At 70.5% G+C, this 56700-nt stretch carries 49 protein-coding genes, 1 tRNA gene and 1 pseudogene (2 of these 51 only partly in view); 23 read left to right on the forward strand and 28 right to left on the reverse strand.

Annotated features, from left to right (window positions below):
- The 3 genes in view from qatB to qatD are tightly spaced (each overlapping or abutting the next) and all read left to right on the forward strand, a layout consistent with a single transcriptional unit that may run on beyond the window.
- Positions 1 to 24: the final stretch of a Qat anti-phage system associated protein QatB gene (qatB, locus tag ACAM26_RS11815; protein WP_369613731.1), read on the forward strand. The gene continues 585 nt to the left of window position 1, outside the view; 24 of the gene's 609 nt are visible here — the last part of the coding sequence; its start codon lies beyond the left edge, outside the window; it ends in the stop codon at positions 22 to 24.
- Positions 21 to 1391 (forward strand): Qat anti-phage system QueC-like protein QatC, encoded by a 1371-nt coding sequence (gene qatC / locus ACAM26_RS11820; RefSeq protein ID WP_369613732.1) that lies wholly within the window; start codon positions 21 to 23, stop codon positions 1389 to 1391. Before qatB ends, qatC begins: the two co-directional genes overlap by 4 nt.
- Positions 1388 to 2149, forward strand: a complete 762-nt coding sequence (qatD, locus tag ACAM26_RS11825; RefSeq protein ID WP_369613733.1) for a Qat anti-phage system TatD family nuclease QatD — start codon at positions 1388 to 1390, stop codon at positions 2147 to 2149. The genes qatC and qatD overlap by 4 nt, the downstream gene beginning before the upstream one ends.
- Before the next feature lie 121 nt (positions 2150 to 2270).
- On the opposite strand, the pseudogene ACAM26_RS11830 reads toward qatD, so the two are convergent.
- From ACAM26_RS11830 to ACAM26_RS11860, 7 genes and pseudogenes are all read right to left on the reverse strand, one after another.
- A pseudogene (locus ACAM26_RS11830) lies at positions 2271 to 3249 on the reverse strand (IS3 family transposase).
- Between the two features lie 198 nt (positions 3250 to 3447).
- A complete protein-coding gene (locus ACAM26_RS11835; RefSeq protein ID WP_369613734.1) occupies positions 3448 to 4863 on the reverse strand; it encodes a sigma-54-dependent transcriptional regulator in 1416 nt (471 codons plus the stop codon).
- A 195-nt stretch (positions 4864 to 5058) separates the two neighbouring features.
- Positions 5059 to 8466 (reverse strand): PAS domain S-box protein, encoded by a 3408-nt coding sequence (locus ACAM26_RS11840; RefSeq protein WP_369613735.1) that lies wholly within the window; start codon positions 8464 to 8466, stop codon positions 5059 to 5061.
- The gene (locus ACAM26_RS11845) at positions 8463 to 9263 is read right to left on the reverse strand and encodes a phosphate/phosphite/phosphonate ABC transporter substrate-binding protein (RefSeq protein WP_132229361.1); all 801 of its coding nucleotides are present in this window, start codon (positions 9261 to 9263) and stop codon (positions 8463 to 8465) included. Before ACAM26_RS11845 ends, ACAM26_RS11840 begins: the two co-directional genes overlap by 4 nt.
- A gap of 34 nt (positions 9264 to 9297) precedes the next feature.
- Positions 9298 to 10344, reverse strand: coding sequence for a sulfotransferase family 2 domain-containing protein (locus ACAM26_RS11850; RefSeq protein ID WP_369613736.1), 1047 nt, complete (start codon positions 10342 to 10344; stop codon positions 9298 to 9300).
- A 325-nt stretch (positions 10345 to 10669) separates the two neighbouring features.
- Positions 10670 to 11758: a glycosyltransferase gene (locus ACAM26_RS11855; protein ID WP_369613737.1), complete on the reverse strand. Its 1089-nt coding sequence runs from the start codon at positions 11756 to 11758 to the stop codon at positions 10670 to 10672.
- A gap of 377 nt (positions 11759 to 12135) precedes the next feature.
- Entirely contained in the window at positions 12136 to 13326 is a 1191-nt protein-coding gene (locus ACAM26_RS11860; RefSeq protein WP_369613738.1) for a glycosyltransferase family 4 protein, read from the reverse strand.
- A 45-nt stretch (positions 13327 to 13371) separates the two neighbouring features.
- On the opposite strand from ACAM26_RS11860, the gene ACAM26_RS11865 reads away from it, so the two are divergent.
- The gene (locus ACAM26_RS11865; RefSeq protein WP_369613739.1) at positions 13372 to 14289 is read left to right on the forward strand and encodes a glycosyltransferase family 2 protein; all 918 of its coding nucleotides are present in this window, start codon (positions 13372 to 13374) and stop codon (positions 14287 to 14289) included.
- 355 nt (positions 14290 to 14644) lie between these two features.
- Here ACAM26_RS11865 and ACAM26_RS11870 read toward each other — a convergent pair whose 3' ends face one another.
- Positions 14645 to 15718 (reverse strand): NAD(P)-dependent alcohol dehydrogenase, encoded by a 1074-nt coding sequence (locus ACAM26_RS11870; RefSeq protein ID WP_369613740.1) that lies wholly within the window; start codon positions 15716 to 15718, stop codon positions 14645 to 14647.
- A gap of 509 nt (positions 15719 to 16227) precedes the next feature.
- Positions 16228 to 16318: transfer RNA gene (locus ACAM26_RS11875), tRNA-Ser, on the reverse strand.
- Between the two features lie 141 nt (positions 16319 to 16459).
- Between ACAM26_RS11875 and ACAM26_RS11880 the strand changes: the two genes are divergently transcribed.
- Positions 16460 to 17278 carry a trans-aconitate 2-methyltransferase gene (locus tag ACAM26_RS11880; protein ID WP_369613741.1) on the forward strand — a complete coding sequence of 273 codons (819 nt, stop codon included), beginning with the start codon at positions 16460 to 16462 and terminating at the stop codon, positions 17276 to 17278.
- 11 nt (positions 17279 to 17289) lie between these two features.
- Here the strand turns inward: ACAM26_RS11880 and malQ are convergent, their stop codons facing one another.
- Positions 17290 to 18804 carry a 4-alpha-glucanotransferase gene (gene malQ, locus ACAM26_RS11885; protein ID WP_123140973.1) on the reverse strand — a complete coding sequence of 505 codons (1515 nt, stop codon included), beginning with the start codon at positions 18802 to 18804 and terminating at the stop codon, positions 17290 to 17292.
- A 442-nt stretch (positions 18805 to 19246) separates the two neighbouring features.
- Between malQ and ACAM26_RS11890 the strand changes: the two genes are divergently transcribed.
- The 10 genes from ACAM26_RS11890 (at position 19247) to ACAM26_RS11935 (ending at position 33003) form a co-directional block, all read left to right on the forward strand.
- Complete coding sequence (locus ACAM26_RS11890) at positions 19247 to 19819, forward strand: carboxymuconolactone decarboxylase family protein (protein ID WP_123140974.1); 573 nt, start codon at positions 19247 to 19249, stop codon at positions 19817 to 19819.
- Positions 19820 to 19957: 138 nt separating this feature from the next.
- A complete protein-coding gene (locus ACAM26_RS11895; protein ID WP_369613742.1) occupies positions 19958 to 21898 on the forward strand; it encodes a cache domain-containing protein in 1941 nt (646 codons plus the stop codon).
- A complete protein-coding gene (gene cheB / locus ACAM26_RS11900; protein WP_369613743.1) occupies positions 21895 to 22932 on the forward strand; it encodes a chemotaxis-specific protein-glutamate methyltransferase CheB in 1038 nt (345 codons plus the stop codon). Before ACAM26_RS11895 ends, cheB begins: the two co-directional genes overlap by 4 nt.
- Positions 22929 to 24317 (forward strand): CheR family methyltransferase, encoded by a 1389-nt coding sequence (locus ACAM26_RS11905; protein ID WP_369613744.1) that lies wholly within the window; start codon positions 22929 to 22931, stop codon positions 24315 to 24317. Before cheB ends, ACAM26_RS11905 begins: the two co-directional genes overlap by 4 nt.
- Positions 24318 to 24333: 16 nt before the next feature.
- Positions 24334 to 26502, forward strand: coding sequence for a response regulator (locus tag ACAM26_RS11910; protein WP_369613745.1), 2169 nt, complete (start codon positions 24334 to 24336; stop codon positions 26500 to 26502).
- 45 nt (positions 26503 to 26547) lie between these two features.
- Complete coding sequence (locus ACAM26_RS11915; RefSeq protein WP_123140979.1) at positions 26548 to 26898, forward strand: response regulator; 351 nt, start codon at positions 26548 to 26550, stop codon at positions 26896 to 26898.
- Between the two features lie 38 nt (positions 26899 to 26936).
- Positions 26937 to 28637 (forward strand): diguanylate cyclase, encoded by a 1701-nt coding sequence (locus ACAM26_RS11920; protein ID WP_369613746.1) that lies wholly within the window; start codon positions 26937 to 26939, stop codon positions 28635 to 28637.
- Positions 28634 to 29155 (forward strand): chemotaxis protein CheW, encoded by a 522-nt coding sequence (locus ACAM26_RS11925; protein WP_165913465.1) that lies wholly within the window; start codon positions 28634 to 28636, stop codon positions 29153 to 29155. The genes ACAM26_RS11920 and ACAM26_RS11925 overlap by 4 nt, the downstream gene beginning before the upstream one ends.
- Before the next feature lie 4 nt (positions 29156 to 29159).
- Positions 29160 to 29588 carry a hypothetical protein gene (locus tag ACAM26_RS11930; RefSeq protein ID WP_123140982.1) on the forward strand — a complete coding sequence of 143 codons (429 nt, stop codon included), beginning with the start codon at positions 29160 to 29162 and terminating at the stop codon, positions 29586 to 29588.
- 199 nt (positions 29589 to 29787) lie between these two features.
- Positions 29788 to 33003, forward strand: a complete 3216-nt coding sequence (locus tag ACAM26_RS11935) for an EAL domain-containing protein (protein ID WP_123140983.1) — start codon at positions 29788 to 29790, stop codon at positions 33001 to 33003.
- Between the two features lie 93 nt (positions 33004 to 33096).
- Here ACAM26_RS11935 and ACAM26_RS11940 read toward each other — a convergent pair whose 3' ends face one another.
- Positions 33097 to 33696: a fasciclin domain-containing protein gene (locus tag ACAM26_RS11940; protein ID WP_123143110.1), complete on the reverse strand. Its 600-nt coding sequence runs from the start codon at positions 33694 to 33696 to the stop codon at positions 33097 to 33099.
- A 244-nt stretch (positions 33697 to 33940) separates the two neighbouring features.
- On the opposite strand from ACAM26_RS11940, the gene ACAM26_RS11945 reads away from it, so the two are divergent.
- Positions 33941 to 34498: a DUF1134 domain-containing protein gene (locus ACAM26_RS11945; protein WP_223806141.1), complete on the forward strand. Its 558-nt coding sequence runs from the start codon at positions 33941 to 33943 to the stop codon at positions 34496 to 34498.
- Between the two features lie 7 nt (positions 34499 to 34505).
- On the forward strand, positions 34506 to 35492 hold the full coding sequence (locus ACAM26_RS11950; RefSeq protein ID WP_369613747.1) for a metallophosphoesterase: 987 nt from the start codon (positions 34506 to 34508) through the stop codon (positions 35490 to 35492).
- A 9-nt stretch (positions 35493 to 35501) separates the two neighbouring features.
- Here the strand turns inward: ACAM26_RS11950 and ACAM26_RS11955 are convergent, their stop codons facing one another.
- From ACAM26_RS11955 to ACAM26_RS11965, 3 genes are all read right to left on the reverse strand, one after another.
- The gene (locus ACAM26_RS11955) at positions 35502 to 36053 is read right to left on the reverse strand and encodes a CDP-archaeol synthase (RefSeq protein WP_369613788.1); all 552 of its coding nucleotides are present in this window, start codon (positions 36051 to 36053) and stop codon (positions 35502 to 35504) included.
- Between the two features lie 33 nt (positions 36054 to 36086).
- The gene (locus ACAM26_RS11960) at positions 36087 to 36974 is read right to left on the reverse strand and encodes a DMT family transporter (protein ID WP_369613748.1); all 888 of its coding nucleotides are present in this window, start codon (positions 36972 to 36974) and stop codon (positions 36087 to 36089) included.
- A gap of 244 nt (positions 36975 to 37218) precedes the next feature.
- Positions 37219 to 38748: a sigma-54 interaction domain-containing protein gene (locus tag ACAM26_RS11965; RefSeq protein ID WP_369613749.1), complete on the reverse strand. Its 1530-nt coding sequence runs from the start codon at positions 38746 to 38748 to the stop codon at positions 37219 to 37221.
- A 212-nt stretch (positions 38749 to 38960) separates the two neighbouring features.
- On the opposite strand from ACAM26_RS11965, the gene ACAM26_RS11970 reads away from it, so the two are divergent.
- A complete protein-coding gene (locus tag ACAM26_RS11970; protein ID WP_369613750.1) occupies positions 38961 to 39881 on the forward strand; it encodes a sulfite exporter TauE/SafE family protein in 921 nt (306 codons plus the stop codon).
- Between the two features lie 81 nt (positions 39882 to 39962).
- Entirely contained in the window at positions 39963 to 40676 is a 714-nt protein-coding gene (gene tsaA / locus ACAM26_RS11975) for a tRNA (N6-threonylcarbamoyladenosine(37)-N6)-methyltransferase TrmO (RefSeq protein WP_123140995.1), read from the forward strand.
- A 7-nt stretch (positions 40677 to 40683) separates the two neighbouring features.
- On the opposite strand, the gene sbcB is transcribed toward tsaA, so the two are convergent.
- The 9 genes from sbcB to ppc all read right to left on the reverse strand — a co-directional run bounded on the left by sbcB (position 40684) and on the right by ppc (position 49357).
- Positions 40684 to 42117 carry an exodeoxyribonuclease I gene (gene sbcB / locus ACAM26_RS11980; protein WP_123140996.1) on the reverse strand — a complete coding sequence of 478 codons (1434 nt, stop codon included), beginning with the start codon at positions 42115 to 42117 and terminating at the stop codon, positions 40684 to 40686.
- A gap of 46 nt (positions 42118 to 42163) precedes the next feature.
- The gene (gene rplS, locus ACAM26_RS11985) at positions 42164 to 42508 is read right to left on the reverse strand and encodes a 50S ribosomal protein L19 (protein ID WP_123140997.1); all 345 of its coding nucleotides are present in this window, start codon (positions 42506 to 42508) and stop codon (positions 42164 to 42166) included.
- Between the two features lie 21 nt (positions 42509 to 42529).
- Entirely contained in the window at positions 42530 to 43279 is a 750-nt protein-coding gene (gene trmD / locus ACAM26_RS11990) for a tRNA (guanosine(37)-N1)-methyltransferase TrmD (protein WP_123140998.1), read from the reverse strand.
- A gap of 34 nt (positions 43280 to 43313) precedes the next feature.
- Positions 43314 to 43826, reverse strand: coding sequence for a ribosome maturation factor RimM (gene rimM, locus ACAM26_RS11995; protein WP_165913467.1), 513 nt, complete (start codon positions 43824 to 43826; stop codon positions 43314 to 43316).
- 23 nt (positions 43827 to 43849) lie between these two features.
- On the reverse strand, positions 43850 to 44113 hold the full coding sequence (rpsP, locus tag ACAM26_RS12000; RefSeq protein ID WP_123141000.1) for a 30S ribosomal protein S16: 264 nt from the start codon (positions 44111 to 44113) through the stop codon (positions 43850 to 43852).
- Between the two features lie 127 nt (positions 44114 to 44240).
- Positions 44241 to 45374: a toxic anion resistance protein gene (locus ACAM26_RS12005; protein WP_369613751.1), complete on the reverse strand. Its 1134-nt coding sequence runs from the start codon at positions 45372 to 45374 to the stop codon at positions 44241 to 44243.
- A 49-nt stretch (positions 45375 to 45423) separates the two neighbouring features.
- The gene (locus ACAM26_RS12010; protein ID WP_123142894.1) at positions 45424 to 46299 is read right to left on the reverse strand and encodes a 5-bromo-4-chloroindolyl phosphate hydrolysis family protein; all 876 of its coding nucleotides are present in this window, start codon (positions 46297 to 46299) and stop codon (positions 45424 to 45426) included.
- A complete protein-coding gene (locus ACAM26_RS12015) occupies positions 46293 to 46418 on the reverse strand; it encodes a hypothetical protein (RefSeq protein ID WP_255419394.1) in 126 nt (41 codons plus the stop codon). The genes ACAM26_RS12010 and ACAM26_RS12015 overlap by 7 nt, the downstream gene beginning before the upstream one ends.
- Before the next feature lie 152 nt (positions 46419 to 46570).
- Complete coding sequence (ppc, locus tag ACAM26_RS12020) at positions 46571 to 49357, reverse strand: phosphoenolpyruvate carboxylase (protein ID WP_369613752.1); 2787 nt, start codon at positions 49355 to 49357, stop codon at positions 46571 to 46573.
- A 215-nt stretch (positions 49358 to 49572) separates the two neighbouring features.
- Here ppc and ACAM26_RS12025 point away from each other — a divergent pair, with 215 nt between their 5' ends.
- Complete coding sequence (locus tag ACAM26_RS12025; protein WP_123142896.1) at positions 49573 to 50004, forward strand: hypothetical protein; 432 nt, start codon at positions 49573 to 49575, stop codon at positions 50002 to 50004.
- Positions 50005 to 50009: 5 nt separating this feature from the next.
- Here the strand turns inward: ACAM26_RS12025 and egtD are convergent, their stop codons facing one another.
- Together egtD and egtB are read right to left on the reverse strand one after the other, a co-directional pair.
- Entirely contained in the window at positions 50010 to 51026 is a 1017-nt protein-coding gene (egtD, locus tag ACAM26_RS12030) for an L-histidine N(alpha)-methyltransferase (protein ID WP_369613753.1), read from the reverse strand.
- Entirely contained in the window at positions 51023 to 52294 is a 1272-nt protein-coding gene (gene egtB / locus ACAM26_RS12035) for an ergothioneine biosynthesis protein EgtB (protein ID WP_369613754.1), read from the reverse strand. Before egtB ends, egtD begins: the two co-directional genes overlap by 4 nt.
- A 222-nt stretch (positions 52295 to 52516) precedes the next feature.
- Between egtB and ACAM26_RS12040 the strand changes: the two genes are divergently transcribed.
- On the forward strand, positions 52517 to 53191 hold the full coding sequence (locus ACAM26_RS12040; protein WP_123142898.1) for an LON peptidase substrate-binding domain-containing protein: 675 nt from the start codon (positions 52517 to 52519) through the stop codon (positions 53189 to 53191).
- 15 nt (positions 53192 to 53206) lie between these two features.
- Here the strand turns inward: ACAM26_RS12040 and ACAM26_RS12045 are convergent, their stop codons facing one another.
- Positions 53207 to 53401: a hypothetical protein gene (locus tag ACAM26_RS12045; RefSeq protein ID WP_190287953.1), complete on the reverse strand. Its 195-nt coding sequence runs from the start codon at positions 53399 to 53401 to the stop codon at positions 53207 to 53209.
- A 98-nt stretch (positions 53402 to 53499) separates the two neighbouring features.
- On the opposite strand from ACAM26_RS12045, the gene ACAM26_RS12050 reads away from it, so the two are divergent.
- Together ACAM26_RS12050 and ACAM26_RS12055 are read left to right on the forward strand one after the other, a co-directional pair.
- A complete protein-coding gene (locus ACAM26_RS12050) occupies positions 53500 to 53826 on the forward strand; it encodes an iron-sulfur cluster assembly accessory protein (protein ID WP_123141006.1) in 327 nt (108 codons plus the stop codon).
- 73 nt (positions 53827 to 53899) lie between these two features.
- Positions 53900 to 54319 (forward strand): SufE family protein, encoded by a 420-nt coding sequence (locus ACAM26_RS12055; protein ID WP_062272199.1) that lies wholly within the window; start codon positions 53900 to 53902, stop codon positions 54317 to 54319.
- Positions 54320 to 54327: 8 nt separating this feature from the next.
- Here ACAM26_RS12055 and ACAM26_RS12060 read toward each other — a convergent pair whose 3' ends face one another.
- Positions 54328 to 56481, reverse strand: a complete 2154-nt coding sequence (locus tag ACAM26_RS12060) for a molybdopterin cofactor-binding domain-containing protein (RefSeq protein ID WP_369613755.1) — start codon at positions 56479 to 56481, stop codon at positions 54328 to 54330.
- Positions 56474 to 56700, reverse strand: the end of a protein-coding gene (locus ACAM26_RS12065; protein ID WP_369613756.1) for a (2Fe-2S)-binding protein. Its footprint extends 238 nt past the window's final position; the window shows 227 of its 465 coding nt (coding positions 239-465); the start codon falls outside the window, past its right edge; the stop codon is at positions 56474 to 56476. Before ACAM26_RS12065 ends, ACAM26_RS12060 begins: the two co-directional genes overlap by 8 nt.

Consider the following 56700-nt stretch of genomic DNA (forward strand, 5'->3'; position numbering starts at 1 on the left):
GACGCCGCAGCGGAGGAAGCATGAGACGACACGTGATCGTTGGCCGTTACGGCCGCGAGGATCTCGACCGGTTGCCACTCGGCGACAGCGAATTTGAAACTCGCCTCGATCTTGTCGCCGGCGACAGAGCGCTCGATCACGGGATCGGTCGCGCTCTTGGCGATCTGGCTCACCTAGGCATATCTCCCTCCGAGATGGGGGTGGATGTCTTGGTCTTGGCCGCGCACGTCCATGCCGCCGACACCCGAGTGTCGCGTAAGAGCGAATCACAGGACGGCTGGACACGGGAGCTTCGTCTAGTGGTGCCAGTCTCGGATCCTGAGCGTTGGACAGCGGCGACGCCGATCTTCGTCTCGATGCTGAATTTCCTGACCGGAGATCGCTGGTCGCTCGGGTTCCGCGCACGGCCGCAGCGCTTTGAGCGGGTCGCACCGATGCCGCCCGGCAGACTCATCGATCCACCCTTCGATGATTTGGCGCTATTCTCCGGCGGTCTCGACAGCTTGATCGGTGCCATTGATGTGCTCGAAGCCGGCCGCACGCCTCTCCTCATCAGCCACGCTGGCGAGGGTGCGACAAGCGATGCCCAGACCACTATTTTCGACGCGTTGAAGGCTCATTATCCCGCCAGTCCGTTCCAGCGTTTGCGCCTCTGGATGGCCTTCCAGCGCGGCTTCGTCCGAGGATCGGCCGGCGAAAACACCACTCGCGGACGATCCTTCCTCTTCTTCGCGCTGGGCATCTTCGCCGGCACCGGCTTCGATGGCCGATTCACGCTGAACGTGCCGGAAAATGGCTTGATTGCGGTCAATGTGCCGCTCGATCCCCTTCGTCTCGGAGCCCTGAGCACACGCACCACCCACCCGTTCTACATCGCACGTTGGAACGATGCGCTCACAACTTTGGATATCAAAGGCCACATCGAGAATCCCTATTGGGACAAGACGAAGGGCGAGATGGTAGCCGCATGCGCGAACGGTGCCCTGTTGAGAAACCTTACGTCCCTATCCTTGTCCTGTGCGGCTCCCACGAAGGGACGTTGGCAGGGCCTGGGTACACAACACTGCGGATACTGTGTACCCTGCCTGATCCGACGCGCTGCGCTCGCCAAAGGATTTGGTCTTGGCGCCGACCCAACCGTCTATACAATAGATGACCTGAGCGCTCGCGCGCTCGACACGCGCCAGTCCGAAGGTGTGCAGGTCCGCTCCTTCCAACTGGCGATCGAACGACTTCGCGCCAAGCCCGCCTTGGCGCCCATCCTCATCCATAAACCCGGCCCGCTCCTCGATGAGTCGCCAGCCCGCCAAGCCTCGCTCGCCGGCGTGTATCGCCGTGGCCTCGAGGAAGTGGGCGCACTGTTGGCTGGCGTGAATACACAACCACTATGAGCGAAGGTATTCCATCCTGTGGTGTCGATTTCCACTGCCACCTCGATCTCTATCCAGATTTCGAGGCCGTGATTGCGAAAGCGGAGGCGGCACGGATTCATACACTAACCGTTACAACTACGCCGAAGGCTTGGCCGCGCAATCTTGAATTGACGCGCGGAACTCGTTACGTGCGGGCTGCACTCGGCATCCATCCGCAGCTCGTTGCGGAACGAGCCCACGAATTGGCATTATGGGAACACTATTTGCCGGAGGCGCGCTACGTCGGCGAAGTCGGCCTCGACGCAGGCCCTCGGTTTTACAAATCTTTCGATGCTCAAAAACAGGTGTTTCGCACAATCCTTGAACGATGTGCGGATGCCGGTGACAAGGTACTTACCGTGCATAGTGTCCGGAGCGTACCGACGGTGCTCGACATGATCGAACGCCATCTTCCGCAAAAAAGGGGCGTTGTTGTATTGCACTGGTTCACCGGAACCAAGGCCGAGGCACGACGCGCCACAGCGCTCGGTTGCTACTTCTCTGTCAATACTGAGATGATCCGCTCCGAACGCGCAAGAATGCTTGTCTCGGATCTACCGTTGAGTCGCATCCTCACTGAGACGGACGGCCCATTCACGAAGATTGACGGCCAGCCCGCAGAACCGGCCAACGTTCAAACAACGGTTGATGCTATTGCCCGAGCGCGCAATTCATCTAAAGACTCGGTAGCGGATGCTATCCAAAATAACTTTTGGTCACTTATCAATGTGCATTAGGTTATGAGGTTCCCCCGAATTTCGGTAGCGCCCTGACCGATAGGGTTTTAAATCGCTCGACGTGTTTGGCTCGCCCGCAATGTGAGGTTCCCCTGTTTTTTCGTCCCCCAAGGGGTTGGTCTCATGCGACCGTCTGGTCGCGGCGCTGGTTCGCCTGCCACTGTTGCATGAACTCGACGGGTGAGCGATAGCCGAGCGTCGAGTGCAGTCGCTTACGGTTGTAGAAGACCTCAATGTACTCGAAAGCCGTTGCGCGCATCGCCTCGCGGGTCGGGAAGCGCTCGCCGAAGACGCGCTCGTGCTTGAAGCTGTTGAACCAGCTCTCGGTCGGGGCGTTGTCCCAGCAGTTGCCGCGCCGGCTCATCGAGCAACGCATGGCGTAGCGACGCAGGCGTTGCTGGAAGGCGTGGCTGGCGTATTGGCTGCCCCGATCGGAGTGGTGCAGCAGCCCCGGTGGCGGCCGGTGCCGGGCATGGGCCATGTCGAGGGCGCTGATGACCAGCTCGGCGTCGATGCGTGCACGCATCGACCAGCCGACGACATCGCGGTTGAACAGGTCGAGGACGACGGCCAGATAGAGCCAGCCCTCGTCAGTCCAGAGATAGGTGATATCGGCGCTCCATACTTTGGTTCGGGGCGCTGGGCCGGAAGTCACGGGCGAGCAGGTTCTCGGCGACGGGAAGACGGTGGCTCGAGTCGGTCGTGACGCGATCGCGACGCCGATGACGGCCGCGTAGGCCGTGCGCACGCATCAGCCGCTCCACGCGCGCCTTACTCGCGCTCAGGCCACGAGCGCGCAGCGCCCGGACCATCCGTGGACTGCTGTAGGCGCCACTGGTCTCGGCGTGAAGGGTCTGCAGCAGCAGCGTTAACTGCGCGTCACTCAGCCATTGGCGCTGGCCGCCGCGCTGCCAGGCCCGATAGCCGCTCACGCTCACGCCCAGCAGCGCACACAGCCGACGCAAGCCGCACCCAGTTGCGTACCGTCTGCTCCACCAGGTCCATAGCGCCACCGAGGCGATGCTGCGCCCCGACTGCAATCGTTTGACCGCCTGCTCCTTGAACTCCAGCGTGTATACCCGCTTCGGGATCTTCTGCATCGTGCTTTCCAAGCATTGATCGTCAGTCTACGTCAATCCTTGGGGGACGAAGTTCGGGAGGGGGGAACTCACTTTCGTGTAAACGCAAGTTTTGATGACTCTTGTGCGCAAGACAGAAACCAACTCTTCTATCTGAAAATCCCGTTCCCGTACGGAAGCGTTCTCTGAGCGATCGACGGATCCAAAGGGTTCGGACGACTACCCCTCCCCACTCTGCCAAGCCTGCCGCTTCCGATACAGCGTCGAGGGGTTGACTTCGAGGAGGGCGGCGGCGCGGGGGATGTTGCCGTCGCAGTGGGCGATGGCGCGTTCGATGGCCTCGCGTTCGACGCGCCACAGGGGTTGGATGCCGGGGTCGGGTGTGGTGGTGGTGGCTGCGGCGGCGGGCGCCGGTTGGGCGGGTTCGGTGGGGGTGGCGCGTGATGGGGTGATGAGGTGTTCGGAGAGCGGCGGCGGCAACATCTCGGGATCGACGGTCTCGCCCTGGTGGAGCACGACGACGTTGCGGATGACGTTCTGCAGCTGGCGGACGTTGCCCGGCCAGTGGTAGTCGCGCAGCAGCGCCGCGGTGGCCGGGGCGAAGCGTTGGAACGCCTTGCCCTCCTCGGCGGCGAAGCCCTGGAGGAAGTGTTCGGCGAGCAGCAGGATGTCGTCCTGGCGGGCGCGCAGCGGCGGCAGTTCGATGGGGATGACGTGGAGACGGTAGTAGAGGTCCTCGCGGAAGCGCCCGGCGGCGACCTCCTTGAGCGGGTCGCGGTTGGTGGCGCAAACGAAGCGCACGTCGACCGCCTCCTGGCGGGTGGAGCCGACGCGCTGGAAGCTGCCGGTCTGGACGAAGCGCAGCAGCTTGGTCTGCAGGTCGAGGTCCATCTCGCCGATCTCGTCGAGAAACAGGGTACCGCCGTCGGCCTGTCCGGCGGCGCCGACGCGGTCGCGCGCCGCGCCGGTGAAGGCGCCGCGCAGGTGACCGAAGATCTCCGACTCCATCAGGTCGTGCGGGATGGCGCCGCAGTTGAGGGCGACGAAGGGCGCCTCGCGGCGCGGTCCCTGGCGATGGATGGCCTCGGCGCAGACCTCCTTGCCGGTGCCGCTCTCGCCGGTGATGAAGATGGTGGCCTTGCTCGCCGCGGCGCTGTCGATCACCCGGTAGACGGCCTGCATCGCCAGCGAGGCGCCGATGAAGCCGTGGTAGCGGTCGCGGTCGAAGGTCTCCTGGATGGAGTCGAGCAGGCTGGAGAGACGCTGGCGCTCGAGCGCGTTGCGCAGGGTGACGCGCAGACGCCGGGCGTTGAAAGGCTTCTCGATGAAGTCGAAGGCGCCCTCGCGCATGGCGTCGACGGCAAGGTCGACCGAGCCGTGCCCGGTGATGATCACCACCGCCGTCGGCAGCCGCTGCGCGCCGACGTGACGGAGGATCTCCATGCCGTCCATGTCGGGCAGGCGCAGGTCGAGCAGCATCGCGTGCGGCGGGTGCCGGGCCAGCGCGGCGAGCGCCTCGGCGCCGGTCTCGACGGCCGCGACGCGGTAGGGTTCGGTGGCGAGGTAGCCGCTGTAGACCTCGCGCAGGACCTGACTGTCCTCGACGATCAGGATGCTGGGGGGTGTCTGCTCCATGGCGGGCGTCCTGGTCCGTTGGCGCGTCGGCGACCGCCCCGCGCGGGAGCGGTCGCCACTCCGATGGTCGAGCCTCAGATATAGGGATCGTGCGCGGCGGCTTCATCCGCCGCGCCGTCCGACGGTTCGCGCGGCGCCTGGGCGCGAGCGCGACGCCGGTGCGGGCGGCACGCGCCGTCGAGGCCGAGGGCGAGCTCAGTCCCGAGCAGGACCGCGCGGGCCGTCCTCGCCCTTCGTGAAGCATTGCACGAGCGCCTCCAGCGCCTGCTCGGCACAGCCGCGCAGCCGCGCGATCAACGGCGCCAGACGGTCGCGGTCGGCGGCGCGGGCGGCCTGCTCGCAGTCGAAGGCGAGCGCCTGCAGCGCGCGCGCGCCGAAGGTGCCGGAGGCGCCCTTGAGGGTGTGGGCCTCGTGTTCGAGCTGGGCGATCTCGCCGGCCTCCCAGGCCTGTTCGATGCACGCCACCCGTCGCCGGGTCTCGATCTCGAAGGTCTGCAGCATGCCGACGAGGAAGTCCTCGCCCATCTCCTCGGCGAGTTCGTCGATCACCCCGAGATCGAGCACCCCGACCGCCTGCGCCGGCGCCGCGCGCTCCCCGGCCGATGCGCCGACCGGCGCATCCTCGGGGCGCGCGCCACCGAGCCAGCGCGCGAGGGCGGCGAACAGCTCGGCGCGCACCACCGGCTTGCTCAGATAGTCGTCCATGCCGGCGGCCAGACAGCGCTCGCGATCCTCGCTGAAGGCGTTGGCGGTCATCGCCACGATCGGCACGCGGGCGCGCTCGCCGGGCAGCGCGCGGATCGCCCGGGTCGCCTCCAGCCCGTCCATCCCCGGCATCGAGACGTCCATCAGCACCAGCGCATAGGGGCGCGCGCGCAGCGCGGCGAGCGCCTGATGACCGTCGGCGGCGGTCTCGACCCGGTAGCCGGCGCGCTCGAGGATCGCCAGCGCCACCAGACGGTTGGCCTCGCTGTCCTCGACCAGCAGGATCGGGCCGGTGGCGGCCGTTGCCGTCGGCGTCGGCGCCGCCGGCTCGGGGCGGGGCGAGTCGGGCGCGGGGAAGAGTTCGGGGGCGCCGAGCGCCATGCCGAGCTGCCAACACAGTGCGCGCGGCATCAACGGCAGGGTGGCGGCCTCGGGCGTCGGCGCGCTCGTCCGGTCGCGATGGATCGGGATCTCGCGCGCCGCCCTCCCCGCGCCCGGCGGGGCCACCAGCCACAGCCGCGCGGGCACGGCGGCGGCCTCGGCGAACCAGCGCTCCTCGCCGACGATCACCGTCTCCAGGCCGAGCAGCCGGAGCTGGCGCGCCAGCCCCTCGGCGAGCGGCGCGCTGGCGGCCCACACCTGCACCCGCCAGCCCGCGGCCCGGCGCGCCAGACGCGCCCGCCGATCGTCGGCCGGGGCGCGCGCGCGCAGCGGGAGGCGCACCCAGAAGCGGGAGCCGACGCCGGGCTCGCTCGCGCAGCCGATCTCGCCGCCCATGATCCGCGCCAGCCCGCGACAGATCGCCAGCCCCAGCCCGGTGCCGCCAAAGCGTCGGCGGCGCGAGTCGTCGACCTGGACGAACTCGTTGAACAGCTCCGACAGACGCTCGCGGGCGATGCCGATACCGGTGTCGCGCACCTCGATCGAGAGTCGCTGCTCGGCGCCCTCGCCCACCACCCCGGCGCACAGCTCGATGGCGCCGTGCTCGGTGAACTTGAGCGCGTTGCCGAGCAGGTTGAGCAGGATCTGGCGCAACTGGCCGGGGTCGAGTTCGACCCGCACCGGCAGTTGCGGGTCGAGGGTCAGCAGCAGCTCCACGCCCTTGGCGAAGGCGCGCGCGGCGAACAGCCCGAGCACCCCTTCGAGCAGGGGTTCGAGGGCGCAGGGCTCGGGCCGGGTCTCCATCCGTCCGGCCTCGATCTTGGAGAAGTCGAGGATGCTGTCGACCACCGACAGCAGGCTGTGCCCGGCCTCGCCGGCCACCCGCGCATGGGCCGCCTGCTCGGGGTCGAGACCGCTCTCGAGCAGCAGCTCGTTCATGTTGAGGATGGCGTTGAGCGGGGTGCGGATCTCGTGGCTCATGGTGGCGAGAAAGCGCGACTTGGCCTCGCTGGCCTGTTCGGCGCGGGCGCGCTCCTCGATCAGCGCCGCCTCGGTGCGCTTGCGCTCGCTGATGTCGATGAAGTTGGCGACATAGTTGGTCACCCGGCCGTCCGGGTCGCGCACCGTGGTGATGCTCAGCCACTCGGGGAAGATCTCGCCGTTGCGGCGGCGGTTCTCGATCTCGCCCTCCCAGTGACCGTCGCGCTGCAACCGCGCCCACATCTCCCGATAGAAGCGCTGCGACTGGCGCCCGGACTTGAGCAGTCGCGGCGTCTCGCCGATGGCCTCGTGCGGGGCATAGCCGGTGATCGCGGTGAAGGCGCGGTTGACGCGCAGGATGCGACTCTCGGCGTCGGTGATGAAGATCGCCTCCTGGGCCTCGAAGGCCTGGGCGGCGAGACGCAGCTCCTCCTCGGCGCGGCGCCGCGCGCTGATGTCGCGGATGAAGGCGGTGAAATAGACCGTCTCATCGGCCTCGACCTCGGTGATGGCGATCTCGATCGGGAACTCGTGACCGTCGCGGTGCAGCGCCTCCATCTCCAGACGCTGGCCGACCACCCGCCCCTTGCCCTCGGCGCGAAACCGCGCCATGCCGCGACGGTGGGCGGCGCGATAGCGCTCGGGGACGATCAACTGTTCGAGCAACTGGCCACCGACGTCCTCGCGCAGATAGCCGAAGATCTGCTCGGCCGAGGCGTTGAAGTCGACCACCCGGCCATCGAGGTCGATGGTGACGATGGCGTCGAGCGCGGCGTCGAGCAGCGCGCTCTTCTGCGCCTCGCTGCGACGGATGCGCTCGGCGAGCTGACGGGCGGCGGCGAGCGCCTCGTTGAGATCGGCATAGCTGTCGGCCAGGCGCGCCGACATCAGGTTGAAGGCGCGGATCGCCTCGCCGATCTCGTCGTTGCCGTGCTGGGGGATGCGCACCCCCGGACCCTCGCGGGCGATGCGGTTGGAGGCATCGCGCAGGCGCAGCAGCTGACGGCTGAGATAGGTGCCGAGCAGCAGCGAGAACAGCGCCACCAGCGCCATCTCGAGCAGCGCGATCCCGATCGCCCCGGAGCGTGCCGAGCTGAGCAGCGCGAGGAAGGGCTCGACCGAGACGCCCAGCTCGACACGACCGAAATAGGCCCCGCCGGCATGGATCTCGGCGCGGGTGTCGAACACCCCGTCGGCGGCGTGCGAGGGGTCCTGGTCGGCGACGAAGCGGCGCGCCAGCGCGCGCGCCGCACCGGCCTCGGCGAGGATCAGGCCATCGCGGTCGCGCACCCGCGCATAGACGATGTCGGCGTTGGTCAGCACCTCGTCGAGCAGGCTCTCGAGCCGGGCCAGATCGGTGGCCAGCACCGCGTCGGTGGCATTGGTCGCCACCAGGCTGGCGGCGGTGGTCGCGCGCTGGACCAGCTGCGCCTCGTTCGACTCGCGCAGCCAGCTCAGCGCGCTGAACACCAGCAGCGCCAGCAGCGCCGCCTCGATCAGCGCGATGCCGAGGATGGTCTTGAGACGGAAGCTCACGGGGCCTCGGCGCGCAGGTCGTCGAGCAGGTCGATACCGAGGGCGCGCACGTCGTCCCAGTCACCGTCCTCGGCGGCCACCAGCCGGGGCATCCCCAGCGTCTCGATCAGCGCCCGCCCCTCGGCGTCGGCGGCGAGCCCGAGCATCGCCTCGCGCACCCGCGCGACCACCTCGGGTGCGACCCGCGGATGGCTGGCGAAGGCGTGGCGGGTATAGCCCTGGGTGGTCATCAGCACGCGCAGCTCGGCGCGGCGCGGCGGGTCGAGCGCCTCGAGCGTGCGTACCACCCCGCCGCCGGCGGGATAGAGCCCGACGCTCACGGTACGGTAGACCGAATCGTGCGAGGCGACATAGCGCGGGGTGAAGGCGATGCCGCGCTGGGCCAGCTCGGCGCGGATCAGCACGCTGGCGGCAAAGGCCGCCGGGGCCGGGAAGGCCAGGGTCGCGCCCTGCAGCGACCCGACCTCGCGCAGCGGGCTGTCGGCGCGTACCACCAGCACCCCGCGCAGCCGTCCCTCGGCGCGGGCGAGTGCGCGATAGCCGGGGTCGCGGGCGAAGACCGTGTAGTGATAGGGGTTCATGTAGGCGAGATCGTACTCGCCCTGCGCCAGACGGCGCTCGAAGGTGGGGATGTCGGCGGCGGTCTCGAAGCGCAGCGCCACCCCGGCGCGCGCGCCGAGCGCCTCGAGCAGCGGCACCCAGGCGCGCGCCAGGGTGCTTGCCGATTGCTGCGGCACGATGCCGAAGCTCAGCTCCGTGGCCGATGCGGCCAGCGGCGCCACGAACAGGGTCAGCAACAGCAGCGCCGCGCGGCCACGGCGCCGGGTGCGCTCAGAAGCGGTAACCGAAGAGTTCGATGTCGCGCCGGAAGCGGCGCGCGATCCAGTCGCGGCTGTGTGTGTCATAGAACTCCCGATAGTCGAGCCGGCCATGCCGGGAACGGTTGAAGTGCTCGGGCGCCGGGGGCGCGAGACCGAGATGGTCGCACAGTGCGGTCAGATCCTCCTGGTAGTGCTCGAAGCGGGCGAGGAAGTCGATCTGCAACCGCCCTGCTCGATCGGTCAGATAGTCGCTCTGGGAGCGACCGATCATGAAGCGATGAACGGGCGCCTGGCTGGCCCAGGCGAGCCAGTCTCCGGGCGCGCGCGGGCGCAGCGCGCGACGCAGGAACTGCTTGAAGCCGGGGCCGGAGAGGTGCGTCGAACCCAGGGTCTCGTCGGGGGAGGCGCGGGCCAGCGCGGTGTACCACGACAGCGCCAGATCCCAGGGGTTGCGCACGAAGGCGAAGCGGAAGTAGTCGGGATATCTGGCCAGCAGCCGGGCGTTGTCGCGATAGGTGCTGTGCTGGCGACCGTCGAAGTGACAACGGTCCTGCCAGCCCGGGGCGCGCGCATCGAGCCCGGCGAGCGAGGCCCGAGTGTCGAGGTCGTCGCGAAACACCGAGGTCAGTGAACTGCCGCCGGTCTTGGGGATGTGGAAATAGACGAAGCGACGGTGGTGGGAGAGCAGCATGGTGTTCTGGCTCCGGGGGCAGACGTTCAGGGTGAGCAGATGGCATTTCCAGATCGCCTTGCGCAGGCGTCTGCTCAACCTTGGCAACCACCGTGCCAGGCGATCGGTCTCGCGCACCGGCCCCGCGGCCAGCGACGGGTTGCAGCGGTCACCGAGCACGCCGCCGAGCCACCGCGCCCCGGCCCCGCGCAGCCGCTCCAGCGTCGCGGCCACACCGGCGGCGAAGTGGGCCGGTGCGCGCCGCACCGCTGCAGGCCGCGGTGCAGGATGCGACTCGATCCGCAATGGCCGCGCCCGGCCAACCCCGAGACCGTCGAGAGCGTCCCCGATGACCACCACCGCCTCGTCCTCGACACCATCGCCCATCGGCGCCCCTCCTCTTCGTCCAGGGCGGTCGGGGCGCGCGAGACCCCCGTCAGAACATCTGTAGGCACCCGCGCCGGCGCACAAGCCGGCTCCGGCGCTCGGCCACGCGCCCCGAGGCGGCGCGCGTGACCGCGCCGATAGCACAGGACGCCCGCCACCCCGGTGCACCACGCCGACGGCGCCGCGGAATACACAGGGTGCGAGGAACAGTACCAAAAACAGCGCCGCTCCGACCATCGACGCCAGACGACCGATCCAGCCCGGCAGCGAAGGGGGTCTCGGCAGTCAGGATGAGCAGCGCGAGCGGGCTGGTCCGCATCGGGACTCAGCTCGCAACGGGGTGACGGAGGGCGGCATAGGCGGCGGCCATCGCCCGCACCTCGGCGCGGGCGAGGACATAGGGGCGTGGGTCGAACGGCACGGCGCGCGCGATGGCGGCGAGCTGCACCGCCAGCGCCACGCTGAGGATCGCGACATCCCCGGCCGGCACCACCCGGGCGGTGTCGGGACAGGCGGTCTCGGGGACGCCGCCAACGGCGCTCACCACCACCGGGATGCCGCAGGCCTGCGCCTCAAGCGGCGCCAGCGGCAACCCCTCGGCGAGCGCGGGCAGGCAGAACAGGTCGAGCGCCTGATAGAAGGTCGGCATGGCGTCCAGCCGCCCGATGAAATGCACGCGTTTCGCCAACCCCTGCCGGGCGACCAGGCGGCGCAACGCGCCCTCCTCCGGGCCGCTGCCGGCGAGCGCCAGATGGGTGTCGGCGTCGAGCCCGAGCAGCGCCTCGATCAGCAACCGCTGGCCGTTGACCGGGTGCAGCGGCGCGGCGCAGCCGATCAACCGCACCTCGCGCGGCAGGTCGAGCTGCGCGCGCGCCACGGCGCGATCGCCGGGGATGAAGTGATCGGTATCGACGCCGTTGAGGATCACCCGTGGCCGCCACCCCGGCAGTCGCGCGCGGATGCGCGTGGCGACGTGCTCGGCATCGGCGACCAGCCGGGGTCGGGTCAGCGCCAGCGTCGTCCACTGCAGCCAACGCCGCGGCAACGACTCCAGGTGCCGGGCCTCGTGCTCGGTGTGCACCAGATGGCGCACCCCGGCCAGGCGCGCGGCCAGACCGCCGTAGATCAGCGGGCCGCGATGATAGGTGTGCACCGCCACCGCGCCCTCGGCGCGCAACAGCCGCGCCAGACGCGGGACCAGCCCCGGCGTCCAGCCCGGCGGCTTGGCGAGAAAGCGCAGCCGATCGACATCGGTCTGCAGCCGTGGCCAGGCGGCGACCGCCGCCACGCCCTCGCCCTCCAGGCTCATCACCAGATGGCGCTCGGTGGCGGCGCCGTGACGCGCCAGCTCCAGCACCACGCTCTCCACCCCACCGGGACGCAGGTGCTGCACGACATGAACGATGGTGGTCATCGGGATTTCTCCACGGGCAGATGATCGACCGCGCGGTCCGTCGAGCGGCACTCGATTCGGTACGGCTTGAGTGGTGGGATGCGGCTGAGCACCGTCAGCGCGCGCGGGCGCCAGTCGCCGGCGGGCAGGTCGTATGCGGTCGAGCAACTCGATGGGCATGGTCGGGACCGATGAGCAGAGGATGACCGACCGTGAGCAGATCGCGTGCCATCCCGCATCCGCACGCGCCGGCGCGATCCCGCGCCGCTCGCCCGCCCCGGCGTTGCAGCGTGCAACGCAGCGGGCGCTGCATCCTGCAACACGCCTCAGGACGGCGTCGCGGCCAGCGCGAGCCCGTAGAGCGGCGCCCGGAGGCCGGGGCGCGCGCGGCGACCCTCTCACACCTCCTCGACCAGCGCCGAGAGCGCCCGGGCCTGACGCTCGGCGGTGAACAGCTCCAGCAACCGTCGGCGCCCCACCTGCCCCATCGCCGCCAGACGCAGCGGCGCCGTGGTCGCCACCGTCTCGATGGCGCGGGCGAGCGCGGCGCGATCGCCCGGCGCCACGCGCCAGCCGCTCTCCTCGGTCACCATCTCCTTGCAGCCCATCAGCGTGGTGGTGATCACCGGCAGCGCCATCGCCATCGCCTCCTTGACCACCACCGGGTCGGTGTCGCGGGCGCCGTTGGCGGCGATGCGGAAGGGTGCGACCAGCGCCCGGTAGCCGGGGCCGTGACGCGCCAGCCACTCGGCTGGACGCGCGCCGAGGAACTCCACCCAGTCGTCCAGCCCGAGCCGGGTACAACGCGCCCGCAGCGACGCGCGCAGCGGGCCGTCGCCGACCAGATCGAGCCGGGGGCGGTGCGCCGCCGGGACCAGCGCCAGCGCCTCGAGCAGATCCGCCCCCCCCTTGGTCTCGCACAACCGACCGATGAACAGCAGCCGATCGGCCTCCGCGGCGCCGCTCACCACCGGCGCGAAGGTGCGCGCATCGACCCCGCAATAGACCACCCCGACGCGCGCACGCGGCGCCAGCGCGGTGAAGTCGCGGCGCATGTCCTCGCACACGGCCACCGCGAAGTCCGCCCGATCGAGCTTGAGCGCGAGGTCGGCGGGGGTGGCGTAGACGTCGGAGCCGTGCCCCACGAAGGACACCCCGATGCCGAGCCAGCGGGCGGCGACGATCGCCGTGGCGGTGGTGGCCTGGGCGAAATGGGCATGGATGTGGGTACAGCCCTCGTAGCGCATCACCGCCGCCACCCGCGCGGCGCCATAGAGCAGCGCGGCGCGCGGCAGCCCGCGCTGGCGCAACGCGAAGCCGAGCCCGCGCAACAGGCTCGGGCGGATGCCGCCAAGCGCCTCGGCGGCATCGGCCGGACCGAGATCGGAGAGATACCAGGTGCGCACCGCCAGACGCTGATCGCTGGCCTGGGCCGGTCCCGGATGACGGCGGAAGGCGATCGGCACCACCCGGTGACCGAGCGACTCCATGGCGCGGATCTCGGTGCCGATGAAGGTCTCGGAGAGGACCGGGAAGGCGGGGATGAGATAGGCGATCGTCTTCATGATGGTGATGTTTCCGTTTGGCATGCGAACTGCTGCGCCTTGAGCAACATCAATGCCAGAGGACGCGCCATGTCGACCCAGCCCATCCAGGTCTCGATCGTCATCCCCGCCCGCGACTGTCTCGAGCAGCTGCCGCGCACGATCGACAGCGTCCTCGCCCAGCAGCTCGACGCCTTCGAGGTGCTGGTCGTCGACGACGGCTCCGAGGACGGCACCTGGGACTGGCTGTGCGCGTACGCCAGACGCGCGCGCTGGCTGCACCCGATCCGGCTCGGCGGGCTGGGCGCGGCGCGGGCGCGCAATCACGCCATCGCCGCGGCGCGCGGCGCGCTGATCGCCTTCCTCGACGTAGGGGATCGCTGGTACCCGGGCAAGCTCGCCGCGCAGCTCGCCCTCCACCGGCGCGACCCCGAGCTGGTGATGAGCTTCACCAACTACCGCCATGTCGGCGCCGACGGCGAGGACCGCGGCGACTGCTTCAGCCTCTGGCCGGGGTTGCGGCTGCTGCTCGAGGGCGGCGACAGCTTCCGACGGCTCTCCCACCCGACGGCGCTGCTGTTCGCCGAGAACCTGGTCGGCACCTCGACGGTGGTGGCCAGAGGCGATGCATTGCAGAATGCGAAGGGATTCGACGGTGGACTGCATTCTGCAGAGGAGCGGGAGCTGTGGCTGCGCCTGGCCAGCGCCGGGGCGGTCGGCTTCAGCCCGCGCGTCTACTGCGACGACGAGCGGCGCGCCGAGACCGAGATCAGCCGCACCGAGGCGCGGCTCGCGGTGCTGGCGCGGATCATCCGGCGCGACCGCCCCGAACTCGGCACCGCGTACCCGGTCGCACTGCGCCGCGCCCGGCTGCTGATCGGCGAGGCCGAGGGACACCCGGCGCGGGTCTGCGCCAGCCGCCTGTTGGCACGCTCGCTGACGCCGCAGCGACGCATCCCGCGCGCCGCGCGCACCGATGGCCGACTGCTGCGCGCGCCGCGCGACTGAGGCCCGCTCGATCGCGCACCGCACGCGGCGCGGCCCCAGACCGCGAGCAGGCGCGGCGGCCTCTCCGCGGGCTCGGGGCGGCGCGCTTGCTCGCCTCGCGCTCCAGTCCGCCGCCGGAGACGAGGTCGACGACCGGGGCCACTCGGCGCACGCGAAGAGGACGGGGCGCGCGCCCGTCCTCTGTCAAACGGCATCGGGGGATGGGGGGGGGTGGTGCCGACACGGGGCCTGGCGTCCCGGCGAGAGGTCGCGCGGGGCGCCTCGGGCGCGAGGCGCGAGATCCGCCCCGCGTCACGCCCGGCCAGACGAAGGCCCGACCTCGCGCGACCTCGGCGCCCTTGCGCTGATCGTTCGTTCAGACCGCCGCGCCCGGCGCGGGCCCATCGACGCTGAGCGAGGCCATGTCGATGACGATGCGATGGGCGAACTCGCCCTCGGCCAGACGCGCGAAGGCATCGTTGATCTGCTCGATGCGGATCATCTCGCACTCGGGATAGATCTGGTGCTCGGCGCAGAAGTCCAGCACCTCCTGGGTCTCGGCGATGCCGCCGATCAGCGACCCGGCGACGCGCCGGCGACCGAACACCAGCGGCGTGGTCATCGGCGCCTCCAGCGGCCCGATCTGGCCGACGATCACCAGCGAGCCGTCGACGTCGAGCAGCGGCGTGTAGACATTCAGGTCGTGCTTCACCGGCACGGTGTCGATGATGAGATCGAAGGCGTTGGCGGCCGCCTGCATCGCCTGCCGGTCGGTGGAGGCGAGGAGGCCACGGGCGCCGCTGGCCTTCGCTTCCGCCTCCTTCCTGCTCGAGCGGCTGATCACCGTGACCTCGGCGCCCATCGCCGCGGCGAGCTTGACCGCCATGTGGCCGAGCCCGCCGAGCCCGATCACGCCGACGCGCGTGCCCTCGCCCACCTGCCAGGTGCGCAGCGGCGAGAAGGTGGTGATGCCGGCGCAGAGGATGGGCGCGGCCCTGGCGAGATCCAGACTGTCGGGGATGCGCAGCACGAACGCCTCGCGCACCACGATGTGCTTGGAGTAGCCGCCCTGGGTGATCTCGCCGCTGATGCGATCGGGCGCGCCATAGGTCGGGGTCATGCCGTTGCGGCAGTACTGCTCCTCATGGTTGCGGCACTGGTCGCAGTCCTGGCAACTGTCGACCATGCAGCCGACCGCGACGCGATCGCCCACCCGGTAGCGCTCGACCTCGGGACCGACGGCGCTGACCACGCCGACGATCTCGTGGCCCGGCACCAGCGGATAGGGCTGCGGCCCCCAGTCGCCGTTGACGGTGTACAGGTCGGAGTGACAGACACCGCAGTACTGGATGTCGATGGCGACATCGTTCGGGCGCAGCGCGCGACGCTCGAAGTGATAGGGAACGAGCTTGGCATCGGCCGAATGGGCCGCGTATCCAACGGTTTTCATGGTCTTTGGCCTGTCTTCGTCAGTGGGTTGCGGAGGTGCCGCCGGTCTCGGCGAGCGGCGCGGCGGGCCCGCGTTGAGTCCAGAGCCCGAGGGACTCGGGCAGGCGCCGGGCGAACGGGGCGGAAGACGGCGCCGCCGCCGAGCAGTCCACCCATGCCAGATAGGTCGCCTCGGCGGGCGTGACCTTCAAGGGGGGAGATGGCGGGTGAGCGCCTCGGCAAACAGGGCGTGAAGAGACGGGAGCTGGAAGTCGGCGCGACACCCTTCGAAGCAATGACGGTTGCAGGACGGGGCTGGCAACTTCGCGACTGCGCGCTAGAGGAGGAGAATCGCTGACGCAGGCAGATGCGCGCGTAGCGGCGCTTGGATCACCGGATGCCGAGGAGATCGTCGACAAGCGTCGAGCGCCGGGGTAGCGGGAGACCCTGTCGGTCGATCGCGAGGAAGGGGGACGGGCGCAGGCGTGCGGACAAAAAAATACCGCCTCGAGGGCGGTATTTTTTGCTGTGTGGCGGAGAGGGTGGGATTCGAACCCACGATAGGCTATTAACCTATACACACTTTCCAGGCGTGCTCCTTAAACCACTCGGACACCTCTCCGGAAAACACGGCGACAGGAAGGCCCGCGGCGCGTTTGAGCCGTGAACTTTAACCGAAACCCCGACGGCTTTCAACCCATTTCTTCTCGAACGCACAGCGGGCATCATCGGGGCACCCGTTTCCCTCAGGCCACCCTGCCCCATGCCCAACACGCGCGCCAGCACCGCCGACCGTCACCGTCTCTACGAACTCGCCGTCCAGGCCCCGGAGGCCGAGATCGACCTGCTAGATCAGCTCGTCACCGACCTGCGCGGCCGCCCGGCGCGACGGCTGCGCGAGGACTTCTGCGGCAGCGCCGCGATCTCCGCGGCCTGGGTGCGTCGCCGCCCCGACAATCAGGCCCTCGGCATCGATCTCGACGCCGCGGTGCTCGACTGGGCACGGACCCACACCCTCGCCGGGCTCGCGCCCGAGGCGCGCGCGCGACTGGCGCTGCGCCAAGCCGATGTCCGTGAGGCCGCCACCGCGCCGGTCGACCTGGTGGTGGCGATGAACTTCAGCTACTGGCTGCTGCGCAGCCGCGAGTCGCTCGGCGACTACTTCCGCGCGGTGCACCGCGCGCTCGCCCCCGACGGGGTCTTCCTGCTCGATGTCTACGGCGGCTACGACGCCCCGCGGGTGATCCGCGAGGAGCGCCGCGTCGCCGCCCCCGAGCAGGGCGACTTCGACTACATCTGGGAGCAGGCGCGCTTCGACCCGATCAGCAGCGATCTGGAGTGTCACATCCACTTCGCCTTCGACGACGGCTCGCGGCTCGAGCGCGCCTTCAGCTATCAGTGGCGGCTGTGGACCCTGCCCGAGTTGCGCGAGCTGCTCGCCGAGGCCGGCTTCGGCGAGGTCGGCGTCTACTGGCAGGGCTGGGACGCCGAGGGCGAGCCCGACGGCGACTTCGTCGCGGTCGAGCGCGGCGAGCCCGACGCCGGCTGGATCGCCTATCTCGGCGCCACGCCGACGCGCTGAGCGCGCCGCGCTCAGTCCTCGGGGTGCGGCAACCGCCCGAAGAGCCGGCTGAGCGCGCGCAGCCGCTCGGCGCTGCCGGTCTCGAGCATCTCTTCGCGGAAGCGCCACTCCCAGTTGCCCTCGGCGGTGCCGGGGCGGTTCATGCAGGCCTCGGCGCCGAGTCCGAGCACGTCCTGCAGCGGAAACAGCGCCATCTCCGCCACCGAGCCGAGGGCGCAGCGGATGAAGTCCCAGTGGATCTCGTGACCGTCGGTGTTGAGATAGACCCGGGCGTGGCGGCGCACCGATTCGTCGCGGCTGTCCCACCAGCCGCGCAGGGTGTTGTTGTCGTGGGTGCCGGTGTAGACGGCCTGACGGCGGCGGTGGTGATGGGGCAGGAAGTAGGACCGCCCGAAGCCCTCGGGGATGTCCTCGAAGCCGAACTGGAGGATCGCCATCCCCGGCAGCCCCAGCCCGTCGCGCAGCGCCTCGACGTCCTCGGTGATCACCCCGAGGTCCTCGGCGATCAGCGGCGGGTCGTCGCCGAGCGCCTCCTGGAGCACGCCGAAGAGCTTCATCCCCGGCCCGGCGACCCAGCGCCCGTTGACCGCGGTCGGCTCGTCGGCGGGGATCTCCCAGTAACCGGCAAAGCCCCGGAAGTGATCGATGCGTACCAGGTCGACCAGCTCGAGCACCTGACGCAGCCGCGCCACCCAGAAGGCGTAGTCGTCGGCGGCCAGCGCCGACCAGCGATACAGCGGGTTGCCCCAGCGCTGGCCGGTGGCGCTGAAATAGTCCGGCGGCACCCCGGCGATCACCGTCGGCTCGCCCTCGGCGTCGAGCTCGAACCAGTGCGGATGGGTCCACACCTCGCTCGAGTCGTGGGCGACGAAGATCGGGATGTCGCCGACCAACCGTACCCCGCGCGCGCGGGCATAGTCGCGCAGCGCCTGCCACTGCTCGAAGAAGCAGAACTGGACGAAGCGCTGCAGCGCCAGCACCTCGCCGTGCGCGGCCGCCCAGCGCGCCAGCGCGCCGGGGTCGCGCAGCGCGTAGTCGCGCGCCCATTGGGTCCAGGGACGCTGCTCGTGGAAGGCCTTGAGGCCGTTGTAGAGGGCGAAGTCCTCGAGCCAGTCGCAGTGGTTCTCGCAGAAGGCGGCGTAGGCGGCGCGCTGCGCGGCCGAGGCGCGCGCCTCGAAGCCGCGGCGGGCGCGCTCGAGCAGCGCGCGCTTCCAGGCGCCGACGGCCTCGTACTCGACCCGGTCGGCGGAGAAGCTCGGCGCCGGTTCGAGGTCCTCGGGGTCGAGCCAACCGGCCTCGAGCAGCCGTTGCGGGCTGATCAGCAACGGGTTGCCGGCGAACGCCGAGGTGCACTGATAGGGCGAGTCGTGATAGCCGGTGGGGCCGAGCGGCAGCATCTGCCACAGCCCCTGCCCGGCGGCGGCGAGAAAGTCGACGAATCGGTAGGCACCCGGCCCCAGGTCGCCGATCCCGAAGGGACTGGGCAACGAGGTCGGATGGAGCAGGATACCGCTGGTGCGGTGCATGGAGGGGCCTCCCGGTCGGCAGCTGTCCGCTGGTCGCATCCTAACGCCGATCGCCCCACGACAGCGACCACGATCCGCATGGACGGACACGTTTACATCTCTTCGGGCGCGCCGGGCGCACCCGGCGGGGGCGGCCGAGGCGCTCTGCGACACACCCGACCCCGAATCATGGGGGCGCGCACAAACCATTGAAAGTACGAGGGCATCGCAACGCTCGAGCGCGCGACGATTGATCCGCGACCGCGCCTTGGGCTAGCGTGGGGAGGCTCGCGCGACGACGACGCAACGTCGACGCGCCAGCGGCGAGCCGGCGTCCGCAATCGTGACCGGGCGCACGGTTTCGGCACACACGCTTGGCTTCATCTCATTCGCCCGCACCGGGTGTCCGACGCCGGACGGACCTCTCCAACCCGGCCCCGACAGCAGTAGGAACCCATCGATCATGAGCAGTCCCGATACCTTCAAGCACTCACTCAGTCGCGCCCGCGAGTACGGGCTCGAGGAGTTCCTCGAGATCATCGGCGAGCTCTCCCAGGAGAGCACCAAGAAGGGCCGCATCGACCGCGCCAGCAAGGAGCTGATCACCCTCGGCATCGCCCTGGCCAAGCAGTGCCGGCGCTGTATCGACATCCACGGCAGCGAGGCCAGACGCCTCGGCGCCGGCGACGGCGAACTCAGCCAGGTGCGCAAGATCGCGCTGTTTCTCAAGGCCAGCCCCAGCGGCGGCGGCGAGATGTGGGAGTCCTGGGAGGACTCCTGGCGCGAGTACGTGCTCGGGCGCGGCCCGATCGAGCACCATGTGCGCGAGCTGATCGCGCTCGGCATCGCCCTGGTCGAGCAGCGCCGCGACCACATCCGTCTGCACGCGCGCTCGGCGCTGGAGTTCGGCACGCCGCCCGAGGAGATCTTCGAGGTGATGCCGATCGCGCTGCTGATGGACGGCGCCCCCGCCCTCTCGCAGATCCCCCATCTGGTCGAGGCGCTCGACGCCCCGGCATTGCAACTGAGCGCCTGAGCGCGCCGCGCGGTCGCGCCCCGGGCGCGGCTGCGCTAGCATCCGCAGCTGACGCGTCGACCCACGCCCGCGGTGGCGGCGCCATCACGCCGGCCCCAGAGAGGCAGCCGGCCCCGCGGATCACCACGGAAGCCTGCGATGTTCAAGTATCTCCCGCTGTGGGCCAATATCCTGCTGGGCATGGGGCTGGCCATCGCCCTGGCCGTGGCGGCGCTCACCTACAACAACCTCCACGACATCGACCGTCTCACCGCCCAGGCCGAGCGCGAGCAGCTCGCACTCTATGCCGACAGCCTGCAGGCCGAGATCGCCGCCGAGACCCGGCTGGCCGCGGCGATGAGCACCCTGGTGGCGAACCTCCCCGATATCCAGTCGCACTTCGCCGCCGGCGACCGCGCCTGGCTGCGCGCGGCGCTCGAACCGGCCTATCGCAAGCTCCACGCCGACTATGGCGTGGTGCAGTTCCAGTTCCACACCCCGCCGGCGACCTCGATGCTGCGCCTGCACATGCCCGAGCGCCACGGCGACGACCTCTCCGGCTTCCGTCACTCGGTGGTCGACACCAACCGCGAGCGCGAGCCCCAGCGCGGGCTCGAGGTCGGGGTGGCCAACCTCGGCGCGCGCGGCATCGTCCCGGTGGCGTGGCAGGGGCGTCATGTCGGCTCGGTGGAGTTCGGCATGGCCTTCGGCGCCGACTTCTTCGCCACCTTCAAGCAGCATCACGGCGTCGACGCCGCGCTGCACCTCGCCCGCGCCGACGGTCTGCGCACCTTCGCCGGCACCTTCGGCGCCCAGCCGCTGCTCGACGACTCGCGGCTGCGCGCGGCGCTCGCCGGCACCCCGCAGCTCGTCCACACCCGGCTCGGCACCACCCCGGTGGCGGTCTACGCCAGCGCCGTGACCGACTACTCCGGCACCCCGATCGGGGTCATCGAGCTGGTGCGCGACCGCAGCGCGGCGCTCGCCGCGATCGCTGCCAGCACCCGCGAGGCCTGGCTGGTCGCGGCCCTGGTCGCCGGCCTCAGTCTGGTGCTGACGCTGCTCACGGCGCGCGCGCTCGAGCGGCGCATCCGCCGGCTCGCCGGCGGCATCAAGCAGATCGCCGCCGGCGACCTCAGCCACGAGATCGCCATCGACGGGCGCGACGAGCTCGCCGCGCTCGGTCACGACGGCGAGCGCATGCGCCGTCATCTCCACGGTCTCGTCGGCGAGGTCGAGCAGGATGCGCGCGCCGTCGACGAGGCCGCGCGCGAGATCGCCGGCGCCGTCGAGGGCCAGGCGGCGACCTCCAGCGAGATGTCGGCCTCGATCGCCGAGATCACCTCGACCATGGAGGAGCTGTCGGCCTCCTCGACCCAGATCGCCGAGTACTCCGGCTCGGTGGCCGAGATCGCCAAGCGCACCTACGACGACAGCCTGCAGGGGGCCGAGTCGATGCAGCAGCTGGCCGCGCAGATGGAGGAGATCCGTCGCGACAACCAGCACGCGCTCGCCGAGATCGTCGCCCTCGGGCACAAGTCCAAGGAGATCTCCAAGGTCATGGAGATCATCGACACCGTCGCCGATCAGACCAAGCTGATCGCCTTCAACGCCGCGCTCGAGGCCTCCTCGGCGGGCGAGGCGGGCAAGCGCTTCGGCGTGGTCGCCGCCGAGATCCGCCGCCTGGCCGACTCGGTCACCGACTCGACCAGCGAGATCAGCAACAAGGTCATCGAGATCCAGGACGCCATCAACCGTCTGGTGATCAACTCCGAGAAAGGCTCGCAGGGCATCGCCGAGGGTCTCGAGGCCTCCTCGCGCAGCTCCGAGATCCTCCGCTCGCTGGTCGAGGCCGCCGGCGAGACCACCAGCTCGGCGCAACAGATCAGCCTCTCGACCCAGCAGCAGAAGACCGCCAGCAACCAGGTGGTGGTGGCGCTGCGCGAGATCGTCACCGCCAGCGCCGACACCGCCCAGTCGGTGCAGCGCATCGCCCAGGTCGCCCAGCAGATGACCCAGCTCTCGACCAATCTCGGCCAGCGCGTCGACCGCTTCGAGCTCGGCGCCGCGCCCGCCGCCGACACCCGGGATCCGGCATGAGCGCGACCCGCCCGATCCGCGTGCTGGTGGTCGACGACAGCCCGCTGGCGCGCGCGCTGATCCGCACCCAGATCGAGGCCGCCGCCGGTCTCGAGGTCTGCGCCGAGACCGGCAATGGCCGCGAGGCGCTGCGTCTGACCCAGGAGCTCGCCCCCGACATCATCACCATGGACCTGCAGATGCCGGGGATGGGCGGGCTCGAGACCATCGCCGAGATCATGTCGACACGCGCCACCCCGATCCTGGTGGTCTCGGACCTGGCCGACGCGGACAACGCCATGGCGGCGGTGGCCTACGGCGCGCTCGATGCCCTCTCCAAGGAGGCGCTCGGCGACGCGTCGCGCCTGGCGCAGCGGCTGCGCACCCTCGCCGGGGTACCGGTGATCCGCCACATCCGTCGCCCCCAGGCCCCCGCCGCCCTCGCCCCGACGGCCCCCGAGCCGCACCGTCACCGCGCCCGGGTGGTGGCCATCGCCGCCTCGACCGGCGGTCCCCACGCGCTCGCCCAGATCCTCGCCGCGCTGCCGCCCGACTTCCCCGCGCCGCTGCTCATCGCCCAGCACATCGCCGACGGCTTCGCCCAGGCGATGGCCGCCTGGCTCGACGGGCTCTGTCCGCTGCCGGTGGCCGTCGCCGAGCCCGGCGAGGCGCTACGCCCGGGCCGGGTCCACATCGCCGACCCCGGCCAGCACCTCGGCGTCGACCACGAGCAGCGCATCCAGCTCTCGCCGCGCGCCGCCGGCGACATCTATCGCCCGAGCTGCGATCATCTGCTCGAGTCGGTGGCGGCGCACTACGGCGCGCGCGCCGTCGGCGTGATCCTCACCGGGATGGGGCGCGACGGCGCACGCGGGCTGCTGGCGATGCGCCGCGCCGGGGCCCCGACCATCGCCCAGGACGAGGCCAGCTCGGTGATCTTCGGCATGAACCGCGAGGCGATCGTCGCCGGCGCCGCCGCCGAGGTCCTCGCCCTGGCCGAGATCCCGCCGCGCCTGTGCGCCCTGACCGGCGCCGTCGCGCCCGCCCCGTCGTGAACGATCTCGCCGCGCTGCGCACGCTCATCAAGGAGCGGATCGGGCTGCACTTCGACGCCGCCTCCGAGACGACGCTGCGCGAGGCGCTGGCGCGTCGCATCGCCCACACCGCGAGCGACGGCCCCGCGGCCTATCTGGCCCGGCTGCGCGCCGACGAGACCGAACTCATGGCGCTCGGCAGCCTGCTGACGATCAACGAGACCTACTTCTATCGCGAGGCGCAGCACCTCGAGCTGCTCACCGATCACCTCATCCCGACGCTGCGCGCACGCGACCGCGCGCCCCCGGAGACGCCGATCCGCATCCTCTCGGCCGGCTGTTCGAGCGGCGAGGAGCCCTACTCGATCGCCATCGCCCTCGAGCAGCGTCTCGGCGCCGAGGCCGCCGCCGCGGTGCGCATCAGCGCCGGCGACCTCGACCCCGAGGTGCTCGAGCGCGCTCGCGCCGGGCGCTACGGCGCCTTCACCTTCCGCGCCCTCGACCCGGCACTGCGCGCGCGTCACTTCACCCGGCTCGACAACGGCCAGCACCAGCTCGCCGCGGCCATCCGCGCGCGCGTCGACTTCCTCGCGCTCAACCTGCTCGCCCGCGACTACCCGCCGGGGCTGCAGGGACAGGACGTGATCTTCTACCGCAACGTCTCGATCTATTTCGATCCGCCGACCCGCGCCCAGGTGCTCGCGCAGCTGGCGCGGCTGCTCAACCCCGGCGGCTTCCTCATCGTCGGCGTCGCCGAGACCCTCGCCAACGACATCGGACTGCTGCGCCAGCACGTCCATCGCGGCATCTTCTATTTCAGCAACGCCCCGCTCGCGCCGCCCGCCCTCGCCCCGTCCCGCCCGGTGCGCCGCCCGCCGCCACCGCTCGACCCGGCGCGCTGCTATACCGAGGCGCTGGCGCTGGCACGCGCCGAGCGCTACACCGAGGCGCTGACCCGGCTGGCCATGATCCCGCTCGAACGCCGCTCGGTGGCGGCACTGGAGCTGCGCGCGCTGCTCGAGTTCGAGACCGGGGCGATCGCCGCGGCGCAGGCGAGCTGCGAACAGGCCCTGGCCAGCGATCCCTGGTCGCTCGAGGCGCTGCTCGTCAGCGCGCGCTGCGCCCGGCGCCAGGGCCGCACGCAGGCGGCGAGCACGCAACTGGCCCGCGTCATCTATGTCCAACCCGAGTGCTGGCGGGCGCACTATCAGCTCGCCGAGCTACATCGCGACGAGGGCGCCGCCGCGTCCGCCGCGCGCGAGTACCGCATCGCCCGCAACCTGCTCACCGCCGAGCCGCCGCCCGGCGCGCCGCGCCCACTGCTGCCGAGCGCGCTGTCGCGGCGCGACCTGCGGTTGATCTGCGAGCGCCACCTGGCGCGGCTCGCCGCCCAGGGCGCGGACTGAGACGGACGCCACGGGCATGGCCATCGACCTGCAACGCTTCCTGCAACGCTTCGTCACCGAGTCGCACGGCCATCTCGGCGAGCTCGAGGCCCAGCTCTCGGCGATGGCGCGCGACGAGCCGCTCGGGCGTGACGACCTCGACGCCGCCTTCCGCGCCGCCCACACCATCAAGGGCTCGGCGCGGATGCTCAAGCTGGGGGTGATCGCCGAGACCGCGCACGCCCTCGAGGACGTGCTCGGGGCGCTGCGCGAAGCGCGCCTGGCGCCCTCGCCGGAGCTGGCCGCGACCCTGCTCGAATGTCACGACGCCATCGGCGACCTGGTGGCCGCCGCCACCACCCCCGAGCAGCTGCCCGCGCACCCCGACCCGGCGCTGCTCGCGCGGCTGCTCGAGCACGCCACGCCCACCGCCGCAGCGGCGCAGACGCATGCCGCACCCGCCCCCGAGCCGCCACCCGCCCCACCGGCGCCGGCGCTACCGGGCGAGGCGCGCACGCCGCCGCGACTCGACCTGCGCCCGACCGAGACGGTGCGCGTCGGACTCGACAAGCTCGATGGGCTGATCCGCTTGATGGGCGAGCTGATCGCCACCCAGGGGCGCTATCGCCAGCGCCTGCTCGAGGCCCGCGCGCTCGACGTCGAGCTTGCACGATTGCTCGAGGACAACCCGGCACTGGCCAAGCACGTCGCCGGCCGACAGCGCTTCACCCGCGCGCTGCGCGATCTGGTGCAGGAGCAGGAGCGGCTCACCAGCGAGCTTGGCGATTGCGCCCTGGGGCTGCGCATGCTGCCGCTGGCGACCCTGTTCGAGCCGATCGCGCGGATCGCCCGCGAGCAGGGCCGGGCGCTCGGCAAGCAGGTCGACTGTCACGCCAGCGGCGGCGAGATCGAGCTCGACCGTCATATCGTCGAGCGTCTCGGCGATGCCCTGGTGCACCTGCTCAGCAACGCCGTCGATCACGGTATCGAGTCGCCCGAGGCGCGCCGTGGCGCCGGCAAACCCGCGCTCGGACGCATCGAGATCAGCGCGCGCAAGGACGGCGCCGGGGTGGCCATCGGCATCCGCGACGACGGGCGCGGACTCGATCGCGCGCGCATCCTCGAGCGCGCGGTGCGCCAGGGGCTGGTCGAGCCGGAGCAGGCGACGACGCTGGAACCGACGCAGGTCGCCGAGCTGATCTTCCGCCCCGGCTTCAGCACCAGCGAGCTGGTCACCGAGGTCTCGGGGCGCGGGGTGGGCATGGACGTGGTCAGGCGCACCGTGGTCGAGGAGCTGCACGGCACCATCGCCGTCACCGACACGCCCGGCCAGGGCACCCGGCTGACGCTCAAGGTGCCGCTGTCGCTGGCGCTGATGCGGGTGCTGCTGTTCGAGGCCGGCGGTCGCGTCTTCGCGCTCACCGCGCAGCACGTCGAGCGGCTGATCCGCGTCGCGCTCGACACCACCCTGCAGGTCGCCGGACAGCCGACGCTGACGCTCGACGGCACCTGTCTGCCGCTCATCACCCTGAGCGCGCTGCTGGGGCTCGAGCGCGAGACCGGCGCGCCCTCACCGCCGGCGCCGCTGATCATCGTCATCGGCACCGCGCGCGCCAAGCTCGGGCTGATCGTCGATCGTCTGGTCGACGAGCGCGACATGGTGATCAAGCCGCTGCCGGCGCACATGCGCGCGCTCGCCCCGGTCGGCGAGCTGGTCGGCGGTTTCGTCACCACCGGCGACGAGACCCTGGTGAGCGTGCTCCAGGCCCCGGCGCTGCTCGCCGCCGCGCGGCTCGAGGCCGACGCACCGGCGCGCGACGCGACCACCGCGCCGGCCTCGGCACACCACGTACTGGTGGTCGACGACTCGCTCAACACCCGCGAGATCGAGCGCGACCTGCTCGAGTCCAGCGGCTATCGCGTCACCCTCGCCGAGGACGGGCTCGAGGCGCTCGACAAGGCGCAGCGACAGCGCTTCGACGCGGTCGTCAGCGATGTCGAGATGCCGGGGCTCGACGGCTTTTCCCTGACCGCCCGGCTGCGCGAGAATAGCGACTATCGCACCACCCCGATCGTCATCGTCACCTCGCGCGCCGACGAGGCCGACCGACGCCGCGGCATCGAGGTCGGCGCCAACGCCTATATCGTCAAGGGCGACTTCGCCCAGTCGAGCCTGGTCGACACCCTGCGAGGATTGATCGGATGAGCCTCGCGCGCCATCCACCATAAGAACCATCGAGGACGCCTCCGCATGCACATCCTGATCGTCGACGACGACACCCTCACCGGCGAACTCACCGCCGCCATCCTCGAGCAGGCCGGACACCGCTGCGAGATCGTCGCGCACGGGCTCGCCGCGCTCGAGCGCATCGCGGCCGCCACCAGCCCCTTCGACTGCGTGATCTCGGATCTGCACATGCCGCTGCTCGATGGCTTGGAACTCGAGGGCGAGATCCGTAAATTAGGCGTATCGATCCCCTTCATCCTGCTCAGCGGCGACGACCTGCGCGCGACCTCCGATCAACGCCCCGGCATCAGCGCCCACCTCTGCAAGGACGAGACCCTGGAAGAGGCCCTGCTGCAGGCAGTCGCCCGGCTGTGATTACCGCCGCCGCAACGCAGCAGCCCGCGACCACGCGCATGACGCAGCAGCAATCAGCAGACCTCCAGACGCGCAAGGCGCGACTGCGTGCCTCCTTCATCAGCCAGCTGCCGACGCGGCTCGGCGAGCTGCGCGAGCGCGTCTCGCGGCTCGATCCCGCACAGCCCCCGGACCGGCTCAACCTGCAGGAGATCCACCGACTCTTTCACACCCTCAAGGGCTCGGGGGCGACCTTCGGCTTCCCCGAGGTGATGGCCGCCGCGCGCGACGCCGAGCAGCACCTCAGCCAGGTGCTCGACGGCTACGAGGCGCTCGGCGAGGAGCTGCTCGACACCCTCTCCCACCAGCTCGACGCGCTCGAACACCTCGAGATCGATCGCGGCCCCTGCCTGCCCCAGGAGCCGCCGGCCCAGGTCGCGCTGCCGGCGCGACGCAGCGGTCGCGACATCACCACCAGTCGCGGCGAGCACTCCATCTATGTCTGCGACGACGACCCCGAGGTGGTCGCCGAGCTGGCGATGCAGCTCGGCTGCTTCGGCTACCGGGTGACCGCCTTCACCTCGCTGGCCAGGCTCCACCGGGCGGTCGCCGAGACGCCGCCGGCGGCGGTGATCCTCGACGTGGTCTTCCCCGAGGGGATCAACGCCGGACCCGAGGCGCTCGCCGAGATCAATCGGCTCACCGGTCAGCCGGTGCCGACCATCTTCATCTCCAACCGCGAGGACTTCGGCGCCCGGCTGCACGCCGTGCAGGCCGGCGGCAGCGCCTACTGCACCAAGCCGGTGAAGACGGTGGAGATGGTCGAGATCCTCGATCTGATCACCGACACCACCCCGGTCGAACCCTTCCACATCCTCATCGTCGACGACGACCCCGACCTGGCGCAGTACCATGCGCTGATCCTCGAGGCCGCGGGCATGGTCACCCGGGTGCTCAACAATCCGGCGCTGGTGCTCCAGCAGCTCGAGACCTTCCAGGCCGACCTGATGCTGGTCGATCTCTACATGCCGCTGTGCTCGGGACCCGAGCTTGCCCAGGTGCTGCGCCAGGTGCCGGCGCACGTCGGCCTGCCGATCATCTACATCTCCTCCGAGACCGACGCCGAGCGCCAGTTCCGCGCGCTCGCCGCCGGCGCCGACGGCTTCCTCACCAAGCCGATCGCGCCCAAGCGGCTGGTCGCCGAGATCCGGCTGCGTGCCGAGCGCATGCGCACCCTGCGCTCGCTGATGGTGCGCGACAGCCTCACCGGGCTGTTCAACCACAACACCATCCTCCAGCTCCTCGAGATCGCGGTGGCCGCGGCGCTGCGCGGCAACACCCCGTTGAGCTTTGCGATGATCGATATCGACCACTTCAAGCAGGTCAACGACAGCCACGGCCACAACGTCGGCGATCAGGTACTGATGGCCCTCGGGCGCACCCTGCGCCTGCGCATGCGCGACTCCGACGTGGTCGGACGCTATGGCGGCGAGGAGTTCGCCGTGGTGATGATCGGCGCCAGCGCCGAGCGCGCGATGCAGGTGCTCGACGCGCTGCGCCAGAGCTTCGCTGCGGTGACCTTCGCCGGCGAGGGCGGCCAGCAGTTCCACAGCACCTTCAGCGCCGGGCTCGCCGCCTTCCCCGACTTCACCGACCCCACCACCCTGCAGGAGGCCGCCGACCGCGCCCTCTACCAGGCCAAGCGGCACGGGCGCAATCGCATCGAGTGCGCCACCGTCGCCACGGAGCCGCGACCGTGACCCAGGACGACGATCCGCTCGGCGTGCTGCTCGCCGCCCGCCCCGGGGAGGACGACCCGGCGCCGGAGAGCGAGTCGCAGGACCTGGTCAAGCTGGTGGTGTTCGCGCTCGGCGAGCAGCGCTTCGCCCTGCCCGGCGCACGCATCGCCGAGATCCTGCCGTTGGTGCCGATCCACCCGGTGCCCGGCTGCCCGCCGGCGCTCGAGGGGGTGATCTCGGTGCGCGGCGAGATCACCTCGGTGCTCTGTCTCGCCACCCTGCTCGGGCGTCCCACCCCGGCACCGGCCACGCGCGGGGCGATCCTGCTCGCCGGCGCACGTGAGATCACCAGCGGACTGCGGGTCGAGCGCGTGGTCGATGTCGTCGACATCGCCGGGCACGACATCCTCGAACCACCGCCGACACTGCCCTCGATGCTCGCTCGGGTGACCACCGGGGTGTTCACCGCCAAGGGACGGACGGTGGCGGTGCTCGATCTCGAGCGCTTGTTCATCGACTTCATGAAGGAGTCGGCCTAAGCGCATGGAAAACAAAAAAACGCAGAGCACGACTACGCCCCTGGGGATCGATCTGTTATCGTTTCATGCCAATCGGCTGGGCTTTGCCCTGGAGCGCCGTCGGGTGATCGCCCTGGAGCCGGCCGACAGCACCCGCGCGCCCCATATCGCCGAGCTGCTGCGACTGTCCTCGACGACGGACGAGCGCCCCGCGCAACACCAGCGCCAGCTGCTCCTCGCCCACCCCGCGGGAGCGCTCCGGGTCCGCGTCGACGAACCGATATCGCTCGACCGAGTACAGGCCGGCGACCTGCATCCGCTGCCGCCGCTGCTGGCGGCCCGCAGCCGATTGCCGTGGCTGCGGGCGCTGGCCTGGAAGAACACACCGGTGATGGTGCTCGACCCCTGGCACGACGCCGGCTGGACGGATCATTGGGGCCGAGACGACCGGTAACAGGGAAGGACCGCGACACCATCGTCGCCACGCCCGAGCGGGCAGCGGAGGAAGCAACAGAGATGGCGCTACTGCTCCTGGGGCGAAGCCGCCCCGAGGCCGTCGAAACACGCGAACCCAGGCACCACGAGGCCTCACGGAGAGGGTGGCGCTGCCGCCGTGCCCGCACGCGCCAGGCCCCAACCGCGCGGAGACCCGGATGACGCCCAAGGACGCCACCACCAGTCACGGCCAGTTGCGCGAGCGCGCCCGCCAGATCCTGCGCGATGGCCGCCTCACCCCGGCGTTGATCGAACTCGATCAGGGCGGACTCGGGCTCGAGCAGCTCCTCGAGGAGCTGCATATCTATCATGCCGAACTCGAACTCCAACAGCAGGCACTGCACGAGAGCCAGCACCTCAACGAGATCGCGCGCACCCGCTTCATGCGCTTTTACTACGAGCTGCCCATCCCGGTGCTGCAGGTCTCCGAGGACGGGCGCATCGGCGATCACAACGGCGCGGCCTCGCACCTGCTCAAGCTCGATCGTCGGCTGTTCACGCTGCTCGCCCACTCCAGACACCAGCCCTTCCTGCAGAGCGCGCTGCAGCGGGCGCTGCGCGAGGGCAAGGCCAGCTGCAGCGAGATCGCGCTGCGCGGCCGCGAGACCTGCCCGTTGCTCGCCGACCTGGTGCTGATCCGGCTGCCGATCCCCGAGAGCGACCGTTTCGAGTGCGTCTGCTGCATCATCGACCAGACCGAACGGATCGCCCAGCGCGATGCGCTGATCAGCGCCAACACCCGGCTGGCGGTCGCCGCCGAGGTCGTCGACGCCAGCACCACGGTAGCCTTTCGCTGGCGCCCCGAACCCGGCTGGCCGATCAGTTATGCCTCGCACAACGTGTGCCGCTGGGGCTATCCGCTCGAACGCATGCAGAGCGGCGAGCTGCAGTTCATCGAACTGGTCCACCCCGAGGACCGCGCCCGGGTCGATCAGGGCTTCAGCGACTATCTCAGCGCCACCGAGGCGGCCTTCAACCTGATCTATCGGGTGATCTGGGCCGACGGCTCGGTGCACTGGGTCGAGGAGGACACCAGCGTGGCGCGCGGCGCCGATGGGCAGGTGCTCTACTTCCAAGGCCTGGTGACCGATGTCACCGAACGCGAGCAGACCCAGCGCGCGCTACGCCGCCAGCTCCGTCTCCAGGGACTGCTCACCGAACTCTCGACGCTGTTCACCGAATCCCGCCACGACCAGCCCGACGCCTGCACGCTCGCCCAGGCGCTCGATCGTGTCGGACATTTCTTCGAGGTCGACCGCTGTCTGCTCTCGCACCTCGAGGACGCCCCCGAGGGCGGCACCCGCGCACGCTGCCTCCAGCAGTGGCGCAGCTCCGGCATCGCCGCCGCAGCGCAGTACCATCCCACGCCACTGCCCGCCGGCTTCGTTCCCGAACACCAGGCACGGCGCCCGGTCAGCCTGCCCGCGCGCGAACACCAGGCGCTCGGGGTCGAATTCGAGCGCCAGCTGCTCGAGCACCGCGGCATCCGCGCGCTGCTCGTCGCGCCGCTGCTCGACACCGACCAGCGCCCGGCGTTGCTCGAACTCGAGTGTCTCGCGCACCGGGTCTGGACCAACGACGAGGCGCAGACGCTCCAGCTCGTCGCCGAGACCCTCTCCAACCTGCGCGTGCGCCAGCACGCCCAGCGCGAGCTGTGCGCCAGCGAGACCCGTTATCGTCAGGTCACCTCGGTGGTGACGGACGTCGCCTACTCGGTGCTGCGCGCGGCGGACGACACCCCCTCGCTCGAGTGGATCACCGAGTCGATCACCACGCTCAGCGGCTACAGCGTCGAGGAGGTCCGCGCCCACGGCACCTGGCGCTTCCTGGTGATCGAGGACGACCAGGAGCTGTTCGTCTCGCGCATCCTCGAGCTGCCCATCGGCGCCAGCTCCACCTGCGAGCTGCGGCTGCGCCATCGCGACGGTACGCTGCGCTGGGTGCGCGCCACCACCGAGTGCTGCGCCGATCCGGCACAACCCGGCGCACGCCGTCACTACGGCGGACTGATCAACATCAGCGACGAGAAGCAGCTGGCCTTCGTCTCGCACTACGACCCGCTCACCGGCCTGCCCAACCGCGCACTGATGCGCCAGCGCATCGAGCAGGCGCTGCAGATCGCCACCAAACGACGGCTGGGGGTCGCGCTGCTCTCGCTCGATCTCGACAACCTCAAGCAGGTCAACGACTCGCTCGGCCACCGCCTCGGCGATCAGGTGCTGCGCGAGGTCGCCCAGCGGTTGCTCGGGGTGCTCGGCAGCGACGACACCCTCGCACGCTTCGGCGGCGACAACTTCATCTGGCTGGCCACCCGCAATCGCTCGGTGCAGGCCTCGGGAGAGCTTGCCGAGCGCATCCAGCAGGCACTGACCATGCCCTTCGTCATCGACGGGCACTCGCTGCTGATCAGCGCCTCGATCGGCATCGCCCTGCACCCCGATGACGCGCGCAGCACCGATGCGCTGATCAGCCACGCCGACGCCGCACTGCACACCGCCAAGGCCGAGGGACGCGGCGCCTACCGCTTCTTCACCCCGGCGCTCAACGAGCAGATGCACCAGCAGTTCCAGCTCGAACAGGATCTGCGTCACGGGCTCGAGCGCGAGCAGCTCTCGCTGCACTTCCAGCCCAGGGTCGACATGCGCACCGGGCGCATCCTCAGTCTCGAGGCGCTGGTGCGCTGGAACCATCCGCACCACGGTTGGATCCCGCCGGGACGCTTCATCCCGGTGGCCGAGGCGACCGGACTGATCCTGCAGATCGGTCCGCTGGTGCTGCGCCAGGCCTGCGGCCAGCTCGCACGCTGGCGCGAGGCGGGGATCGCGCCGGTGCCGATGGCGGTCAACCTCTCGGCCAACGAGCTCTACCAGGAGGCGCTCATCGAGTCCATCGACGGCATCGTCGACGCGTTCGCCATCCCGCCCGAGCTGCTCGAGTTCGAGATCACCGAGAGCGCCACCATGCGTTCGATCGACCGCGCCGTCGACATCCTCGCCGGGTTGCGCGAGCGTGGCTTCTCGATTGCGATCGACGACTTCGGCACCGGCTACGCCTCGCTCAACTATCTCAACCGCCTGCCGGTCAACGCGTTGAAGATCGACCGCTCCTTCCTCGCCGACATCGGCGCCGAGAGCGCCCGTCACGATCAGGCCGCGGCCATCGTCAAGGCGATCATCGGGCTCGGCAACAGTCTCGGTCTCGAGGGCATCGCCGAGGGCGTGGAGACCCGGCTGCAGCGCGACTTCCTGCTCCAGCACGGCTGTCACATCGCCCAGGGCTATCTCTACAGCCGCCCCCTGCCGGGCGCGAAGATCGAGCCGCTGTTGCAAGCCGGTCGTATCGCCCTGCCGACGCAAGCGGGGCTCGAGGACTGAACCAGCAACGACGAGGCCGCGACCAGATGGCCACGGCCTCGTCATCGGGTTCGGGAGAAGCGCCGCCCACGCGGCGGGCGGCGACGGGACGGGTCAGAGCAGCACGCGGTCGATCACGTGCACCACGCCGTTACGCGCGGCGATCGACTGCGAGACGGTGGCCTCGCCGACCTTGATCATCCCCGGCACGCTGATCGCGACGCGCTCGCCCGAGAGCGTCGGCGCGCTCTCGAGTTGCATCAGCTCGGTCGGACTCAGCCGCCCCGGCACCACGTGCGCGGCGATCACCTGATTGAGCCGCTCCTTGTCCGAGAGCAGCGCCTCGAGCTGATCGGCGGGGATGCGCGAGAAGGCCTCGTTGCTCGGCGCGAACACCGTGTAGGGACCACCCTCGGAGAACATCGCCTCGGCGCCGGCGGCCTCGATCGCCGCCTGCAGCTTGGTGAACACCCCGGAGCCCTCGGTGATGTCGGTGATCGACTTGTTCGAGGCATAGGACGGGCTGCGCAGACTGTCGTAATGGGCGAAACGATCGGTCGGGGTGGCGTTCTCCAGGCCGGCGCGGGCACGCTCCAAGGTCTCCTCGTCGGCGACCTTGCTGCCGATCGACAGCGCCGCCAGTGGGCCCACCGCGGCGGCGAGCACCAGGATGGCGGTCAGCGGGCTGATGGAGGTCACATTGTCGTTGCTCATGGCGCGAATCCTCTGGGCATGACTGAAAGAAACAGGATGGTCAGGCACAAGCCGTCGGCCTCCGTGCCGGGACGATACGGCTAATTTCCTACCTTCGCACTCAAGTATTAGTGCACTTCCAGAAAAGGCAAGCAAAACCCGATTCATTCCGCGGGTTCGTCGTGCGCCATACCAATCCGGCGCGACTTGACCCAGAATGGAGGGGCATCGACCACACCATCACCACGGGAGCCCGTTGATCATCATGCCCGCCCTGCCCCTTCGACTCGTCCTCTGCCTGCTCCTCGTCCTCGCCCCGGCGCTCGCCTCCGCCACCGAGCAGACCTACCGCCAGCAGGAGATCCTCGACAGCATCGAGACCTTCTTCGGCGACGGCGCCGAGAACCTCGGCACCGTGGTGCGCAAGGTCTTTCGCGAACAGGGCGAGCCCAACGGCTACATCACCGGCGAGGAGGTCGGCGCCGCGCTCGGCATCGGCGTGCGCTACGGCAAGGGACGGCTGTACATGAAAGACGGCTACACCCGCCCGGTCTACTGGCAGGGACCCTCGATCGGTCTCGACGTCGGCGCCAACGCCGCCAAGGTGTTCGTGCTGATCTATCGGCTGCCGAACCCCGACGCGCTGTTCCAGCGCTACCCCGGCGCCGAGGGCAGCCTCTACTTCGTCGGCGGGGTCGGGGTGAACTATCTGCAATCGGGCGATACCGTGCTCGCGCCGATCCGTTTCGGCGCCGGCTGGCGCCAGGGGGTGAGCGCCGGCTACATGGACTTCACCCGCAAGGCCCATCTCAACCCCTTCTGAGACCGCGATGCCAAGCACCGCCCCCCGCACCGTCCAGCCACCCCCGGCGAGCACCGCCGGGACGCCGCTCGACGGGCTGCGCGCGCGGCTCGGGCGCACCCATCTGCGCCAGCGCCTGGGGCTCGAGCGCGATCATGAGGTGTTCGTGCTCAACCGCCCCGGCGCTCACTTCTTCTATCCCGAGAACTGGTACTCAGTGCACGGCGTCATCCGTCACTGTCTGCGCCTCAGCGGGCTCCACGGCCGCGCCCGGCGCAACGCCCGCCGTCACCGCATCGTCGAGCACCCGCTGGCGCTGCGCGGACTGCCGCCGGCCTTCGCCGGGCTGCGCATCCTCCAGCTCAGCGATCTGCACGTCGACATGGCCGCGGCGAACACCCACGCCATCGCCGCCGCCGTGCGCCGACTCGACTACGACCTCTGCGTGCTCACCGGCGACTACCGCGCCCGCACCTTCGGCCCGATCACCGCGACGGTCGACGGCATGCGCGAGGTCCGCGAGGCGCTCAGCGGGCCGATCTACGCCGTGCTCGGCAACCACGACAGCCTGCGTCTGGTGCCCGAACTCGAGTGCCTGGGCATCCGCTTCCTGCTCAACGAGACCGTCACCCTCGAGCGCGACGGCGCGCGACTGCACCTCGCCGGGGTCGACGACGCCCACTACTACCAGCTCCACAACCTCGACAAGGTCGCCGGTGCGATCCCCGAGGACGAGACCGCGATCCTCCTCTCCCACACCCCCGAGATCTATCGCCAGGCCGCCCATGCCGGCTTCGCCGCGATGCTCAGCGGTCACACCCACGGCGGCCAGATCTGTCTGCCCGGCGGCATCCCGCTGATCTGGGACGCCCGCTGCCCGCGCCGGCTCGCCGCCGGCCCCTGGCGCCACGGCACCCTCGTCGGCTACACCTCGGTCGGTGCCGGCACCTCGGTGGTCAACGCCCGGCTCAACTGCCCGCCCGAGATCACCATCCACGTCCTCCAGCCCGACTGAGCCCCCGGTTCAGCGTCGCCAGCGCCGCCACAACCGGGCGATCAGCGGGGTCAGCGCCAGATCGATCAGGGTGAACCCCGCGACCACCGCCGCCACCGTCGTCCAGCCACCGCCGAGCACCGCCACCGCGAGCAGCGCCGGCAACAGCGCCTCGGCGAACTGATCGAGCCCCGGTCGCGCCGCGCTCGACCGGTCCCCCAGCCGACGCTTGAGAAAGCTCGTCGCCAGATCCCCGGTCATCGCCGCCGCGGCCACCCCCAGCCCGAGCAGGGGCGAGACCCCCAGCGTCCAGGCCACCACGGGCGTGCTCGCCAGCGCCGTCCCCACCCCGCGCCAGGTCTTCGACGGCCCGAGCAGCGCCCGCCCGTCGCGCCAGCGCGCGCCGCCATCGAGCGCCCGACAACCCCGCCGCCCGAACACCAACCGCGCCATCACCGGCGCGCCATTGGCCCAGCTCACCAGCACCAGGATCGACAGCCACTCCATCTCGCCCTCCGCCTCCACCGCCTCTCGACACCCCACTTGGCCCGCGCCGCGCGCCTGCGCCATGATCGCACGCACCGGCAACTGCCAGGATCCTTCTCAGTCCCCCAATCACCGCACCACCCGCCAGCGCCGCCACCACCGGTCGCCCCACTCGAACAGGGCGAGGCCGGCGAGGATGGTGAGGCTGCCGAGCCAGATCCTCGGGGTCAGCAGCTCGTCGTTGACGAGGTGGCCGAGGAGCAGGGCGAGCACCGGGGTGATGAGCGGGATCAGCGCCACCCGGCTCGCCTGCATGTGGTGGAGCACGAAGTAGTAGAGGATGAAGCCCAGGGTCGAGCCGAACACCGCCAGGTAGAGGATCGACCAGAGCGCGCGCGGCGGCAGCGTCTCCGGCGGCGCAAAGCCCTCGCTCAGCCCCCAGCTCAGCAGGAACAGCGGCACCGCGATCAGCAGCGCGCCGGTGGTGGTCTCGACCGGGTGCATGCGCGTGCCGATGCGCTTGATCCAGACCGCGCTGGCCGAGTGGATCACCACCGTCACCAGCACCCCGGCCATGCCCAGCAGCGCCGGACCGCCGAGCGCCAGCCCCTGGGCGAAGATCAGCCACAGCCCGCCGATGCCGACGGCGATGCCGAGCAGGCGCGCCGGGGTGAGCGCGCGCTCGCCGAGCCAGACGGCGGCCATCAGCGCGGTGACCACCGGGGTCAGCCCGAACAGCACCGAGATCAGCCCCGAGGAGATGAACTGCGCCGCCCAGTAGACGCAGCTCATCGAGCCCCAGATGCCGAGTCCGGCGGCCAGATAGGTCAGCAGCGCCGCGCGGTTCCAGCGCATGCGTCGGCTCATCACCGCCACCAGCACCAGACAGAGGAAGACGCCGAGGACCATGCGCGCGGTGACGCCGAACTGGGCGCCCGCCTCGCTGCTCCATTTGATCGCCAGTGGCGTGGTCGACCAGATCAGGACCACACCGATGAATGCCGCCGGAACCGACACCTGAAACCTCCATTGCACGGAGACGGGAACGAAACAGGCCGCGGGGATGCCGCGGCCTGGGATGAGGGATCGAAGGAACGCAGGGACAGTCGTCTTCGGTTCACCCGGGCACGCGGCGACGCGCCAGCCAGCGCATGAGGCGGGCGACGTAGCGGGGGCGATGAGCGAGGACGAGGACCTGTGACATGACTCGAGTCTCGCCGATTCGGCGAGCGCGCACAAGCACGATCGGCGCGCGGCCCGCTCAGTCGCGGAAATCGCGCGCGGCCAGCCCCAGCCGACGCATCCGCGAGCGCAGGGTGTTGGGGTTGAGCGCGAGCAGGCGCGCGGCGCCGTGCGGGCCCTCGATCCGGCCCCGGGTGTGGCGCAGCGCGACGGCGATGTGCGCGCGCACCGCCTGATCGAGCGGCGCGATGGCATCCGCCTCGGCGGTGGACACGACCTCGACGCGCGGGCGCGGCACCCCCGGCCCACCGGCACCGAGCGCCTGGGCGATGGCCAGCCCGCGCCCTTCGCCCAAGATGGCGGCGCGCTCGATCACCGCGCCGAGTTCGCGCACGTTGCCCGGCCAGGGGTAGTCGAGCAGCAGCGCCAACTCATCGGCGCTCGGCTGCTGCGGCGCCAGCCCGAGGCGCAGCGCCGACTTGCGCGCAAGATGCGCGGCCAGCGCGGGGATGTCGTCGCGGCGCTCGCGCAGCGCCGGCAGGCGTAGCGGGAAGACGTTGATGCGATACCACAGGTCCTCGCGAAAGCGCCCGTCAGCGACCATCGCGTGGAGATCGCGATGGGTGGCGGCGATCAGCCGCACGTCGGCGCGCAGCGGTTGCTGACCGCCGACGCGCTCGAAGCTGCCGTCCTGGAGGATGCGCAGCAGCCGCACCTGGACGGCGAGCGGCAGTTCGCCGATCTCGTCGAGCAGCAGGGTGCCGCCGTCGGCGCGCTCGAACCAGCCCTGACGTCGGCTGGTGGCGCCGGTGAAGCTGCCGCGCTCGTGACCGAACAGCTCGGAGTCGGCCAGCTCCGGCGGGATGGCGCCGCAGTTGACGCGCACGAAGGGCGCCTCGGCGCGGCGCGAACGGGCGTGGATGGCGCGCGCGATCACCTCCTTGCCCGAGCCGGTCTCGCCGAGCAGCAGCACCGGGGTGTCGGTGGGAGCGACCTGCTCGACGCCCTGCATCACCCCGCGCAGTCCGCCCTCGGCGCCGATCAGGGTGTCGCCGAGTCCCTGTCGACCGAGCCGGGTGAGCAGCGAGTGACGATCGGCCTCGGCACTCTCGCGCAGCCGCGCCAGCTCGCGCAGATGGTGGTCGTTGCGCAGCGCCACCGCGCAGGGGTGGGCGATGGCGCGCAGCAGCCGCTCGGCCCCGGCGTCGATCGCGCCACCGAGCAGCAACACGCCCAGCGCCTCGTCGTCGAGCGCGAGCCCGAGCGCCCCGCCCCGCCCCGCCAGCCCCGTCGGCAGCAGCCCGGGGAGGTCGTCGGCGAGCGCGGCGAGCGACGCGACCCGTGCCTCGCCGCGCAGGCACCAGCGCCGCAGCCGCGCGCGCTGATCGATGCTCGGCGTGCGCGCGCGCGTCAGCGCCGGTGGCGGCGCGCCGCCCCACCCCAGCGGTTGCAACCGCCCCTGCGCAGGGTCGAGTTCGAGCAGCAGCAGCCAATCGTGGGCGAGGTGCCCGGCGAGCAGCGCCGAGAGCGCGGGCGCGCCCTCGCAGAGCGCCGGGCGACAACAGAGCGCGCGCCACAGGGCGAGCAACATCGGGTCCTGATCGTCCATATCCGTTTTATTTCATGGCTAAGCCGTTCAATGAAACGGATTATCCGTGATATGAAACGGCATGAACAGCGGTCTGTCCTTAGCCGGATCTCTCCCGTGTTCCGTACAGTGTTTTCCGTTCAATGACTTGGGCGATCCCGGCACATCCTGGCCCGGTTCTTGTTCTAGGGGGAGCCAGTCTTCCACCAAACGAACCCAAGGAGTCCCGATCCATGAATGCCGCCGTCGCCACCGTCGCGACCCTCTCCGAGGTCTACCGCACCCATCGTCGTCGTCTGCTGCTGTGGGCGGTCCTGGTCTCGAGCGTGGTACTCGCGCTGCTGGCGCGCGATCCGCTGGTCGAGCAGGGGCTGTTCAACCCCGAGTGGATCAGCCTCGGCAGCGCGGCGCTGCTGGCGGTGTTCGCCGCCGCGCTGCTCTGCGAGTATCTCGATTCCAGTCTCGGCATGGGCTATGGCACCACCCTCACCCCGCTGCTGTTGCTCGCCGGCTTCGCGCCCTTGCAGATCGTCCCCGCGGTACTGCTCTCGGAGCTGTTCACCGGGCTCGCCGCCGGGCTGCTGCACCACCGCGACGGCAACATCGACCTGCGCCGCGACCATCAGGCGCGGCGCACCTTCTGGCTGCTGGCGACGCTGAGCGCGGTGGGGGCGATCAGCGCGGTGCTGTTGGCCGTCCGGCTCTCGACCCAGTGGTTTTCGGTGGCGATCGCGGTGATCGTGCTCGGCATGGGGCTGGTCACCCTGATCACCGCGCGCCGCCGACTGCGCTATCGCCCGGCGGGGATCCTCGCCATCGGCTCGATCGCGGCCTTCAACAAGGGGCTGAGCGGGGGCGGCTACGGGCCGCTGGTGACCTCGGGCCAGGTGGTCTCGGGGGTGGCGCCGCGTCAGGCGGTGGCGATCACCTCGATGGCCGAGGCGCTCACCTGCCTGATCGGGCTCACCGCCTATCTGCTGCTCGGCGGTGCTATCGACTGGTCGCTGGCGCTGCCGCTGAGCGCTGGCGCGCTGCTCTCGGTGCCGCTGGCCACGGTCACGGTGCGTCGCCTGCCCGAGGCGCTGATCCGGGGCGCGGTGGGCGTACTGACGCTGACCCTCGGCGCGCTGCTCGCGTTCAAGCTGCTGCTCTGAGACGGCGCCGAGATGGTAGGCTGGACCCTTTTGCCGCGCGCCCGCGTCCGGCAAAAGGGTCCACACGCACACGGAGTCTCGATGTCCTTCAGTTTCGACCCCATCGGTTTCATCCGCTCGCCCTATACCGACAAGTTCGGCATCCCCCGTCAGCCGCGGCTGGTCGAGGCCGCCCACGCCCGGCTCGAACTCTGCCCCGAGTACGCCCGCGAGGAGGCGTTCAAGGCCCTGGAGGGCTTCTCCCACGTCTGGGTGGTGTTCGTCTTCCACGACGACTGTCTCGATGCCGGATGGCGCCCGACGGTGCGCCCGCCCCGGCTCGGCGGGCGCTCGACGGTGGGGGTGTTCGCCAGCCGCGCGCCCTATCGGCCCAACCCGATCGGGATCTCGGCGGTGGCGCACGAGGGGTTGGAGCGCGACGGCAACGGGCTGGCGCTGAGGCTGCGCGGGATCGATCTGCTCGACGGCACCCCGGTGCTCGACATCAAGCCCTATGTCCCCTACGCCGACGCGCTGCACGATGCGCGCAGCGGCTTTGCCCAGGAGCGGGTGGTGTGTCTGCGCCCGATCCGCTTCGAGGCCGCCGCGCTCGAGGGCATCGCCCAGGCCGACCCCGATGGCCGCCTGGGGCTGCGCGCGTTGATCGAGCAGGTGCTGACCCAGGACCCGCGTCCCGGTTACATGGACCGTTATCCGGAGCGGCGCCGCTTCGGGCTGCAGCTCTACGATCGCAATATCCGCTGGGAGTTCGACGAGCAGTACATCCGCGTACTGTCGGTGGAGCTGGCCTGCTGAGGGCGGCTCAGGGGGCGATGTCGAGGACCTGCTCGGCCCAGTCGGCGAGCGCTTCGAGCACGCGGGCGCGGGCGGGGTCGAGGCCCTCGGCGTCGAGTTCGGCAAGCCGCTGCTCGAAATCGTCGATGGTGAGGCTCGCGCCCCCATCGGGCTCGGTGAGGCGCGCCAGACGATAGCCGTCCCAGCGCTCGCGCTCCTCCGGCGAGAGGGTCTCGGGCCAGTTGCGCGCGCGATAGCGGAAGAGCATCTCCGGCAGGCGCGGGTCCTCGAACGCCGGGGCGAGCCCGGCGAGCTGCGCCGGCGGCAGGCGACGCAGCTCGTCGAGCAGGCGGCGGTCGCGATCGCCGAGGAAACCGCCGCCGTAGAGCATCAGGTCGGGATCGGTCTCGGCCGCGGGCGGGGTGTCGAACAGCGCCCGCGCCCGCTTGGCCAGCTCGGCGGCGTGCTCGGCGGCGAAGCGGGCGTGCTGTTCGACCGCGGCGGGGTCGATCTGCCAGCGCGCGGCGGCCTCCCCCCCCAGGGTCTTGAGCGGGGCGAGCACCGGGGCGCGGTTGAGGTGCACGGTCTTGAGCGGCGGGCGCTGCACATCGGCGCCGCGCGCCGCGGCCGGGGTGAACAGGCGCGCGCGCAGCTCATCGATCGGGGTGTCGAGCAGCAGCGCCGGGTGGTGGCGCAGGTCGAAGCAGAGCACCCCGTTGGGGTTGCCCGGATGGGGGGCGAGCGCGGCGATCGGGGCGATGCAGCCGAGTGCGGCCGGGTAGCGCGCCGAGGCGTGGAGCAGCGGCTGTCCGCGATCGATCAGCGCGCGCGCCTGACGCTTGTCGCGCAGGGTCAGGGCGTAGTCGAACAGCCGCGGCTGGGCGCGCTTGAGCAACCGCGCCAGGGCGATGGTGGCGCGCACGTCGGCCAGCGCGTCGTGCGCCTGACCGTGCTCGATACCGTTGGCCGCGCTCAGCGCCTCGAGCCGGAACGAGGTGGAGCCGTCCTCGTGTCGCGGCCAGGCGATGCCCTCGGGGCGCAGCGCGTGGGCCAGACGCAGGGTGTCGATCAGGTCCCAGCGCGAGTTGCCGTTGCGCCACTCGCGGGCATAGGGATCGAACAGGTTGCGATAGAGCAGATGACGGGTGACCTCGTCATCGAAGCGCAGGCTGTTGTAACCGACCCCGCAGGTACCGGGGGTGGCCAGTTCGGCATGGATGGCGGCGGCGAACTCGGCCTCGCACACCCCTTCGCGCGCGGCCAGCTGCGGCGTGATGCCGGTGATCAGACAGGCGTCGGGATGGGGCAGCAGGTCGGTGGCCGGGCGGCAGTAGAGCACCAGCGGATCGCCGATCTCTTCGAGCTCGACGTTGGTGCGCACACCGGCGAACTGACAGGCACGATCACGCCGGGGGTCGGCACCCCAGGTCTCGTAATCGTGCCAGAGGAAGGTCCGGGACAAGGCGTCCAGAACGCGCAGCCGCCCGGGCGGGCGGCCGCCACGAACCTCAGACCTTTTCCTTGATGCGGGCGGCCTTGCCGGAACGCTCGCGCAGGTAGTAGAGCTTGGCGCGACGCACGTCGCCCTTGCGCTTGACCTCGATCCCGGCGATGGTCGGGCTGTAGGTCTGGAAGACGCGCTCGACGCCCTCGCCGTGGGAGATCTTGCGCACGGTGAAGGCGGAGTTCAGACCGCGGTTGCGGATGGCGATCACCACGCCCTCGAACGCCTGCAGGCGCTCACGGCTGCCTTCCTTCACGCGCACCTGGACGACGACGGTGTCGCCCGGGGCGAAATCCGGCACTTCACGGGTGATCTGCTCGTTCTCGAGCTGTTGAATGATGTTGCTCATGGTTTCCTTAGGCTCCTGTTCTTACCCGGCGCCATCGGCATGATGGGCCCGGACGAAGTCATCGAGCAGCGCCTGTTCGTCCGCACTCAGGCCTCGCCGCTCCAGCATTTCCGGTCGGCGCAACCAGGTCCGCCCTAGCGCCTGGCGCAACCGCCAACGTTCGATCGCGCGGTGATCGCCGCCGACCAGCACCGCAGGGACCTCCTCTCCGTCGATCCGCTCCGGTCGTGTGTAATGGGGGCAGTCCAGTAGCCCGTCCATGTGTGAATCCTGACGCGCCGAATCGGCGTGCCCGAGCGCGCCCGGCAGCAGCCGGATCACCGCGTCCATCACCACCATGGCCGGCAGCTCGCCGCCACTGAGGACATAGTCGCCGATCGACCATTCCTCGTCGACGTGCCCCTCGATCAGCCGCTCGTCGACACCCTCATAGCGCCCGGCGAGCAGGATCCACCCCGGTTGCGTGGCGATCTCGACCATCGCGGTCTGATCGAGCACCCGCCCCTGGGGCGAGAGATAGGCGACTCGGCTCGCCGGCGCCGCCGCGCGTGCGGCGGCGATGGCCGCGCGCAGCGGCTCGACCTTCATCACCATCCCCGGCCCGCCCCCGTAGGGACGATCGTCGACGGTGCGGTGGACATCGTGGGTGAAATCGCGCGGATTCCACAGCTGCAACGCAGCCAGCCCACGGGTCAGCGCCCGCCCGGTGACGCCCTGCTCGGCGAAGGTGCCGAACATCTCGGGAAACAGGGTGATGACGTCGAAACGCATGGCGTATGGACCCTCTGTTCGGCCTCGGGGCCGCTCAGAAGTCGGGGTCCCAGTCGACCTCGACGCGGCCTGCGGCGAAGTCCACCTGCTTGACGACATCCTCCCACACGAAGGGGATCAGTCGTTCGCGCTCGCCCTTCACCACCAGCACGTCGTTGGCGCCGGTGGCGAACAGATGGCTGACACGACCGAGCGATTGCCCCTCGGTGGTGTGGACCTCGAGCTGTTCGAGGTCGCACCAGTAGAACTCGTCGGCACGCGGCGGCGGCAGTTGATCGCGGGTGATGGCGATCTCCTGACCGACCAGCGCGGCGGCCTGATCACGGTCGTCGCAGCCCTCGAGCCGGGCGACCAGACCCTTGCCGTGACGCTTGCCCTCGGCGAGCTTGCAGGGCCGCGCCTCGGGACCGAGCAGCCACTGGCTATAGTGGAGAATGCCCTCGCGCGGGTCGGTCTCGGAGAACACCCGCACCCAGCCGCGCACGCCATAGACGCCGGCGATGCGCCCGAGCACGATGCGCCGCGTCGACGGCGACCGATCAGTCATCGCGCTCGTCATCCCGTGCGGTCTCAGGCCGCGACGGCCTCGGCGTCCTTGGCAGCCTGCTTGAGCAGCTGCGCGGCGCGGTCGGTCGGCTGGGCGCCCTGGCCGAGCCAGTAATCGGCGCGCTCGCGGTTGATGCGGAGCTCGACCTCACCGCCCTTGGCGGTCGGGTTGTAGAAACCGAGGCGCTCGATGTAGCGACCGTCGCGCTTGGCGCGCACGTCGGCGACAACGACCTGATAGAAGGGGTTCTTCTTCGAACCACCACGGGACAAACGAATCGTGACCATGTGCTGTCCTGGCTCAGACTGAACTGTTAGCGATGCGGGACACCCCGCGGGTAAACGCGTAAATATACAGAATCTTGCGAGAAATGGAAGAGCGGAGTTCGATCGCAATCGCCCCGCCCGCCCCCGTTCAACCGCGCTCGACGCCGGTTCGGGCGCTGGCGGCGCTGAGCGTGGCGCGCAGATCGGCCTCCAGACGCGTCAGCTCGGCGTTGGCCTCGGCGCGCGCGCGCTTGCCGGCATCGGCGATCTGCAGGCTCTCCTCGATGGTCTCGATCAGGCTGCGGTTGGCCTGCTTGACCGCCTCGATGTCGAACACCCCGCGCTCGATCTGGCGTCGCGCCTCGGCGTTGGCCGACTTGAGATTGGCGGCGTTGGCCTGGAGCAGCTCGTTGGTGAGGTCGGTGGCCGCCTTCAGGGTATCGGCCGCCTCGGCCGAGCGGAAGATGGTCACCGCCTGGGCGAGCTGCTGGCGCCACAGCGGCACGGTGTTGACCAGGGTGGAGTTGATCTTGTTGATCAGCCCCTTGTCGTTTTCCTGCACCAGCCGGATGCTCGGCAGCCCCTGCATCGCCACCTGACGGGTGAGCCTGAGGTCGTGGACGCGCCGCTCCAGATCATCGCGCGCGCCGCGCAGGTCGCGCAGCCGTTGCGCCTCGACCATGTCGGCGCCGGCCTCGACCTGGGCGACGAGCGCCGGGATCGCCCGCTCGTCGAGTTCGACGAGCTTGCGCTCGCCGGCAAGGATATAGGACTCGAGCGCGCGGAAATAGTCGAGATTGGCGGCATAGAGCCGATCGAGCGCGGTGACGTCGGTGAGCAACTGGGTCTTGTGACCCTCGAGCGCACGCGAGATGTCCTCGATCTGGTCGCGCACCGCCTCGTACTCCTCGAGGAAGCGAGCGATCGGCCGGGTCTTGCCGATGAGCTTGGAGAACCAGCCCTGACGGCGATTGGGGTCGAGCCCCTCGACGTCGAAGCCCTTGAGGGTGGTGACCATCTCGCTGAGCGCGGCGCCGGCCGGGCCGGTGTCCTTGGCGCGCACGCCCTCGAGCATCCGGTCCGAGACCTCGGTGAGACGCTGCTGGGCCTTGGCGCCGAAGAACATCACCGAGTGCGCGTCGCGGAGGTCGAGCTCGCCGAGCAGGCGCTCGACCTCGGCCTCGTCGACACCGGCATGCTCGGGCAGCCCGAGCTCGGTCATCGACTCGGCGAGGGCGTCGGTGCGACCGGTGGTGGTCTGGGGATACTGGGATTGACTCACTGCGGTTGATCTCCGGGGAAAACGGGTGAGGACGGCGCGCGCCGGGCGACTAGCTCAGGCCCTCGCGTTCGAGCTGCTGCTTGAGCACCTCGATGCGCACGTCGAGGTCCATCAGGTCGCTGTCGAGCAGGCGCTGGTGCTGCTCGTCGAAGACCTCCTCGACGGTGACCAGCACGCCGCGGAAGTTCTCCTCCAGCGCCAGCACGTCGGCCTGACGGTGGGTGCGGGCATAGCCGTCGGTGACCTGACGCACGCCGTCGAGATAGACGTTGAGGAACTTGCGCGCGCGGAACAGATCGGTCGGACGCTCGGCGATCTGCTCGAGGATACGCCGACCCTTGAGCGCGATGCGCCCGAGCCGCGCCTTGAGTTCGGGGTTGGCGATGCGCGCGGCGGCGGTCTCGACCTCGATGAGCTTCTGCTCGGCCTCGGCGAGCGCCGCGGCGACCTTGCGCGCACGGGCATCGCTGAGGTCGAAGGGCTGCTCGGGCGCCTCCGGCACCAGCCCGTAGCTGAGATGGAAGCCGAGCAGCGCGACCGCGGCGAAGGCGAGCGCAAGCCCCGCCCCCTGCCCCAGCGAGACCAGCACGCACCAGCCGGTGGCAAGCGCCACCAGCAGCCCGCCGAGGGTCTGCAGCCGCAGCCGCGGCAGCCGCGCAAAGCGCCGGCGGCGATCGCGCAGGTGGGCCTCGCGGATGCCGCGCCGGGTGAGATAGGCCGCGGCCATGAACAGCGCGAAGCCGCTGGCGTCGGCGAGGAAGGACTCCAGCCGTCCGGCGCCGAGCGCGATCAGCGCGCCGAACAGCAGCGGCAGCGGCAGCACGAACAGCAACAGCCCGCGCAGCCGTGGCGCGCGCGGCGTCTCGCGCGCCACCACGCCCTCGCGCAGCAGCTCGCCGAGCCGTCCGGCCCCGCTGCTCACCATGAGAACAAGGCCTGACAGGAGACCAGGCCGACGCTGAAGAAGAGCAGCACCACCCCGAGCACCCTGGCGCCGAGCGCCGGACGAGCGGGGGTGGAGCGGTTGGAATCGGGATCGTTCATGGCGATGGGGTCTGAATGAGTCGGGTGACGCGAGGCGCCAGCGTCGGCCGCGCTGGCCGCCGCGCGCAGATGCGCGTGATTTCATCTTCTGTGGTTCGAAGCCGTTTTTTCAATAGGGATATTCATTGCCGACGCCACGCGGGCGTCGGCGCTCAACCAGTGTTACGCATCCCGGCGGCGATGGCGTTGATCGAACGCAGCAGCGGGTCGAGCCACTGCTCGCGCTGCTCCGCCTCGGGCTCGCCGCGATAGCGCTCGAGCAGCACCACCTGGATGTGGTTGAGCGGGTCGAGATAGCGGTTGCGCCGCAGCAGCGAGCGGCGCAGCGCCGGCTGGTCGGCGAGCAGTCGATCGGTCTCGGTGACCGCCAGCACCTCGCTCAGGGTCAGCCGGTACTCGGCCTCGATGTGCGCGAGGAGGGCCGCGGCGCGCGACGGGTCGTCGGCCAGGCGCAGGTACTCGCGGGCGATCGCCATCTCGGCCTTGAACAGCGACATCTGGGTGTTCGACAACAGCACCCGGAGGAAGGGCCACTCGCGATACATCCGTCGCAACCGCGCCAAGCGTTCGGGATCGTCGCCGCGATAGCGCGCCAGCGCGGTGCCGATGCCGAACCACCCCGGCAGGGTCAGCCGCGCCTGTCCCCAACCGAACACCCAGGGGATGGCGCGGATCGAGCCGAGCGAACGATCGCCGCGGCTGCGGTGCGCCGGGCGCGAGCCGATGTTGAGCAACGCGATGCCGTCGACCGGGGTGCAGGCATAGAAGTAATCGAGCAGTCCCTCGGCGCCGACCAGGGCGCGATAGGCCGCCTCGCCGTGCGCGGCCAACTCGGCCATGACCTCCAGGTCCTCGGGGCGCTCGGGCGCGGCGGGCTCGATCAGACAACGGCTGGCCTTGATCAGACCGCTGATCCCCATGGTGAGTTCATAACGCGCGGTCTCGGGGTTGGCGTAGCGATAGGAGAGCACCTCGCCCTGCTCGGTGAACTTGATCTGACCGTGCACGGTATCGGCCGGCTGGGCGAGGATCGCCTCGTGGGTCGGTCCGCCGCCGCGACCCACGGTACCGCCGCGACCGTGGAACAGCCGACAGGCCACGCCGTGCTCGTCGGCGAGCGCGATCACCTTGCGCTGGGCCTCGTAGAGCCGCCAGCCCGAGGCGAGGATGCCGCCGTCCTTGCAGGAGTCGGAATAGCCGAGCATCACCTCCTGCTGATCGCCCGAGGCGCGCAGCAGCGCGCGATAGGTGGGGTCGGTGAACAGCCGCCCCATCACCGCATCGATCCGCGCCAGGTCGTCGATGGTCTCGAACAGCGGCGCGATCTGGAGGGTGCAGAACCAGCCCTGACGATCGTGCCCGGCGAGCCCCGCCAGGCGCGCCAGCAGCATCACCTCGAGCACGTGACTGGCCTCGTGGGTCATCGAGATCACGTACTGGCCGATTGCCTGCTCGCCGACCTCGGCGCGCGCCCGGGCGATGGTCTCGAAGGTCTCCAGGGTCTCGCGGGTGGCCGCGCCGAGGGTCGCCTTGTCGATGACGAAGGGCTGGGGGTGGGCGATCGCCTCGGCCAGGGCGAGCAGGCGCTGCGACTCGTCGAAGGCGAGATAGTAGGGCGCGCCGGGCTGGCGGGCGAACAGCTCGGCCACCGCCTCGGTATGGCGGCTCGACTCCTGGCGCAGATCGAGCTGCACCAGATGGAAGCCGAAGGTCTCGACCAGACGGATCAGGTCGTGGAGCGGCCCGGCGGCGGCGCTGGCATCGCCGTGATGGACCAGCGAGTCGCGGATCAGCTGAAGATCGACGAGAAAGGCGCGGGCATCGCAATACCCGGCCGCCGGCAGCGTCTCGGCCTCGGCGAGACGGGCGCGCACCCGCGCCAGGTTGGCCTCGAGCCGGTGGGCGATCATCGCCAGCTTGCGCCGGTAGGGCTCGTTGAGGAAGCGGCGCAGGCTCTGCCCCATGGTCTCGACCCAGTAGTCCTCGTCGGCGTCGAGGCTGTCGAGGAAGGCCGGCGCGGGCTCGCACAACGCGCTGGAGTGGCTGAGCATGCGCTGCAACCGCCCCACCCGTTCGAGATAGTGCTCGAGCACCAGCTCGGCGTGCATCCGCACCGCCAGCTCGGTGGTCTCGGGGCGCACGAAGGGGTTGCCGTCGCGATCGCCGCCGATCCACGAGCCGAAGCGCATCAGGCTCGGCACCGCCGCGGCGGTCTCGGCGCCGTGGACCCGGCGCACCGCCTTCTCGAGGATGCGATAGACCTCGGGCACGGCGCCAAACAGCGACTCGCGGAAGAAATAGAGCCCCTGGCGCACCTCGTCGGTGACCTGCGGCTTGTGCACCCGCACCTCGTCGGTCTTCCACAGGATCTGGATCTGGGCGCGGATCTCGGCGAGCTTGTCCTCGCGCTCCTCGTCGTTGAGCCGGTGGCGGTGCAGGTCCTGACCGGCGAGGAAGATGCGGCGGAAGATCTCGGCGATGGTGCGCCGCCGCGCCTCGGTGGGATGCGCGGTGAACACCGGCAGATAGACCAGGTGCTCGAGCAGGCTCTGGAAGGGCGCGGGCGCCACCCCGTCGGCGGCGAGCCGACGCACGGTGTCGTCGAAGGAGCCGCGCCACAGCCGCTCGCCGGAGGAGACGCGCGCCATGCGCCGGAGATGGGCGTTGAGCTCCTCGGCGGTGTTGACCAGACCGAAATAGATCGCAAAGGCGCGGATCACCTCGGCCAGGGTCTGCGGGTCGAGCCCCTCGATGCGCGCCCGCAGACGCGCGCGCAGCGTCTCGTCCTCGCCCTCGCGCAGCTGCATGAAGCCCTCGCGCAGGCGCTCGACCACCACCAGCACGCGCTTGCGACTGTGCTCGCGCAGCACGTCGCCGAGCAGCCGGGTGAACAGCTCGATGTCGTGCTCGAGCACGGGGTCGTCCACGGTCTCGTTCATCAGCTTGGCTCCGGGGGATGGTGCGGCACTGCCGCCGGGGGCACGGGCGCGGGCGTTCGGGTCGCGCGGCCACCGTCAGCATCGACCGCGACGGCGGGAAACGCAAGCTCGGGGCCGCGCCGGCGGCGTCCTGCGAGAAAGATGACGATCCTGTTTCGAAACCCTTACCCGTGTGCTTTACTCGGGTATAGCCTTACCCCGTCGGAGTCGTGCCCATGCCCCACCCCGCCGCCACGTTCGCGCTGCTCTGCTGTCTGCTCGGCGTCCTGCCCCAGCCGCGGGCCGAGACGCCCGCCTGTCACCAGCCCTTCGCCCACCCCGAGGCTGGCGCCGAGCGGCTGCGCGCGATCGCCCGCGCCTGCGACGACCCCGTCCTCGCCCGGCTCTATCACCACCGCGCCGCGCATCGCGAGGCGCTCGGCGAGATCGCCCTGCTCGCCCGGCTGCACCGCGCCCACGGCAATGCCGACCGACTGCGGCTGCACCAGGGACGCATCCACGCCGCGCTGCTCGAGGGCTTCGCCGCACGCGCCTGGCACGCCGGGCGCGCCGAGACCCTCGACGCCCTCGCCCGCGGCTACGCCCGGGCGATCGACCGGCTCGAACGCACCATCGCCGGCCAGGACCTGGCCTACGGCGGGCGCTGAGCCCCTCAGCAGGCCTCGACGCGCAGACAGTGCACGCTGAACAGCCGGTGCGGGTCGGTCCACACCCGCTCGGGGACGAAGCCCGCGCCGGCGGCCAGCTGGTGGAAGCCGGCGATGTCGTACTTGTAGGAGTTCTCGGTGTGGATGGTCTCGCCGGCGGCGAAGACGAAGCGCTGCCCGGCGACGGTCACGGTCTGCTCGCGCAGGCTCTCCAGATGCATCTCGACGCGTCCCTGGACGTCGTCGTAGCGGGCGCGATGGACGAAGGCCTCGAGGTCGAAGTCGGCGTCGAGTTCGCGGTTGAGCCGTTCGAGCAGATTGCGATTGAAGGCCGCGGTCACCCCCTGGGCGTCGTCATAGGCCGCCTCCAGCACGGCGCGCTCCTTGCGCAGATCGACGCCGATCAGCAACCGCCCACCGATCCCCACCAGCGCCGCCACCCGCAGGAGCAGGGCGCGCGCCGCCTCGGGCTCGAAGTTGCCGATGCTCGACCCGGGGAAGAAGGCCGCCAGGCCCTCTCGATCGCCCTCGATCGGCAGCTCGAAGGGGACGGAATAATCGGCGCAGGTGGCATGGATGGCCAGCGCCGGGAAGTGCTCGGCGAGCGATTCGGCGGAGGCGCGCAGGTGCTCGCGGGAGATGTCGATAGGGATGTAGATCTCGGGTTCGAGCGCCGCGAGCAGGATGCGGATCTTGAGACTGCTGCCGCTGCCGAGTTCGAGCAGCACCCGGCCGCGCCCGAGCAGGTCGGCCATCTCCTCGCCGTGATCGCAGAGGATCCCGATCTCGGTGCGGGTCGGATAGTACTCGGGCAGCTCGGTGATGGCATCGAACAGTTGCGAGCCGCGCGCGTCATAGAAGAGCTTGGGCGAGAGCCGCTTGGGGCTGCCCGCGAGCCCGGCGAGGACCTCGGCACGCAGGTCATCCGGGGTCGGGTGGGCATCGAAGAAGCGCACTCCCGGCGCGCCCCCCGAGCGAGGCGGGCGCGATCCGGTGGCGAGCGTGGCGGCGATGTTCATCATTCGACCTCCGCGAGTCTGAATCCCTTGAACTGCCAGCGTTCGTGGGGATAGAAGAAGTTGCGATAACTGAGCCGCAGATGGTCGCGCGAGCTGACGCAGGAGCCGCCGCGCAGCACCATCTGGTTGCACATGAACTTGCCGTTGTACTCGCCGATCGCGCCGCCGGGGGCGCGATAGCCGGGATAGGCGAGATAGGCCGAGGCGGTCCACTCCCAGAGATCGCCGAAGAGCTGGCGCAACCCGCTGCCGCGCGCCGGACGGGGATGGAGCAGGCCGCTGTCGAGGAAGTTGCCGGCGCGTTCGACACCGGCGGCGGCGTGCTCCCACTGCGCCTCGGTCGGCAGCGACTTGCCCGCCCAGCTGGCGTAGGCATCGGCCTCGTAATAGCTGACATGACAGACCGGCTCGGCGGGGTCGAGCGGGCGCATGCCGCCGAGCGTCAGCGTCTGCCACTGACCGTCGACCCGCTCCCAGTAGAGCGGCGCCTCCCAACCCTCGGCGCGTACCCGCGCCCAGCCGTCGGAGAGCCAGTGGGCGGGATCGTGATAGCCGCCGTCCTCGACGAAGGCGAGGAACTCGGCGTTGCTCACCAACCGGTCGGCGAGCGCGAAGGGCTCGAGGAAGGCGCGATGGCGCGGGCGCTCGTTGTCGTAGGCGAAGCCCTCGGGCCCGGCGCCGATCTCGACCAGCCCGCCGTCGAACGACACCCAGTCGAGCGGCTCGGGCACGCCCGGCGGCGGCGCCGCGAGATCGGCGCGATAGGCCGGGCGCAGCGGGTTGTGGGCGAGGTTGCGCTTGATGTCGGTGAGCAACAGCTCCTGGTGCTGCTGCTCGTGATTGAGCCCGATGCGCAGGCGCAGCTCGACGCGCGCCCAGCGCTCGGCCTCGCAGCACTCGATCAGGCGCAGCATGGCCGCGTCGACATGGCGGCGATAGTCGTAGACCTCCTCGACCCGGGGGCGCGACAGCAGCCCACGCTCGGCGCGCGGCCAGAAGCCGCTGCCGGTCTGCTCGTAGTAGCTGTTGAACAGATGCGCGAAGCGCGGATCGAAGGGGCGATAGCCATCGAGCGACGGCAGCAGCAGGAAGGTCTCGTAGAACCAGGAGACATGGGCCAGGTGCCACTTCGGCGGGCTGGCCTCGGGGACGACCTGGAGGCCGTAATCCTCGATGGCGAGCGGTTCGCAGAGGTGTTCGGTAAGGGCGCGGACCCGGCGGAACTCGTCCGCGAGCCCGGCGCGCGCGCCATCCGTTGGTGTTGGGTGCATCTCGTCCTCGCTTCGGCTGCAGGTGGGACGACGGCGGACCTCGGTCACACCGCCTGCGGACCTCGATCCCTGAGTGTGCGGTCACCGCCGAAGAATCCAAACCCGATGCCAGCAAGGCTGGGGATGCGACGCACACACCCCAATGTGCTCGCTGTACAACCCGATTCGCGGCGCGCTCCGCCCGCGGCGCGGGGCACGTCCACCGAACCCCGGAGCAGTGAGATGACGCGCACCCCCTTCTTCCCCAAGTTCGCCGACCTGCCGACGGAACTCGCGGTCTTCCCCCTCCCCGGCGCGGTGCTGATGCCGGGCGTGCAACTCCCGCTCAATATCTTCGAGCCACGCTATCTGCGCATGATCAATGACGTCCTCGCCGCCGATCACCTGCTCGGCATGATCCAGCCGCAGGAGACGCCGGGCGAGGACGAGACGCCGACGCCCGCCCCGCTCCATCCGGTCGGCTGCGCCGGGCGCATCACCAGCTATAGCGAGACCAGCGACGGACGCATCGTGCTGGTGCTCACCGGGGTGTGTCGCTTCCGCGTCACCGGCGAACTCGCCGAGCGCGCCGGCTACCGCCGGGTGGCGCCCGAGTGGCGGGACTTTGCCGCCGATCTCGACGAGCCGGTGTCCGGCGCGATCGCCGAGCGGCGCCCCTTTCTCGTCGCGCTCGAGCGCTACTGTCAGGTACGCCGGGTCGAGGTGCCGTGGCAGGACCTCGAGCAGATGCCCGACACCGACCTGGTCAACCTGCTCTGCGCCCACCTGCCACTGAGCCCGGAGGACAAGCAGGCGCTGATCGAGACCCTGGAGACGCCGGCGCGCGCGGTGCTGATGCGCGGCCTGCTGGAGATGGCGACGATCGCCGACATCGACGTCGACGACCAGCGTCACTAGCGACCGACGTCGCGCTCAGCGCGCGATCTCCGGATGAGCGACGCGGATCACGATCCTGCCGACGTGCTGCTTGTCGAGAAAGGCGCGCTGCGCCTCGCGCAGTTGCGCGAGATCGAACGCGGCGGCGACCCACGGCCGGATCTCGTCGCGCTCGATATAGCCGATGTCGACGAGATCGCCGCCGCGCTCCGCTGCCCGCCCGGCGCTCACCCGGGTGGCCTGAGCGCGCCGACGAGGATTGAAAACCCCGCCGGTCGGCGCCCATCTAGGCTCAACGCTTCAGTACAAGCCAGATGAGGTAAGCAACCATGGCAGTCACCCTGACCGAGGCGGCCGCGCGCCACGTCTCCCGGATGATCGAGCAACGCGGACAGGGGGTCGGGCTGCGGGTGGCGACGCGCAAGAGCGGCTGCTCGGGCTTCGCCTACGAGGTCGACTACGCCGACGCCGTCGCGCCCACCGATCAGGTGTTCGAGAGCCACGGCATCAAGATCGTGGTCGACGACCAGAGCCTCGCGCACATCGACGGCACCGAGATCGACTTCGTGCGCTCGAGCCTGCTCAACCTCGGCTTCGAGTTCCGCAACCCCAACGTCAAGGACCAGTGCGGCTGCGGCGAGTCCTTCAGCGTCTAGCACGGATCCGGTAGACTCGGTCGGCCGCGCGCCCCGCGCGACCGACCCCAGCAACCAACCGCAGCGATCCACCATGCATCAAGACGCCGCCATCCAGGCCATCATCGACGACTTCGACCTGCTCGACGACTGGGACCAGCGCTATCAGTACCTGGTCGAACTCGGCGAGCGCCTCCCGGCGATGGACCCCGCCGACAAGACCGAGGACAACCGCGTGGTCGAGTGCATGAGTCTGGTGCACGTCGTCGCCCGCCCCGCCGAGGGCGGACGGCTGGTCTATGCCGGCGACTGCGACACCGCCATCATCAAGGGCGTGGTGGCGCTGCTCGTCGGGCTGTTCTCCAACCGCAGCGCCGAGGAGATCGCCGCGCTCGACGTCGACGACCTGTTCACCGGGCTGGCGCTCGACGAGCACCTCAGCCCCAACCGTCACGTCGGCGTCTTCGCCATCGTCAACAAGATGCAGCGCCAGGCCGCCGCGCTCGGCGCCTGAACCTCCGCTCAGCCCAGGCGCAGCGGCAGCGCTCGCTGACGCTCGCCCCCGGCCGCCGCGATCGCCGCAGCCAGCGCCGGGGAGAGCGCCAGCGGCCCCAGATCCCCCACCCCGCCCGGGGTCGCGGCACCGGCGATCAGCTCGACCTCGACCTCGGGCATCTCGTCGAGACGCAGCAGCCGATAGTCGGCGAGCGCGCGCTGCTCGACCCGCCCGGCGGCGAAGCTGATGCGCTCGCCGAGCGCAACGCTCAGGCCGAAGGCGATGCCCCCCTCCATCTGCGCGCACACCCCGTCGGGGTCGACCGCCAGGCCACAGTCGACCACGCACCACACCCGCGCCACCCGCAGCCCGTCGCCCGCGGCGCGCGGCGCCACCTCGACGACCTGGGCGACCAGACTGTCGTAACCGGTGGCCAGCGCGATGCCGCGTCCGTGACCCGGGGCCGGCGGCTGCGACCAGCCGGCCAGCGCGGCGACGCGCTCGAGCACCGCGCGCGCGCGCGGCTGGTCCTCGAGCAGCGCCAGACGCAGCGCCAGCGGATCGCGACCGGTGGCCGCGGCCAGTTCGTCGAGGAAGCACTCGACGACATGCGCGTTGTGCGCCCGCGCGCCGCCGCGCCACAGCCCGAGCGAGACCGGCAGATCGGCGCGACGGTACTCGACGCGCAGCGCCGGCAGTGCGTAGGGCAGCGCGGTGGCGCCCTCGACCAGGGTCGGATCGAGCCCGTCGGCGATCTCCTCGGGCGCCAGCCGCGCCAGCACCGAGGGACCGACGATACGGTGATACCAGGCGCGCGGCAGACCCTCGGCGTCGAGGGTGGCGCGCAGCCGGTGACAGGTCATCGGGCGGTAGTGATCCTGGGTGAGATCGTCGGCGCGGGTCCACACCACCTGCACCGGTCGCCCGAGCCGCTGCGCCAGCTCCACGGCGTCGGCGACGAAGTCCTGCTCGACCCGACGACCGAAGCCGCCGCCGAGCAGGGTGGTGCGCACCTCGATGCGCTCGGGCGCGAGCCCGGTGATGCGCTGCGCCGTCTCCAGCACCCGTTGCTGGGCCTGGGTGGGGACATGGATCACACAGCGCTCGGCACTGACCTCGGCGGTGCAGTTCATCGGCTCCATGCAGACATGGGCGAGGAAGGGCAGGCTGTAGTCGGCCTCGACCACCCGCTCGGCCTGTTCGAGCACGGCCAGCGCATCGCCGCGCGACTCGGCCAGCGCCGCGCCGTGCGCATCGAGGCGCGAACGCAGCCGCGTCTCCATCCGCGCCTGATCGGCCGCGGGATCGGCCGCGGGATCGCAATCGATCTCCAGCGCGGCGCGCCCGCGCAGCAGACTCCAGGTATCGCGCGCCACCACCGCGACACCGTGCCGCACCGCCAGCACCGCCTCCACCCCCGGCACCGCACGCGCGGCATCGGCGCGCCAGGCGCTGACCCGCGCGCCGCTGAGCGGACAACGCGCCACGCTGGCATAGCGCATCCCCGGCAGCCGCACGTCGAGCCCGTAGCGCGCCGCGCCCACCACCTTGTCCGGGGTGTCGAGCCGGTGCTGCGGGGTACCGATCAGTCGCCACTGCGCGGGCGCCTTGAGCGCCACCGACTCCGGCAGCGGCAACCGCGCCGCCGCCTCGGCCAACGCGCCATAGCCGAGCCGGGTCTCGCCGTCGGGGTGATGGACCGCGCCCCGGTGCGCCCGGCACGCCTCCGGGGCGACCCCCCAGCGTGCGGCGGCGGCGCGCACGAGCAGGGTCCGCGCCACCGCGCCGGCCTCGCGCAGCGGTCCCCAGGCATCGCGCACCGAGGTGCTGCAGCCGGTGGCCTGCTCGCCGAGCAGACGATTGACATAGTCCGGCGCCACCGGCGCCGGTTCGAGTTCGAGCTGATCGAGTCCGACCTCCAGCTCCTCGGCCACCAGCATCGGCAGCGCGCTGGTCACCCCCTGGCCCATCTCCGAGCGCGCCAGCATCAGCACCACCCGACCGTCGCCGTGGAGACGCAGCCAGGCGCCGGGGGCGAACGTGCTCGCAGCACCGTCGGGCGTGTCCGTCTGCTCGGCGTCGGCGGCACCGATGCCGAGCACCAGACCGCCACCGGCGAGCAGGCCGAGCCTGAGCAGGGCGCGGCGACTCAGCCGGAGGCCGGGATCGGCATCAACCATTGTGCACCTCGGGGTTGGCCGCGCGCTGGATGGCGCGGCGGATACGCGCATAGCTGCCGCAACGGCACAACACCCCGGACATGGCCGCGTCGATCTGCCCGGGGCTCGGCTGCGGGTGAGTGGCGAGCAGCGCCGCGGCGCTCATCAGCTGGCCGGACTGGCAGTAGCCGCACTGCGGCACCTCCTCGACGATCCAGGCCAGCTGCAGCGGGTGACGAC

This window comes from Marichromatium sp. PS1 (assembly GCF_041155115.1).
GTDB classification, from domain to species: Bacteria; Pseudomonadota; Gammaproteobacteria; order Chromatiales; family Chromatiaceae; genus Marichromatium; species Marichromatium gracile.

What these genes read in the sequence shown, in the direction of transcription:
- qatC (WP_369613732.1), top strand. Translation starts at nt 21, where the DNA reads ATGAGACGACACGTGATCGTTGGCCGTTACGGCCGCGAGGATCTCGAC.
- ACAM26_RS11945 (WP_223806141.1), top strand. Translation starts at nt 33,941, where the DNA reads ATGCCCGCCCTGCCCCTTCGACTCGTCCTCTGCCTGCTCCTCGTCCTC.
- cheB (WP_369613743.1), top strand. Translation starts at nt 21,895, where the DNA reads ATGAGCGCGACCCGCCCGATCCGCGTGCTGGTGGTCGACGACAGCCCG.
- ACAM26_RS11930 (WP_123140982.1), top strand. Translation starts at nt 29,160, where the DNA reads ATGGAAAACAAAAAAACGCAGAGCACGACTACGCCCCTGGGGATCGAT.
- rpsP (WP_123141000.1), bottom strand. Translation starts at nt 44,113, where the DNA reads ATGGTCACGATTCGTTTGTCCCGTGGTGGTTCGAAGAAGAACCCCTTC.
- ACAM26_RS12040 (WP_123142898.1), top strand. Translation starts at nt 52,517, where the DNA reads ATGACGCGCACCCCCTTCTTCCCCAAGTTCGCCGACCTGCCGACGGAA.
- malQ (WP_123140973.1), bottom strand. Translation starts at nt 18,804, where the DNA reads ATGCACCGCACCAGCGGTATCCTGCTCCATCCGACCTCGTTGCCCAGT.
- ACAM26_RS12060 (WP_369613755.1), bottom strand. Translation starts at nt 56,481, where the DNA reads ATGGTTGATGCCGATCCCGGCCTCCGGCTGAGTCGCCGCGCCCTGCTC.
- egtB (WP_369613754.1), bottom strand. Translation starts at nt 52,294, where the DNA reads ATGCACCCAACACCAACGGATGGCGCGCGCGCCGGGCTCGCGGACGAG.
- ACAM26_RS12050 (WP_123141006.1), top strand. Translation starts at nt 53,500, where the DNA reads ATGGCAGTCACCCTGACCGAGGCGGCCGCGCGCCACGTCTCCCGGATG.
- ACAM26_RS11870 (WP_369613740.1), bottom strand. Translation starts at nt 15,718, where the DNA reads ATGAAAACCGTTGGATACGCGGCCCATTCGGCCGATGCCAAGCTCGTT.
- ACAM26_RS12010 (WP_123142894.1), bottom strand. Translation starts at nt 46,299, where the DNA reads ATGGTGAGCAGCGGGGCCGGACGGCTCGGCGAGCTGCTGCGCGAGGGC.
- trmD (WP_123140998.1), bottom strand. Translation starts at nt 43,279, where the DNA reads ATGCGTTTCGACGTCATCACCCTGTTTCCCGAGATGTTCGGCACCTTC.
- ACAM26_RS11920 (WP_369613746.1), top strand. Translation starts at nt 26,937, where the DNA reads ATGACGCAGCAGCAATCAGCAGACCTCCAGACGCGCAAGGCGCGACTG.
- ACAM26_RS12015 (WP_255419394.1), bottom strand. Translation starts at nt 46,418, where the DNA reads ATGAACGATCCCGATTCCAACCGCTCCACCCCCGCTCGTCCGGCGCTC.
- ACAM26_RS11890 (WP_123140974.1), top strand. Translation starts at nt 19,247, where the DNA reads ATGAGCAGTCCCGATACCTTCAAGCACTCACTCAGTCGCGCCCGCGAG.
- tsaA (WP_123140995.1), top strand. Translation starts at nt 39,963, where the DNA reads ATGTCCTTCAGTTTCGACCCCATCGGTTTCATCCGCTCGCCCTATACC.
- ACAM26_RS11970 (WP_369613750.1), top strand. Translation starts at nt 38,961, where the DNA reads ATGAATGCCGCCGTCGCCACCGTCGCGACCCTCTCCGAGGTCTACCGC.
- qatD (WP_369613733.1), top strand. Translation starts at nt 1,388, where the DNA reads ATGAGCGAAGGTATTCCATCCTGTGGTGTCGATTTCCACTGCCACCTC.
- ACAM26_RS11950 (WP_369613747.1), top strand. Translation starts at nt 34,506, where the DNA reads ATGCCAAGCACCGCCCCCCGCACCGTCCAGCCACCCCCGGCGAGCACC.
- ACAM26_RS11915 (WP_123140979.1), top strand. Translation starts at nt 26,548, where the DNA reads ATGCACATCCTGATCGTCGACGACGACACCCTCACCGGCGAACTCACC.
- ACAM26_RS11835 (WP_369613734.1), bottom strand. Translation starts at nt 4,863, where the DNA reads ATGGAGCAGACACCCCCCAGCATCCTGATCGTCGAGGACAGTCAGGTC.
- rimM (WP_165913467.1), bottom strand. Translation starts at nt 43,826, where the DNA reads ATGACTGATCGGTCGCCGTCGACGCGGCGCATCGTGCTCGGGCGCATC.
- ppc (WP_369613752.1), bottom strand. Translation starts at nt 49,357, where the DNA reads ATGAACGAGACCGTGGACGACCCCGTGCTCGAGCACGACATCGAGCTG.
- ACAM26_RS11910 (WP_369613745.1), top strand. Translation starts at nt 24,334, where the DNA reads ATGGCCATCGACCTGCAACGCTTCCTGCAACGCTTCGTCACCGAGTCG.
- ACAM26_RS11965 (WP_369613749.1), bottom strand. Translation starts at nt 38,748, where the DNA reads ATGGACGATCAGGACCCGATGTTGCTCGCCCTGTGGCGCGCGCTCTGT.
- ACAM26_RS11850 (WP_369613736.1), bottom strand. Translation starts at nt 10,344, where the DNA reads ATGGGCGATGGTGTCGAGGACGAGGCGGTGGTGGTCATCGGGGACGCT.
- ACAM26_RS11935 (WP_123140983.1), top strand. Translation starts at nt 29,788, where the DNA reads ATGACGCCCAAGGACGCCACCACCAGTCACGGCCAGTTGCGCGAGCGC.
- ACAM26_RS11855 (WP_369613737.1), bottom strand. Translation starts at nt 11,758, where the DNA reads ATGACCACCATCGTTCATGTCGTGCAGCACCTGCGTCCCGGTGGGGTG.
- ACAM26_RS12025 (WP_123142896.1), top strand. Translation starts at nt 49,573, where the DNA reads ATGCCCCACCCCGCCGCCACGTTCGCGCTGCTCTGCTGTCTGCTCGGC.
- ACAM26_RS11895 (WP_369613742.1), top strand. Translation starts at nt 19,958, where the DNA reads ATGTTCAAGTATCTCCCGCTGTGGGCCAATATCCTGCTGGGCATGGGG.
- ACAM26_RS12055 (WP_062272199.1), top strand. Translation starts at nt 53,900, where the DNA reads ATGCATCAAGACGCCGCCATCCAGGCCATCATCGACGACTTCGACCTG.
- ACAM26_RS11860 (WP_369613738.1), bottom strand. Translation starts at nt 13,326, where the DNA reads ATGCCAAACGGAAACATCACCATCATGAAGACGATCGCCTATCTCATC.
- ACAM26_RS11940 (WP_123143110.1), bottom strand. Translation starts at nt 33,696, where the DNA reads ATGAGCAACGACAATGTGACCTCCATCAGCCCGCTGACCGCCATCCTG.
- egtD (WP_369613753.1), bottom strand. Translation starts at nt 51,026, where the DNA reads ATGATGAACATCGCCGCCACGCTCGCCACCGGATCGCGCCCGCCTCGC.
- rplS (WP_123140997.1), bottom strand. Translation starts at nt 42,508, where the DNA reads ATGAGCAACATCATTCAACAGCTCGAGAACGAGCAGATCACCCGTGAA.
- ACAM26_RS11865 (WP_369613739.1), top strand. Translation starts at nt 13,372, where the DNA reads ATGTCGACCCAGCCCATCCAGGTCTCGATCGTCATCCCCGCCCGCGAC.
- ACAM26_RS11880 (WP_369613741.1), top strand. Translation starts at nt 16,460, where the DNA reads ATGCCCAACACGCGCGCCAGCACCGCCGACCGTCACCGTCTCTACGAA.